Raw genomic sequence first — 54404 nt, 5'->3', positions numbered from 1 at the left:
GGATCGAGGTGTCGACGTCGGTGGCCTTGGCGCGCAGGGCGCCGACGTTGGCCTGATCGCGTGCGGTGTGCTGGAACGGATCCCAGCTGAAGAACCGGGCCGAGTTCTCCCAGGTGATCTTGTTGATGTCGGAGTCGCTTGCGCCCGCGGCATTCAGCTCGGCCAGCACCTGCTCGGGTGCGTCGGGCCAGAAGCAGTCGCTGTGCGGGTAGTCGCACTCCCAGGCGATGATGTCGATGCCGATCTCGTGCCGGAGCTTCAGCGACGTCTTGTCGGTCACGTAGCAGGCCAGTGAGTGCTCGCGGAACACATCGCTGGGCAGCTTGTCGCCGAAGTCGCGGCGCAGCCACTTCTGGTTGGTGTAGTGGCGGTCGCTGCGGTCCAGATAGAAAGGAATCCAACCGATTCCGCCCTCGGAGAAGGCGAACTTGAGGTCGGGGTAGTTGCGCATCGCGGGTCCCCACAGCAGGTCCTGGGCGCACATGGCCGATACCTGGGTGGCCAGGATGATCAGGTTGTCGATCGGCGCGTTGGGCGCCATGCTGATCGCGCCGAAGCCCGTGCCGATGTGCAGGCACATCACCACGTTCTCCTCGGACAGGGTCCGGAACACCGGGCCCCAGTAGTCCTCGTCGTGGTAGCTCGGAAGTCCTTCCAGGTGTGGCAGTTCCGGCATGGTGACGGCCCGGCAACCCTTGGCGGCCACGCGCCGGATCTCGGCGCACATGCCCTCCGGCGTCCAGGTCGGCAGGATCGCGATCGGGACGAACCGGCCGGGATACGAGCCGGCCCACTCGTCTATGTGCCAGTCGTTGTACGCCGAAACCATGACCAGGGTGACGTCTTCGCGCGTCATGTTCAGGTGCCGCGCGGAGAACCCGGTGAAGGTCGGGAAACACATCGAGGCCAGGATGCCGTTGCGGTCCATGTCGCGGACCCGCTCGTGCACGTCGTAGACGCCAGGGCGCATCTCGGCGAACCCGGCGGGATCGCGGCCCCACTCTTCGGCCGGCCAGGACACCACGGCGTTCAGACCGGACACACCCTGGGGGCGGCCCTGGTACATCCACTGGTCGACGCCCTTGTCGTCGGTGACGACGATCGGGGCCTCGTCCCTGTACTTGGCCGGAACGTGGCGCAGGAACATGTCGGGCGGCTCGACGACATGGTCGTCGATGCTGATCAGGATCAGGTCGTCGGTCTGCATGACTCAACTAGTACCCTCGGATGGCGTGACCGTCTCTGCACTTTCGGACAGAGGTTTAACTCAATCGGCCAACCTGTCGAGGCCGGTCATCGAACTGCGCCGCGGCGGCCGCGCGCCGGCCGGTAGCTACCTCTACGAGGGCGACGGGCTGATCACCGGCTGGCACTCCCATGAGGTGCACCAGATCGAGTACGCGCTGCACGGCGTGGTGGAGGTGGAGACCGACGTCGCGCACTACCTGCTGCCGCCGCAACAGGCCGCCTGGATCCCGGCCGGACTCCAGCACCAGGCGGTGATGAACCCCGACGTCAAGACCGTCGCGGTGATGTTCGACGCGCAGATGATCGCCGACCCGGGGGACCGGGCCAGGATCATCGCGGTCTCGCCGCTGATCCGCGAGATGATGATCTACGGGCTGCGCTGGCCGGTCGACCGCGCCCACGGTGACGACACGTCCGACACGTTCTTCCGGACCCTGGCCAACCTCGTCGCCGACGCGCTCGACCACGAAGCGCCGCTGAGCCTGCCCACCACCGATCACCCGATCGTGGCTGCGGCATTGGCCTACACCAAGGAGCACCTCGCCTCGGTGACGGCCGAGGATGTCAGCCGGGCGGTCGCGGTGTCCGAACGGACGTTGCGGCGCATGTTCACCGAGGCGATCGGAATCTCTTGGCGGACATACCTTCTGCATGCCCGGATGCTGCGATCCATGGCGCTGCTGGCCGGGCCGGACCAATCGGTGCAGGCGACCGCGACCGCCGTGGGTTTCGAGAACCTCAGCTCGTTCACCCGATGCTTCAGCCAGTTCTGCGGTGAGACTCCGTCGGCGTATCGCTATCGCGCCCGTGAGGAACATCTGGAACAGCCAACCCGGCCCGCTCGACACTGAGCAGACTCTCGGTGTGGTGCTCGGCACGGTAAGCCTTGCCGCCACCGTTGATTCCGAAAAGCCTTTTGCTCCAGAGCAACCAGATGACAGCGGCGAGGTTGATCGCCAGCGCGCCGACGCGCAGGACGGTCACCTTCTCGGTCAGCTCGTAGATCTCCAGCGGCAGGAACACGCCGGTGGCGATCACCGCGAAGTACTCGCCCCACCGCTTCATCAGCCACAGCCCGACGGCCTCGGTGAACTCGATCAGGGCATAGGCGGCCACCCCGGCGGCGATCCACAGCAAGGTGGTCGACGACAAGGTGAAGGCCTCGCCGATGTGCCGAACGATTTTGGAATCATCTATGTTCCAACCGATTTGGTCGGCCAGCGGCCGCATCAGCGGGATGTCCTTCTCGAATGCGTCCTTCAGCTGACTCTGGGACGCACGGACCTTGAGGATGCCCGCCGCCAGCAGCACGAAGACGACTCCCCGCACCGCCCGCTCGACGGCGAGCAGCCGCATCAGGGTCCGGTCGCGCAGCAGGCGCCCGCGCGGAATCTCCGGTGCGGTGTCGGCGGGCCCGTGACCGCGCGGCGGGCCGACGACGAACGTCTCGCACCGCAGGCAACGCCAGGCCTCGCCGACGGGGGTGTCGACCCGCAAGCGTTCGCGCAGCTCCGGCTCATCGGGGGCGAATGTCGCATGCCCGCGCAGCCCACACGACCGCAGGGCGAAATCCACCATGTCAGCACCGTAGCCGTGCGGGGTGCACTAGGCCCGGCAGCTGAGCTCCATGCTGTCGCTGTCGCGGGCGAGGAAGTTGACGCTGACATAGCCGTTCGACGGTTCCCGGACCCGATCCAGGTACGGCTGGGTGTCGGCCATCGAGGTGTTGTCCGCGACTACGAGCGCGCCCGTGGTGAGCTGTGGCTCCAGCAGCTTGAGCACCGGAAGGTAGAGCTCCTTCCAGCCGTCGAGCAGGACGAACCCGATGTCCCCGGTCACCGACTTCAGCGTCTCCAACGCATCGCCTTCGAGCACGGTGATGACATCGTCCACGCCGGTCTCGGCGAACGTCTGCTTGGCTGCCGCGATCTTGGCGGCGCTGAGCTCGGTGGTGTAGACCCGCCCAGTTCCGTTGTCGCGCACCGCCGATGCCAGGTGCAGCGCCGAGAGCCCGAATGACATACCGAACTCGACGACGACCGCAGGCTTGGTGGCCCGCACGAGCGAGTACAGCAACCGGCCTGCTTCGGGGGTCACCGGCATGTAGATGTCGCTGAGCGCATCGGCCCGCTCCTGCGCGCTGGCGCCGGAGAGGTCGGCGAACCGGCGGGAGCCGTCCTCGCGCATTTTGGCGAACTGTTCGGCGGACGCGGTGTACATCCGGTCCAGGGCCCGTGCGACCCTGTCATCGTTAAGGGTAGTCATGCTAATGAAACTACGCGGAGAGGCTGAGAATGGGTCGGCTACAAAGTCTGTGTGCGGTGATCGCGCTCGTCGTCGCAACCCTGCTGGCGCCGACGGCGGCAGCGGGCGGCTATCGGACGATCACGCTGACCTTCGTCCGTCACGCCCAATCGGCGGGTAACGCCTCGGGCCTCATCGACAGCTCCACGCCCGGTCCGGCGCTCACCGATCTGGGCCGGACCCAGGCCGTTGCGAGCGCGCAGCGGCTGGCGTCCCACCGTTACGACGGCATCTTCGCGTCGACCATGATCCGGACCCAGCAGACCGCACAGCCGATGGCCGACACCCTCCACGAGCCGATCACGGTGCTGGACGGGCTCCACGAGGTCGAGGCAGGCATCTACGAGGGCCAGCCCGAGGCGAGCGCGGTCCAGACCTACTTCGCGGCACCCGAGCAGTGGCTGCGCGGCGATCGGAGCGCCCGGATACCGGGTTCGATCGACGGCAACGAGTTCGACGCCCGGTTCGACGGAGCCGTGCAGCAGATCTACGACAGCGGCGACGACAACCCCGTCGCCTACTCGCACGGCGCCGCGATCATGTTGTGGGTGCAGATGAACGTCGGCAATCCTGATCCACAGCTGCTGATGCAGCACCCGCTCGACAACACCGGCTACGTCGTCATCAAGGGCAATCCGACCGACGGTTGGACCCTGACCGACTGGGACGGCGCCGGCAGCTAGCTGCCGATGTGACCTGGCGGTCATAGACTGCCGAATGCGGTGCCGATCACGTCTGGCTCGAACCACGGCCGGGCGCGGATACTGTGGGCCAAGGCAAGCGCAGATGGGAGCGGGGCTATGAGGTTTCTGCCATGAGATTTCGATTGTTGCCATACGTGACCGTCGAGGTCGACGACCGGGTGCGGCTGCGGGCGCGCAGGGCCGGCGAGCGGCTCAGGATCAACCTCAGGGCTTATCTGCGCAGTGCCGCCGATGAGGTCGAGACCGCCAGCGGGCGGGTCCGCGACCTGTGCGACACCGCGGTGAACCGCGTCGACCTGGCCGTCGCCAACGTCAACGACAAGATCGCTCCTGCCCCGCCGACCGATCCCGCAGGCTCCTCCGACGAGCCGCCGAAGCGGCATCTGCAGGTCGTCTAGGCGCCGGGCCAACCCCGGGCGGCGCGACGACCGGCGGCGCTCTACGGTTGGAGGGCACTGGCCTTCTCCCCGCCAGAGGGGGCCGACACACTGGCCCGAAAGGGGTTGACGAGGCTTGCTCGGCAACAGTCTTGCGGTGCTGTTCGCCCTCTGCGCAGCGGTTTTCGCGGCTGTCGGCATTGTGGTGCGGCAGCGCGCCACCATGGATGTCCCGCCCGAGAAGGGCGTCAGCACCGTCATGCTGCGCACCTTGCTGGGCCGCAGGTTGTGGTGGGCGGGAACCGCGTCCGCGGTGGCCGGGTATGTCTTCCAGGCGCTGGCGCTCGGTTACGGTTCGCTGCTGCTCGTCCAGCCGGTGCTCGTGTCGGCGTTGTTGTTCGCGCTGCCGCTCAGTGCCCGGCTGGCCCACCGCCGGGTCAGCCGCGCCGAATGGCTGTGGGCCCTGCTGCTGACCGGGGCGCTGACCGTGTTCGTGGCTCTCGCCAGGGCCAGCACCGGAACCTATGGGGTATCGGTGGCCACCACGGTCACCGTCGTCGTGGTGTGTGCCGCGGCGGTCGGACTGTGCGTGCTGGCCGCCACGCGGAGCACCGACTGGCGCCGGGCGGTACTGCTGGCGCTGGCGGTGGGCGTGATGTTCGGTGTCGTCGCGGTGCTGACCAAGATCGTGATGCACACGATCGCCGTGGACGGTGTGCTCGCCGTGCTGACCACACCGGCCCTGTATCTGGTGGTCACCCTCGGGGTGATCGCAACGCTGCTGCAGCAGTCGGCATTTCACGCCGGATCGCTGCAGACCTCGGTGCCGACCATGCTGGTGCTCGAGCCCGTGGTGGCGGTGGTGCTCGGCTCCGTCGTCCTGGGCGAGCACCTGTCGATCACCGGGTGGGAACCGGTGGCCCTGTCGGTGGCGATCGGCGCGATGGCCGCCGCCACCATCGCCCTGGGCCGTGACGAGGGTGCCTACGAGGAGAGGCTCGAAGCCGAACTCGAAGTCAAAGCGGCAGGGCAGGGCTGAAATTGGTGCGCTGAGCAGGCTCGCGGCCCGCTTACGGTACCGGTATGCCGCGAATCGTCCGGAAGTTCAGCGCACTGGCCGGGGCACTGCTGGCCGCCATCCTGGTGTTGGCCGGATGTACCGACGAACCGACGGTGACGGTCGACTCGTCATTGACCGGGCTCCTGGTCACCGGTAGCGACTTCCCGGCCGGCTGGCACGTGGAGGACGTCAGCCAGAAGATGGCCGAGGAGTCGGCCAACGCAGGCGCCGGCCGGGCCGACCCGCCGGACTGCGACTCCTCGGACAAGACCTCGTTGACCAGCGGCGTGGCCGCCATGGTCAGCGAACGACAGGGCACCCCGGGGGTGGTCGCCACCCTCAGCCGTGAGCCCGGGTCCGAGCTGGTGGCGGTGACAGAGAAATGGCTGAGCCGGTGTCAGGCGTTCAGCGTGGAGAAGGACGGCGTGAAGGCCGAAGCGGAAGTGCAGCGCCTCGAGCCGCCGGCCAGCAAGGCGGACGCCCAGGTCGGCTTCGACATGACCTCAACAGCACGCGGTGGCGGCGAGACGATGAAGATGATGATCAAGGGCTACACCGCCCAGATCGGCGACATCATCGTCCTGTGCATCGCGGTCGGCGGTGAGTCGAGTGTGCGCACGGTCGAGCCGGATGTCGAGATGCTCAACACGGTGTTCACCGAGCAGGTGGCCAAGGTCCGCGACGCGTGACACCTACGGGTTGATCGTGTGCGCACCGATCTGGCGGCCCCAGACGTACTCGGCCATCAGCGGCTGGCCGAGTTCGAAGTGGTTGTACGGCGCGATCGAGGCGCCGCTGTCCATCACCAGGTACGGAGTGGGCCACAGATCCTTGGTGATCGGCTGCCAGCAGCCGGGGCGGCCCTCGGGCCCGCCGGAAACGTTCACCCGCGGCAGGTTGTCCGGGTACACCCACGGGTTGCCCGCGCCGACCAGGAAGTCCTGCAGTTCGAACGCGTAGCCGTTGCGGGTCTGCTGGGCGAACTTCGGCGCGGACTCGGCGTAGTTGTGGATCATGCAGTACAGCGCCGGGCTGTTGCGGTCCAGCATGGCGCTGACCGGCACCAGGTCTTGGGCGCCGCGGACCAGGTAGGGGCCGCCACGCTCGAAGATGTCACCGCCGGTGTTGCCGAAACCGACCGCGGCCACCAGCGCCTGATCCAGGTTGCCGCGCTGCTGATTGAGGGTGCGGGCGGTGGTGACGGCGTTGGCCAGACCGTCGAACAGGTCCGGAGCCGCGTTGGCGTAGACCTCGCCGAGGTCGGCCAGCCCGGAGATGTCGCGGCGGATCGAAGGCATGCGCCCGTTGAGGTCGGTCAGGATGTCGTTGCCGTTGACGATCGACTGGCCGAACTTGTCACCCAGGCCGTCGAGGGCCTGCGCGGTGGCGGTCAGGGTTTCGTTGAGCTTGATCGGGTCGATCTGTTCGGAGATCGCGGTGATCGTCTCGAACAGGGTGTTGAACTCCGTCGTCACGCCCTTGGCGCGGATCGGTGTGTCCGGGGAGATCCGCTGCGGCGACGGATCGTCCGGTGCGACGAACGAGATGTACTTGTTGCCGAACACCGTGGTGGCCTTCAGTTCCGCGGTCACGTTCTCCGGGATCAGCTTCAGGTACTTGGGCTTGATGTCGAGAGTCAGCTTGGCCTGCTGTTCGCCGTCGACATCCGCCACGGCCACAGCGGTCAGGCGGCCGATGGGCACTCCGTTGAAGGTGACCTTCGAGCCCGGGTCCATCGAGAGGCCCGAACGGTTGGACAGCACCGTGAGCTGCGTCTTCTGCTCGAATACACCGCGGAACTGCATCCACGTCAATGCCAGGACCGCCACCACGAGGATGACCATCGCCGCGCACGCGGTCTTGTACGGCGGGTCGTACCGCCAGTGCTTGAACCGCTGTGTGAAGCGGTCCCGCAGTGTCGCGGTGGATGAGGCCACGCGCAAACCTCCGAATTATTGACGCAGCCAGCAACTAAAAGGGTTTTCAAACTGTCCCAAACAATTAGAGATAAGTGCAACTACCGAAGCCCCGGTGCGGCGAATATCAATCCGCCGGCACTGGGAGACCCCCGTCACAGCGTAGGCGCTGATCAGGTATTTCGACCGCCGTTCACGCCCACGATCTGGCCCGTGATGTAGCCCGCTTCTTCTGAAATGAGGAACGAACACGTGGCGGCGATGTCCTCGGGTTTGCCCATTCGGCGCACCGGGGTGGCTTTGATCGTGTCGCGAATGTCGCCGAGTTCGCCGCGGGATTCGGCGGCACGCAGCATCGGGGTGTCGATGAAACCCGGTGGTACGGCGTTGACGGTGATCCCGGCCGGGCCGAACTCCAGCGCCAGGGATTTGGTGAGCCCGTTGACGGCGGACTTGGCGGCCACGTAGTCGGACATGTACGGCACGCCGGAATGCGTGCTGGACGAGGAGATGTTGACGATGCGGCCCCAGCCGGCCTCGATCATGTCGGGCAGGGCGGCCTGGACGACGTGGAAGACGCCGTTGAGGTTGACGTCGATGACCTTCCGCCAACGGTCGAAGGTCAGCTCGGTGAACGGCGTGAAATCGCTGAGACCGGCCGAGTTGACCAGGATCGTGACCGGGCCCAACTGCTCGCGGACCGCTTTGAAGACGGCGTCGACCTGGGACCGGTCGGTGACGTCGGCGGCGTACGAATGCGCGTCGCCGGTGGCGTTGAGGTCGAGGGTGGCGACCCGATATCCGTCTGCGGCAAGCCTGTCGGCGATCGCCTTGCCGATTCCGGATGCGCCTCCGGTCACCAGTGCGGTTCTGTCGGTCATGGTGTTCCTTTCGGTATTTTGTTGAATATCAATCGTTTTCGTCAACGCCGTGGAGCCCGCAAGCCGAGGGTGCGGCGGGCCGCGTCGATCAGGTAGCCGGACAGGTCCTCATCGGAGGTGTCCGCGCCGGCAACACCCGCGCCCCCGGCGATGCCGGAGAAGACCATGGCCGCCTTGACCGTTCCGGCCGGTCCCGGATCGACATCGGCCAGCAGGGACATCTGCCGGTTGATCACGCCGTCCCATTCCGGGTGGTTCCGCAGTGCCTCGTTCACGCTCGGATCGCCGGCCAGAACCGACACCAGCGCGCGATTGCCGACCGCCAGTTCGGCGTAGCCGCGCACCATGTGATCGGCTCGGGCGTGCGCGCTGCGCTGCCGCTCGGCATCCTCGATCACGGTCTGCAGCCGGGCCAGGAAGGGTTCGACGACCGCGCTCAACAGCTGCTCGCGCGTGCGGAAGTGGTAGTAGATCGCGGCCTTGGTGAAGCCCAACTCGTCGGCGATCATCTGCAGCGACGTGCCGGCGAAGCCGTGCCGGGTGATCAGCCGGACGGCGGCTTCGACGAGCCGCTCGCGGGTCGCATCCATGCGCCCTCTCTTCCGTGTGCATTCTTAGCCGATCTACTTTACGATCGTAAAGTACGTTACTAGTCGATCGTAAAGTAGATCGGCCCGTTGGAAGGACTTGCGGATGCTGACGCCGTTGCCGGCAGAGGAGTGGGACGATCAGGCGCGCGAGGCGCTGGCCTCCACGGTGCCGCAGGAGCGCCGCCGCCCCGACAAGGCGGGCAACGCGCTCTCGACGCTTGTGCGCCATCCCGTTCTCGCCGGCGCATTCCTGCCGTTCAACACCTACCTGCAAAAAGAGTCCACCCTGCCGGAGCGGATCCGTGAACTCGTGATCCTGCGCACCGCGTTCCACCACGGTTGCGTGTACGAGTGGGGGCATCACAGCGCGATGGCCCTGCAGGTCGGGCTGACCGAGACCGATGTCGACGCCACCCAGAGCGGCACGGCGGCAGACGAATTCGATCAGGCCGTGCTCGACGCGGTCGACGAGTTGCACACCGGCTCGCGGATTTCCGCGCCGACCTGGGAGCGCCTGGGCCTGCGGCTCGACGACCGGCAGCGGATGGACCTGATGTTCACCTTCGGCGGCTACAGCACGCTGGCTTTCGCCCTGAACACCTTCGACGTCCAACTCGAGGACGGCGCGGGCACCGACGAGTTCTACGCCTCGCTGGGGAGCTGAGATGACCGATATCCAGGACTTCTTCCGGGACGACAGCCTCGTGCCCGACCCGTACCCGTTCCTGGCCGGGCTGCGGGAGCGTTGTCCGGTACAGCGCGAACCGCATCAGAACGTGGTGATGGTGACCGGATACGACGAGGCCGTCGCGGTGTGCGGCGACGCCGACACGTTCTCGTCGGCCACATCGGTGACCGGGCCCTTCCCCGGGTTCCCGGTCGCGTTGGAGGGGCATCCCGATCACGTGGTCAGCGAGCTCATCGACCGGCATCGTGATGAACTGCCGATGAGTGACCAGATCACCACGTTCGACCCGCCCATCCACTCGCGGCACCGTGCGCTGCTGATGGGGCTCCTCACGCCGAAGCGCCTCAAGCAGAATGAGGACTTCATGTGGCGGCTGGCCGATCAGACGCTGGATCCCTACCTGGCCCGAGGCGGCGGCGAGTTCATCTCCGAGTTCGCCGGCCCGTTCACACTTCTGGTGATCGCCGACCTGCTCGGGGTCCCCGAAGACGACCACACCGAGTTCACGGCCCGGATGGGTGGCCATGATCAGGCCGGCATCGGCAGCACGGCCGAGGAGACCGTCGAACAGAACCCGCTGGCATACCTCTACGAGAAGTTCTCGGTCTACATCGCCGAGCGCCGGGAGAACTCGCGTCGCGACACCCTCACCGAGATGGCTGCAGCGAAGTTCCCCGACGGCTCTACCCCCGAGGTCATCGACGTGGTGCGGTTGGCCGCCAACCTCTATCTGGCCGGTCAGGAAACGACCGTGCGGCTGCTGAGTTCGGCGCTCAAACTGCTCGCCGAACGCCAGGATCTGCAGGATCTGCTGCGCGCCGAACCGGCCAGGATCCCGAGTTTCATCGAAGAGGCGTTGCGGTGGGAGAGCCCCATCAAGGGCGACTTCCGGCTGGCGCGCAGCGCGACCACGATCGGCGGAGTCGAGGTGCCGGCCGGAGCGACTCTCATGGTGTGCAACGGAGCCGCCAACCGGGACCCGCGCCAGTTCGAGAACCCCGACACTTTCGACATCGACCGTCCGAATGCCCGCAGACACATCGCATTCGGACGCGGGGTGCACTCCTGCCCCGGCGCGCCGCTGGCCAGGGCCGAGGCCCGGGTGTGCCTGGAGCGAATCCTGGCCCGCACCAAACAGATCCGGCTGTCAGAAGCCGAACACGGGCCGGAAGGCAATCGCAGGTTCTCCTACGTTCCGACGTACATCCTGCGTGGCCTGACCGAGCTGCACCTGGAGTTGACGCTCCGCTAGACCGCCTTGCGCACCCGCGCGGCGGCCGCGTCGGGCATCGGCTCGTACCGGGCAAACGCGCGGGTGAACGCCCCGGCGCCGTGCGACAGGGACCGCAGGTCGATCGCATAGCGGGTGAGTTCGACCTCTGGAATCTCGGCCTTGACCAGCGTTCGGTCGTCGTCGGCCTTGTCGGTGCCCAGCACCCGGCCGCGGCGGCCGGCCAGATCGCTCATCACCGCGCCCACCAGATCGTCGGGCACCGTCACGGTCACGTCGTCGATCGGCTCGAGCAGGTTGACCCCGGCCGCCGCAGCGGCTTCCCGCAGCGCGAGCCCGCCGGCCATCTGGAAGGCGAAGTCCGACGAGTCCACGCTGTGCGCCTTGCCGTCGACCAACGTCACCCGGATGTCGACGACGGGGTAGCCGCCATCCCCGTGATCACTGCCCATCCCCTTCTCCATCTGGGCCCGCACGCCCTTCTCGACGCTCGGGATGAACTGGCGCGGTACGGCTCCGCCGACCACCTTGTCGACGAACTCGAATCCGCTGCCCTCGGGGAGTGGCTCGACCTCGATGTCGCAGACCGCGTACTGGCCGTGACCGCCGGACTGCTTGACATGCCTGCCGTGGCCTTTCGCCTTGCCGCCGAGGGTTTCCCGCAGCGGCACCCGGAGCTCCACGGTGTCCACCGACACCCCGTAGCGCCGTGACAGTGCGTCGAGCACCACCCCGGCATGTGCCTCACCCATGCACCACAGCACGATCTGGTGGGTTTCCGGATTCTGTTCGATGCGCAGCGTGGGATCCTCGGCGGCCAACCGCTGTAACCCGACCGAGAGCTTGTCCTCGTCGGTCTTGGCGCGGGGCTGCACCGCGATGGGCAGCAGCGGGTCGGGCATGGTCCACGGGCGCAGCACCAGCGGATCGGCCTTGTCGCTGAGGGTGTCGCCGGTCTCGGCCCGGCTGAGCCTGCCGATCGCGCAGATGTCCCCGGCCACCACCGAAGGCGCCGGGCGCTGCTGCTTGCCCAGCGGGAAGGACAGGGTGCCGATGCGCTCGTCCTCGTCGTGATCCGCGTGGCCGTGCGACCCCTCGGCCGCCACCGAGTCGTCGAAGGCAGAAAAATGGCCCGACACATGCACGGTGGCGTCGGGCCTGATGGTGCCGGAGAACACCCGGACCAGGCTGACCCTGCCGACATAGGGGTCCGACGTCGTCTTCACCACCTCGGCCAGTAGCGGGCCGGACGGGTCGCAGGCCATCGGCTTGCGGGCGGCGCCAGTGGCCGCGAACACCTCGGGCAGGCGATGCTCGGGTGGCGACGGGAAGCCCCGGGTGGCGATCTCGAGCAGCTCCAGGGTGCCGACTCCGGATCCGCTGCACACCGGGATCACCGGGAAGAACGAGCCGCGGGCCACGGCCTTCTCCAGGTCGGCGATCAACACCGACTCGTCGATCTCCTCGCCGCCGAGATAGCGCTCCATGAGCGTCTCGTCCTCGGATTCCTCGATGATGCCCTCGATCAGGGAGCCGCGTAGTTCGGCGATCTGATCGTCGTAGGCGCCGTCGGGGGGCCGGGTGGTGCGGGTGCCGTCGGCGTAGCAGTAGTACGTGCGGGTGAGGAGCCCGATGACGCCCTCGCCGGCCGGGAAGTACAGGGGCGCCACCTTGTCACCGAAGGCCAGCTGGGCGCCCGCCAACGCATTGGCGTAGTTGGCCCTGGCGTGGTCGAGCTTGGTGATGACCACCGCCCGCGGCATGCCCACCGCAGCGCACTCCTGCCACAGCGACTTCGTCGGCTCGTCGATGTTCTCGTTGGCCGCGATGACGAACAGTGCGCAATCGGCGGCCCGCAGTCCGGCGCGCAACTCCCCGACGAAATCGGCGTAGCCGGGGGTGTCGATCAGGTTGACCTTGATCCCGTTGTGCTGCAACGGGGCCAGGGCCAGGCCGACCGAGCGCTGCTGACCGATCTCGGCGTCGTCGAAATCGCACACGGTCGACCCGTCGACCACCGAACCCGCACGGGTCAGCACTCCCGCAGCGACCAGTAGCGCCTCGACGAGCGTGGTCTTGCCCGCACCCGAGGGGCCGACGAGTGCCACGTTGCGAATGCCGGTGGGACTGTCCGCGGTGGGGACAGTGCCGTTGCCGGCCGAGTGTGTCTTGTCCGCCATGGCATTCCTCCTGGTGTCCCCGGGGCGCCCCGCTGCGGCCCGCCGGACCTGTGCTCTCCACCATTCCCCGATGTGACCTACAGCACAAGTCCTCCCGGCGTCGCTGCTCAGACCTGCCAGGAGGACCAGTGGGTGACCTCGACGGTGATCACCGGGCCGTTCAGCGCAATGCGCTCGTACTGCGGGTATTTCGCGCGCAGCAGCCCGTAGCCGGTGGCCATCGCGTCGCCGCTGTGATGGACGGCGGCCCGTCCGTCGGCGCGAACCCACCACAGGTGGGCCCACTCGTCGGTGTAGTGGTCGACGAGCAGGCTGACCCGGCTGTCACCTTCGATGTTGGCCAGCCGCCGCAGGCGCTGGGTGGATTTCGGTTTCGCGTCGACCGCGGAGTAGATGGTGGCCGTGGCGTGCGGGTCGGCGGGTACGTGGACCGCGAACACCACCGGCACCAGGTGCGGTGCGCCGTCGGCGCCGAGCGTGGCGAGCACCGCGCAGGGTGCGCTTGCGAACTGGGCGATCGCGTCGAGCCCGGACATGGCCCCAGGGTAGGCGCACTCAGTTGCGCGGATGCCTCAGTTGCGGGGATGTCGCGGCTGCGGGGCCACGCTGATCGGTGAGCGGGTGACCGGGGTGCGGGTGACGCCGATCTCGGGCTTCTTGGTTTCGGAGGGCCGGTGGGTGGGGCGGTACGCCGGCGACTCCTGGGTCTCCGGCGGCGGGGCGGGCGGTGGTTCCGGGGGAGCCGGCGGCACGCCCACCCGCAGTGGCGGCGGCGGCGACGGCGCGGGGGCGGTGGCCGACGGTGCGGGTGACGGTGTCGTCGCCTGCTCCGGGGCGGACGGTGAATCTCTAAGCAGCAAAAGCACACCCGAGACCACGATGGCTGCCGCGGCAACGGCGGCGGCGACCATCGCGACCACCGCCGGGCGGGTGCGGTACCACGGCACGGCCGCCGGCTTGAAGTTCCAGCCGTCGAGCTCGAAGCCCCCGCCTGGACCCGGAACAGACATCACGTGATGCTAACCCGCAGGCCCAGGCGATGCGTCTCACGTTCGACGAGGTCGCGATAGGGTGCCGGTGCGCGCACTCGGAGACCATCGGAGGATTTGGCAATGATCGCATCCCGCATCGCGACGGTATCCGCCCTCGCCGCGTCGGCGCTCGTCGCGGTGGGTCTGGCGGCGTGCGCGCCGCCGCAGAAGGACGCCGCGGGCGGGAAGACCGATACCGGGGTCAAGGTCGCCGAGGCGAGGTCGGCCGCGGACTTCGGTGGGATGGACAAGCTGGTTGAAGCGGCCAAGGCCGAGGGCGAACTCAATGTGATTGCCCTGCCCCCGGATTGGGCAAACTACGGCGCCATCATCAAGGCGTTCTCGGACAAGTACGGCATCAAGGTGAACTCGGCGCAGCCCGACGGGTCCAGCCAGGAAGAGATCAACGCGGCCAACCAGCAGAAGGGCAAGAGCACCGCACCCGACGTGTTCGACCTGGGACAGTCGGTGGCACTGGCGAATACGTCGATGTTCGCGCCGTACAAGGTGGCCACGTTCGACGACATCCCGGAGAAGCTCAAGGACCGCGACGGCACCTGGGTCAACGACTACGGCGGCTTCATGTCCATCGGGTTCGACTCCACGAAGGTCCCGCCCATCACCTCAGTCGAGGATCTGCTCAAACCTGAGTACCACGGCAAGGTGGCGCTCAACGGTGACCCGACCCAGGCCGGCGCCGCCTTTGCCGGTGTGCTGATGGCGGCAGTGGCCCAGGGCGGATCGGCCGACGACATCGCCCCCGGGGTCGAGTTCTTCGCAAAGCTCAACGAGGCGGGCAACTTCCTGCCGCTCGATCCGACACCGGCCACCATCGAGTCGGGCCAGACCCCCGTGGTGATCGACTGGAACTACCTCAACGGCACCGAAAGCCAGAAGGTCCCCGGCTGGCAGGTGATCGTTCCGCACGAGGCCCTGGTCGCCGGGTACTACTACCAGGCGATCAACAAGGATGCGCCGCACCCGGCGGCGGCCCGGCTGTGGCAGGAATTCCTGTTCAGCGACGAGGGCCAGAACCTCTACGCCAAGGGCGGGGTCCGCCCGGTGCGCGCCGACAAGATGATCCTGGCCGGCACCGCCGACCGCGCGGCGTTCGGTCAGCTGCCTCCCATCGACGGTCCGGTGACCGTGGCGACCCAGGCCCAAACCGACACCGCCAACAAGTATCTGGCCGACAACTGGGCCAAGGCGATCGGCTGAGGTCCGCCATGCCGGGTAGTGCAACTCGCCGGGAACCGCGTGCGGGGCTCCGCGGGCATGTGAGGGATGCCCTGCCGTTGCTGCCGTTCGTGGCGGTGGTGACGGTGTTCCTGATCGTGCCGACCGTGACGGTGATCGTCATGGCTTTCTTCGCCGACGGATCTTTCTCGTTCGCCCGCATCGCCGCGCTGTTCTCCGGCACCGCCTTGACCGCACTGGCCAAGAGCATTGCGCTGTCCGCGAGCACCGCGGTCATCGGGGCGGTGCTGGGTGCGGTACTGGCCTGGTTGATCGTCAGCAGTCCGCCGGCGTCCATGCTGCGCCGCGCGGTCCTGGCGCTGTGCAGCGTGCTCGCCCAGTTCGGCGGCGTGGCACTGGCTTTCGCATTCCTGGCCACCATCGGCCTCAACGGTGTGTTGACGTTGTGGGTCTCCGAACACCTGGGCTGGGACCTGGCAGGCTCCGGCTGGTTGTACGGCCTGGCCGGGCTGATCGTGGTCTACAGCTACTTTCAGATCCCGCTGATGGTGATCGTGTTCCTGCCTGCCATAGAGGGATTGCGTGAGCAGTGGCTCGAGGCCGCGGTGAGCCTGGGCGCATCCCGGTGGCAGTATCTGCGGGAGGTGGCCGTGCCGTTGTTGAGCCCGGCATTCCTCGGCTCGGCACTGTTGTTGTTCGCCAATGCTTTCGCGGCCTATGCCACGGCGGCCGCGCTGGTCAGCCAGGGCAGCCCGATCGTTCCGCTGCTGATCCGCGCCGCCCTGACCAGCGAGGTGGTGCTGGGGCAGTCCGGGTTCGCCTATGCGCTGGCGCTGGAGATGATCGTCGTGGTGGCCGCGGTGATGATCGCCTACAACGCCCTGGTCCGCCGGACGGCGAGGTGGCTCAAATGAATCGGGCGGTCCGCACGGCACTGTGGGTGCTGTTCGGTCTGTTCTTCCTGTTCCCCCTGTACGCCATGGCGGACTTCTCGACCCGAAACCTGATCGCCGGTGGGCGCACCGCTGCCGCGTGGCGCAACCTCGTGGCCGACGAGCAGCTCTACCACGCCATCGTGATCTCTCTGCTGCTCGCGGTGTTCACCGTCATCGCGATGCTGGTGCTGCTGGTGCCGACGATGATCTGGGTGCGCCTGCGGGCCCGCTGGGCCGGGCGGTTCGTGGAGTTTCTGTGCCTGCTGCCGCTGACCATCCCCGCCCTGGTGATCGTGGTGGGGCTGCGCAACGTATACCTGTGGGTCACCTACCTTCTCGGCGAATCGGCGCTCACCCTCACGTTCGTGTACGTGGTGCTGGTGCTGCCGTTCGCCTACCGGTCGATCGATTCCGCGCTGGCCGCGATCGACCTGCAGACGTTGTCGGAAGCCGCGCGGTCGCTGGGCGCCGGTTGGGTGTCGACGATCAGCCGGGTGATCGTGCCCAACATCTGGTCGGGAATCCTGTCGGCGGCGTTCATCTCGATCGCGGTGGTGCTCGGTGAGTACACCGTCGCCTCGCTGAGCGGGTTCGAAACCCTGCCGGTTCAGATCGTCGCGATCGGCAAGAGTGACGGGCCGACGTCGGTGGCCGCCTCGCTGGCCACGCTGCTGCTCGGATTCGCGTTGTTGTTGGTGCTGGCGGCCCTCACCCGTGGCCGCCGCAGAAGGTCAGGAGTCCTGCAGTGAGTGTCGGTGCCGGTGTGCGAGTTGAACTTCGTGACCTCACCCGCACTTATGGCAACGTCAACGCGCTCGACGGGCTGAGCCTGTCCATCGAGCCGGGGGAGTTGGTCGCCCTGCTCGGGCCATCGGGCTGCGGCAAGACCACGGCACTGCGAATCCTGGCCGGGCTGGAGGAAGCCACCGCGGGCACCGTGCTGGTCGGCGGCCGCGACATCAGCTCGGTGCCGGCCAACAAACGGGACATGGGCATGGTGTTCCAGGCCTACAGCCTGTTCCCGCACCTGACCGTGTTGGACAACGTCGCATTCGGTCTGAAGATGCGCGGAAAATCCAAGCGGGACAGGCTGTTCCAAGCCTCGGATATGCTCGACCTGGTGGGCCTGGCGGCGCACAGCGGTAAGTACGCGAGCGAGTTGTCCGGCGGTGAGCAGCAGCGGGTGGCGTTGGCCCGGGCCCTGGCGATCGAGCCGAGGGTGCTGCTGCTCGACGAGCCGCTGTCGGCACTCGACGCCAAGGTGCGCTCCCAATTGCGCGACGAGATCCGCCGGGTGCAGCTGGAAGTCGGCATCACCACGCTGTTCGTCACCCACGACCAGGAGGAGGCGCTGGCCGTTGCGGATCGGGTCGGGGTGATGAGCCACGGCAAACTCGAGCAACTCGCCACTCCGGCGGAACTCTATGCCCGCCCGTCCACTCCGTTCGTCGCCGAGTTCGTCGGGTTGCACAACAAAGTGCGCGCGCGGGTGTCGGGTGGGCGGGCCAGACTGCTGGGTGCCGAGCTGCCGACCCTGCCCGGTTCCATCACCACGGGTGCGGGCACGGCGATGCTGCGTCCGGAGGCGATCCGGGTGCGCGCCGATCCGGACGGGCCGGCGGTGGTGGAATCCGTGGCGTTCCTGGGTCCGACGTCCCACGTGTATCTGAGCCTGCCCGACGGCTCACTGATCCATGCGCAGTTGCCCAGCTCGCGGGCGCGCGCGTTCAGCCCCGGCGTGGTGGTGAGCCTCGCGCTGGAGCGGGCTCCGGTGCTGGTGGTGTAAGCGCCACGCCGGCGCTCGCCGCTTTCTACCGGAGGGCGGTGGCTTTCGCGGACACACAGCCGTGGCGTGGAAAACGGCGGCGGAAAACGCTCAGGTGCCGGCCCTAGACGTCCTTGACCGGTTCGATGCCCAGATCGCGGTAGGTGACCAGCGCGGCGAACGGCACGCCGCGCTTGGCGAAGCGCCCGGTCGCGATGTCGCCGCGGTCGACCATCGGGATGACGCCGGTGACAACGGCCCCGACGGCGGTGACGCGCTCATAGGCGATCTCGGTGGAGCCGCCGGTGCTGATGACGTCGTCGACGAGCAGTACCCGGGTGCCCGGCTCGAGCCGGGTGCCCTCGATCCACTGTTCGCGGCCACGCGACTTCTGTTCCTTGCGCACCGAGAACCAGGCCTTGCCCGTCACCATCGCCACGCCGTGGGCGAGTGGGTCGGCACCCATGGTGAGCCCGCCGACGGCGTCGAACTCGATGCCGCTTGCCGCGGCCAGATCGGCGACCGCCCGGCTGACGATCGCCATCCGCTCGCCCGTGTCGATGGCGAACTTGCCGTCGATGTAGTCGTGGCTCAGCTGCCCACTGGCCAGCCGGAACGGTTCTTCGCGGTGTTCGTACCCGCGGGTGCGGATCAGGTCGAAGGCGGCTTGCCAGGTCTCCGGGCGCTCAGGCATACCCGCGATCGTATTGCACGGGCCGGCGAGGCCTCAGCCCTGCCTGGCGCGCTGGGCCAACTCGACTGTGGCCGCCCGCAACTCACCGTATGAGCTGATCGGCGTGGCATAGCCGACCCGCGTGTAGGCCATCCCGCGCTCGGTGGTGACCCGCAGATCCAGGCCGTAGCGGTCGGCACCGGTGCACACCGCCACGGTGGTGTCGGGGTAGCCGCCGATGGTGCGGGCCATGTCGGCGAGCGAATCGGCGTGGTCGGCGTTGAGGTGGGAGATCGCGCCCGCGGCGTGGGGTGCGACCGGATCAGGTTCGGCTTGCGCGTAGGCCTCTCCGGTGGTCGAGTCCATCCGGCCGTACCCACCGACCCAGCGCACCCGACGCACGCGCAGGACCCACAGCGAGAAGTCGCTGAAGTCGATGTAGTAGCGGGCCGACGCCACCCCGTCCAGGTGGGCCTGCCGCGCGGCGTCCAGTTCGTCACCCGCGGGCCGCTCGGCGATTCCGGCCAGCGTGATGCGACTGCTCGCCAACGGATCCGACCCGTCGTCAGGGGCGACGATGGAGATGCTGGCCCGAGGGTCACCGGCGAGGTTGCGCCCGTGCTCGGCCATGTTCGACACACACAGCACCGGGGCGCCGGCCAGGAGGCCGTAGGTGACGAACGACGCCCACGGGTCGCCGTCGGAGGTGAGGGTGGCCAGCGTGCCCGCGTTGGTCGACGCGGCGACGGTGCGGGCTTCCTCGGCCGCAGATGGGCGTGCCCCCTGGGTTACCTCCGTAAGCGGGGGAGGAACCGAGGGGGCATCACCGGGATCGCCATGATCGCGTGTCACGCAGCGACCCTACCGCCGGCTATCCGCCGAGGGCGGCGATGAGGTCCTTGATCTGAGCGGTTTCGGCTTCGGTCGCGGGCTCCTCGGCCTCGACGGCCTCGATGAGGTCCTTGCGCAGGCCGACGCCGTTGGCGGCTTCCTCGGTGGACAGCTTCGCGTTACCCCGCGCGACGTAGAGACGCTGGCCGAGCGTGGCGCCGGGGCCCTCAGCCGCGGCCGTCATCAGCTCGTCGTAGCGGTGCCGCACACCGCTGAGCGCGACGATGACCGACGGGGTGACGCGGCTGCGGCCCGCCGCCTCCGACAGCGACGTCTGCAGCTTGCGAAGACCGCTGAGGACGACGGCCACGCGGTCGGCGTACTCCGGGTCGCCGACCGGCGGTAGCGCGTCGATCGCGGCGACGTACATGTGCATCGCTGCATCAGAAAGTCCAACGATTACTGGTGCTTCACCGTCATTAGGTGCCGACTCACCCACAGGCCATCCCTCGTCGAAAGTTTGTGCTCGCCGGCCCATAGCCGACGAGGAGATCAAATGCGGGAAAAACGTAACCCGTTGCTGTCTCTTATTCAACCGTTAGTTTTTCCGCAAACCCACCCGTGTGGGCGAATCACGTTGCTGCAGGATCATTTCGGGATGCCAGGTTCTGTCCGAGGTGCTGAGCAGGTGTCGGGAGCCGTGCGAGTGGGTACGTTGGAAAGCTGATGGACAACGTTCAGGATGAACACGGCATGGTCGAGCATCCGACCGCGGAGGACTTCGGCCATGCCAGAACGCTGCCGACCGACCGTGACTGGTTCAAGCGGGCGGTGTTCTACGAGGTTCTGGTCCGCGCGTTCTACGACTCCAACGCCGACGGTGTCGGCGATCTGCGGGGACTGACCCAACAACTCGACTACCTCAAATGGCTGGGTGTGGACTGCCTGTGGCTGCCCCCCTTCTACGATTCGCCGCTGCGCGACGGTGGCTACGACATCCGCGACTTTTATAAGGTTCTGCCGGAGTTCGGCACCGTGGAGGACTTCGTCACACTCCTCGACGGCGCGCACCGCAGGGGCATCCGCGTCATCACGGATCTGGTGATGAACCACACCTCCGATTCCCACGCCTGGTTCCAGGAGTCACGGCACAACCCCGACGGGCCGTACGGCGACTTCTACGTCTGGAGCGACAGCAGCGACCGCTACGCCGACGCACGCATCATCTTCGTCGACACCGAGGAGTCGAACTGGACGTTCGATCCCGTGCGCCGCCAGTTCTACTGGCACCGGTTCTTCTCGCACCAGCCGGATCTGAACTATGACAACCCGGTGGTGCAGGAAGCGATGATCGACGTCCTGCGGTTCTGGCTGGATCTGGGTATCGACGGGTTCCGGCTGGATGCGGTGCCGTACCTGTTCGAGCGCGAGGGCACCAACTGCGAGAACCTGCCCGAGACCCACGCCTTCCTCAAGCGCTGCCGCAAGGTGGTCGACGACGAGTTCCCGGGCCGGGTGCTGCTGGCCGAGGCCAATCAGTGGCCCGCCGACGTCGTGGAGTACTTCGGCGATCCGGCCACCGGCGGCGACGAATGCCACATGGCGTTCCACTTCCCCTTGATGCCACGCATTTTCATGGCGGTGCGCCGGGAATCGCGGTTCCCGATCTCGGAGATCCTGGCGCAGACGCCGGCGATCCCGGACATGGCGCAGTGGGGGATCTTCCTGCGCAACCACGACGAGCTGACGCTGGAGATGGTCACCGACGACGAGCGCGACTACATGTACGCCGAGTACGCCAAGGACCCACGGATGAAGGCCAACGTCGGCATCCGGCGCAGGCTGGCCCCGCTGCTGGAGAACGACCGCAACCAGATCGAGCTGTTCACCGCGCTGCTGTTGTCGCTGCCCGGGTCCCCGGTGCTGTATTACGGCGACGAGATCGGCATGGGTGACATCATCTGGCTCGGCGATCGCGACAGCGTGCGGACCCCGATGCAATGGACGCCGGACCGCAACACCGGGTTTTCCACCGCCAACCCCGGCCGGCTGTACCTGCCGCCGAACCAGGACGCGGTGTACGGCTACCAGTCGGTGAATGTCGAAGCCCAGCGCGACAGTTCGACGTCGCTGCTGAACTGGACCCGCAATATGCTGGCGGTCCGTGGCCGCCATGAGGCGTTCGCGATCGGGACGTTCCGTGAGCTCGGCGGGTCGAATCCGTCGGTGCTGGCCTATGTGCGTGAGATCGACGAGGACACCGGCGGCGAGGGTGACGCCATCTTGTGTGTCAACAACCTGTCGCGGTTCCCGCAGCCCATCGAACTGAATCTGCAGGAGTGGAACGGGTATACGCCCATCGAGATGTCCGGCTATGTGGAGTTCCCCAGCATCGGCCAGCTGCCGTACCTGCTGACCCTGCCGGGGCACGGGTTCTACTGGTTCCAGCTCCGCGAGCCCGAGCAAGACCCTGGAGTGCAGCAATGAGTGTCGAATTCGGTGACTGGCTCGGTCAGCAACGGTGGTACGCCGGCCGTGGCCGCGAGTTGGTCTCCGCCACAGCGGATCTGGTGGTCCCGCTCAGCGCGGACCTCGACCTCACATTGCTCAAGATTGCCTACGCCGACGGAGGCGCCGAGCGCTACCAGGTGGTGGTGAAGTGGGATGCCGAGCCGCTCGACGAGTACAGCTCCGTGGCCACGATCGGCAATGCCGACGGGCGCACCGCCTACGACGCCCTCTATGACCCGGACGCGACGCGCTACCTCCTGGAGATGGTCGACCGTTCGGCCACCGTGGGAGCGCTGAGGTGCAGTAAGGAGCCCGAGGTCACCCTGCCGCTGGACGCCGCGCCGCGGGTCTCGGCGGCCGAACAGAGCAACACCAGTGTGGTGTTCGGGCAGGACGCCGTGCTCAAGGTGTTCCGCCGGATCACCCCAGGCGTCAACCCCGACATCGAGCTCAACCGGGTGCTGGCCAGAGCAGGTAACCCGCACGTGGCGACGCTGCTCGGCTCGATGGAGATCGACTGGGATGCCGAGACTTTCGCGCTGGGAATGGTGACCGAGTTCGCCGCCAACTCCGCCGAGGGCTGGGATATGGCCACCGCGAGCACCCGCGACCTGTTCGCCGAAGGCGACCTGTACGCCGACGAGGTGGGCGGCGACTTCGCCGCCGAGTCCTACCGCCTGGGTGAGGCCGTCGCCTCGGTACATGCCTGCCTGGCCGAGCACCTGGGTACCGAGTCGGTGCCATTCCCGGCCGAGCTCATGTCCGCCCGGCTGGCCACCGCCGCCGAGGCGGTACCCGAACTGCGCCAGCATGTTTCGTTGATCGAGGATCGCTACCGAAAACTGGCCGACGAGCAGGTCGATGTGCAGCGGATCCACGGTGACCTGCACCTGGGCCAGGTGCTGCGTACTCCGGAGCGGTGGCTGCTGATAGACTTCGAAGGGGAGCCCGGCCAGCCGTTGCAGCTACGCCGCAGCCCGGATTCTCCGATGCGCGACGTCGCGGGCATGGTGCGGTCCTTCGAATACGCGGCGTATGCGCGCCTGGTGGAGTTGGCCGGAGACGACGACCGGTCGCGGCAGCTCGCCGCCCGCGCCAGGGAATGGGCCGACCGCAACAGCACCGCGTTCTGCGACGGCTATGCCGCGGTGGCCGACGTCGACCCGCGCGAGCACACCGCGCTGCTGGCGGCCTATGAGCTGGACAAGGCGGTATACGAGGCGGCGTACGAGGCCCGCTACCGGCCTAGCTGGTTGCCCATCCCCTTGGGGTCGGTGGCGCGGCTGATCGGCTAGTCCTCTACCTTCATTAGCATGCCTAATCAGCCCACGCGCCGATCGGCGTCCGGTGGGCTGCTGATCGCGGTGCTCGCCGCTGCGGGCATCAGCGTCTCGCTCATGCAGACCCTGATGATCCCGCTCATCCCGCAACTGCCCGCGCTGCTCGGCACCAGCCCGGCCAACGCGTCGTGGGCGATCACCGCCACCCTGTTGACCGGTGCCGTCGCCACGCCCGTGCTTGGCCGGCTCGGAGACATGTACGGCCCCAAACGGATCCTGGTGCTGTGCGCCGCGATGCTGTTCGCCGGATCCCTCATCGCGGCCACGACCACGTCGCTGATCCCGCTGGTCATCGGACGCGGCCTGCAGGGATTTGGTGCCCCGGTGATCCCGCTCGGCATCAGCGTGCTGCGCTCCGCCCTGCCCGCCGAGCGGGTGGGCTCGGCGATGGGGCTGATGAGCGCCTCGCTGGGGGTCGGCGGTGCGCTGGGCCTGCCGCTGTCGGCGGTGATCGCCGAGCACTTCAACTGGCACGCCCTGTTCTGGTGCTCGGCATTCCTCGGCCTGGCCTCGGGCATCCTGTTCGTGCTGCTGGTACCCGACCTGGAACCGGTGTCCGCCGATCACCGCTTCGACCCGATCGGCGCGCTCACGTTGGGGCTCGGTCTGGTGATGCTGCTGCTGCCGATCTCCAAGGGCGGGATGTGGGGTTGGGGCAGTGTCACCACGCTGGGGTTGTTCGCCGGTGCGGTGGTGACGTTCGGGGTGTTCACCTGGTGGCAGTACCGGGTGCCCTCGCCCATCGTGGACATGCGCACCACGCTGAAACGCCCCGTGCTGCTGACGAATCTGTCGTCCATCGCCGTGGGCTTCGGCATGTTCGCGTTGTCGCTCGTCGGCCCGCAGCTGCTGGAGATGCCCCGGGAAACGGGATTCGGCTTGGGGCAGAGCATGATCGCCACCGGCCTGTGGATGGCACCCGGGGGCCTGGCGATGATGGCGGCCGCGCCGGTGGCCGCGAGAGTGGTGGCCGCGCGTGGGCCCAAGACCGTACTGGTGATCGGCAGTGTCATCATCGCCGCGGGCTATCTGGCCGGCATCCTTCTGCTCGGTACCGCGGCCGGGGTGATGGTGCTCGGCCTGATCGTCAGCTTCGGCGTCGGATTCGCCTTCGCGGCGCTGCCGGCCCTGATCAACGCCGCGGTCCCGGTCTCGGAAACCGCGTCTGCCAACAGCATCAACTCGCTGGCCCGCTCGCTGGGCACCTCGACCTCGAGCGCGGTGATGACCGCCGTGCTGGCTCAGATGACCATCACGGTCGCCGGGCACGCGTTGCCGTCGCTGGGCGGGTTCCGCGTCGCCCTGTTGATCGCCGCGGCCGCCGCCGCCGGCGCCGCACTGCTCGCGCTGGCGATACCGACGGCCGCGCGTCCGGTGTCAGAGCGTGGCGATCTCGTAGCTGTCGAGCTGGCCGACCAACGTCCGTAGCTGATCCGCCGACGAGCCCAGGGTGTGCTCGATCGCGGTCAGCCGGGCGGCGTAGTGGCCCACGGGATACTCCGCGGTGACACCGATGCCGCCGTGCAGCTGGATCGACTCCTGCGAGATGTGCCGGCCCGACCGGCCGATCTGCAGCTTGGCGCGGGCCGCGATCACCGGGTCGAGTTCGCCGTCGGCGATGGACATCGCGGCGTAGGTGCCCATGCTGCGGGCCAACTCCAGCGACATGTACATGTCGGCAGCGCGCTGGGTCAGGGTCTGGAACTTGCTGAGCGTGACCCCGAACTGCTTGCGCTGCTTGAGGTAATCGGTGGTCAGGCGCAGCGACTCGTCCATCACGCCGACCGCCTCGGCGCACAGGCCGGCCGAGATCCGCACCAGCGCGTTGGTGATCGCGGCACTGGCATCCACGGCCTCGCCCAGCGGCTCGGCAGCGGTGGAGTCCAAGGTGACCTGGGCGCCGCGCTGGCCGTCGAAGGTGCGGTAGCCCTGCCGGGCGACGTTCGCGGCGTCGACCAGGAACAGGCCGGTGCCGCCGTCGGGCAGGGCCGCGGTCACGATCAGCGTGTCCGCGACATCGCCGGCCAGCACCGGGTTCTTGGTACCGCTCAGGGTCCACCCGTCGCCGCTGCGGGTCGCGGTGGTGGTCACCCCGGCCGAGCCGCGCACACCCGGCTCCGCGTGGGCGAAGGCCAGAATCCGCTCGCCCGAGGCGACTTCGTCGAGAAGTGCGCGCTGGGCGTCGGTGCCGACCTCGGCGATGATGGCGCCGGGGCCGATCGCCCCGTGCAGCACCGGCTCGGGGGCCAGTCGGCGCCCGAGCTCGTTGAGCACCACCATGATCTCGATCTGGCCACCGGAGTCCTCATCGAAACCCAGTCCCAGAACGCCGATCTCGGCGAGCTGTCCCCAGATCTGGCGGTCGAATCCGGGCTCGGTCTCCACCACCTTGTTGCGCTTTTCGGTGTCGTAGCCCGACAGCAGGTCGCGGGTGGTGTCGGCCAGCAGGGTCTGTTCGTCGGTCAGCTGAAAGTCCATGGCTCAACTCACAATCCGAGAATGGTGGACGCGATGATGGTGCGCTGCACCTCGTTGCTACCGCCGTAGATCGACGTCTTGCGGTAGTTGAGGTAGTGCGGGGCGGCATTCTGCGCCCACTCCGGTGAGGCGATGCCGGCTGCCTCGTAGGGCAGGGCGTCGGCGCCGGCCACCTCGACCAGCAGCTCGGTGGCGGTCTGTTGCAGTTGGCTGCCGCGCAGCTTCAGCACCGACGAGGCCGGGCTGGGCTTGCCGTCGGCCGAATCCGAGGTCACCCGCATCTGGGTGAGTTCCAGTGCCAGCACGTCGTTCTCGGCCTCGGCCAGGCGCGCGGCGAACAGCGGATCGGTCAGCAGGCCGTTGGCCGCGGCGCGTTCCTTGACCTCGGCGAGCCGCACCTTGGTGCGGGCCACCTGGGCGATGCCGGTGCGCTCGTTGCCGAGCAGGAACTTCGCGTAGGTCCAGCCCTGGTTCTCCTCGCCGACGAGCTGGTCGGCGGGCACCCGGACGTCCTCGAAGAACACCTCGTTGACCTCGTAGCTGCCGTCGATCAGCTTGATCGGGCGCAGCGTGATGCCGGGGGTGTTCATGTCCATCAGCAGGAACGAGATACCTGCCTGCTTCTTGGGGGCCTGCGGGTCGGTGCGGACCAGGCAGAAGATCCAGTCCGCGTGCTGACCCAGTGTGGTCCAGGTCTTCTGGCCGTTGACGACGTAGCTGTCGCCGTCGCGGACCGCGGTGGTCCGCAGCGACGCCAGGTCGGAGCCGGCCTCGGGCTCGGAGAAACCCTGGCACCACCAGATGTCGAGGGCCGCGGTGGGCGGCAGGAAGCGCTCCTTGACCTCCTGTGAGCCGAACTCGGCGATCACCGGTCCGACCATCCGGGCGTTGAAGGTCAGCGGCTCGGGGACGCTGGCCAGCTGCATCTCGTCGAGCCAGATCTGGTGCTGGTTGGGCGTCCAGTCCTTGCCGCCCCATTCGACGGGCCAGTTGGGCACGGCAAGGCCGTGCTCATGCAGGATCTTGTGCGCTGTGACGATGCCTTCTTTGCCGAGTGGCAGCCCGAGCCGGTTTCGTTCGCGAAGCTCGGCGGGAATCTTCGTCGTGTAGAAGGTGCGGAGTTCGTCGCGGAAGGCGGCTTCCTCCGGGGTGAGGGCTAGCTGCATGTCTGCACACTAAACCACCCGGTTGGTCGGGCGTACCGGGGCTGTGTTCTAGCGCACCAGGCGGCGCAGGAGCGCCGAGGCCACCGCGATGCCCAGCACGGCCGCCGCGACCAGCACGCCGATGTCCAGCGCCCAATTGGTCGGGGTACCGATCAGCAGCCCCCGCAACGCGTTGACCTCGTAACTGAGCGGATTGACGGTGGACAGCCAGCGCAGCCAGGTCGGCATGATCTCGACCGGATAGAGCGCGTTGGATGCGAAGAACAGTGGCATGGTGATGGCCTGGCCGATGCCCATCAGCCGGTCCCGCTTGCGCACCAGCCCGGCGAGCGTCATCGACAGGCAGGCGAAGAAGGCCGCGCCGAGGGCCACCACGACCATCGCGGCCAGGATGCGCAGCGGATTGACCGTCATCGCGATGCCCATCAGGTACGCCAGCGCCACCACACCCAGCACCTGCACCACCGAGCGCACCCCGGCCGCGAACGCTTTGCCCGCCACCAGGGCCGAGGCAGGCGCCGGGGTCACCATGAGCTTGGCCAGGATGCCCGCGTCGCGGTCCCAGATGATCTGGATGCCGTAGAAGATCGAGATGAACAGGGCCGACTGGGCGATGATGCCGGGTGCCAGAAATGACAGGTAGGGCACGCCGCCGGTGTTGACGACGTGCAGCCGGCTGAAGGTCTGGCCGAAGATCAGCAACCACAGCGCGGGCTGCACCATGCGGGTGAACAGCTCGGTGCGGTCGTGGCGCAGCTTCTGCAGTTCGACGAGGGCGAAGGCGGACATCCGCCGGGCCATGGCGCGGACGCGTCGCATTCCACGCGGGGCCAGGACCAGGGCCTCAGCTGACACGGCGGGCCGTCCTTCGGGTCGCCCGCACCTCACGCATGCCGCCGGACTGCTGCCCGTCGTCGGTCAGGTCGGAACCGGCGTAGTGGCGGAATACGTCCTCCAGCGTGGCGTCCTCGGAAACCGTGGCCTTCAATTCCGATGGTGTCCCGAGCGCCTGCAGCCGGCCGTGGTGCATCAGGGCCACCCGATCACACAGCGCGTCGGCCTCACCCATGTAGTGCGTGGTGAGCAGCACCGTCATCCCGAACTCGGCCTGCATCCGGCCGACCTGGGTCCAGACGCTGTCGCGGGCGATGGGGTCCAGCCCGACCGTGGGCTCGTCGAGGATCAACAGCAGCGGACGGTTGACCAGAGCCTGGGCCAGCTCGAGGCGGCGCACCATGCCGCCGGAGTAGGTGCCTGCCGCGGCGTCGGCGACGTCGAGCAGCTGCATCGACTCCAGCGCCTGGTTCACCCGCTCCCGGCGTTCGGCGCGCGGTACGTCGTAGAGCCGCGCGAACAAGTCGACGTTCTGTCGGCCGGTCAAGGCGGCCTCGATCGAGAGTTGTTGTGGGACATAGCCGATGTTGTGCCGGATGTCCATGGTGTGCCGGTCGGTGTCGAGGTCGAAGATGCGTACCTCGCCCTGCTGTACGGGTGTGAGGGTGGTCAGCACCCGCACGGCGGTGGTCTTTCCTGCCCCGTTCGGGCCGAGCAGGCCCATGGTCTCGCCGCGGTGCACCTGCAGGGTCAGATCGTCGACCGCGGTGAACGTGCCGTAGCGGTGGGTCAGGTGCTTGCAGTCGATGGCGGGAGTGTTCACGCATCCCCCTTTTCGTCCTCGTGCAGCAGCCGGGTCAGTTCGGTCATCACGTCCAATCCGTTTGCCAGGTCGGTGATCTGGCTGTCCTTGAGCTGGGCCAGCGCGGCGGCCAGGGCGGCCCGGCGGGCGGCCCGCGACTCGTCGGCGATCGCCTGCGCGGACGGGGTGAGCCGCAGGCGGACCACCCGGCGATCGGCGTCGTCGGTGGTTCGGGTCAGCAGTCCGTCGGCGACCAGTCGGGACACCAGCGTGGAGGCGGTGTTGGGTACCAGGCTCAGCTCGGCCGCCGACTCCCGCACCGAGATGTCCGGCCGGCGCCCAACCAGGCGTAACAGTTCGCCCTGGGACTGGGTCAGCCCGGTGGCGTCGAACCCGCCGCCGGTGGACCGGCGCAGCTGTCGCCGGAACCGGCCCACGACCGTGAACAACTCGCTGATGAGATCGCCACGTTCCTCCACGTCACCGACAATACCTCTGTAACAGAGGTATTTGAAGCGAGACGCCGGAAGGTGAACATCGAATGAATCAATTCGAAGGAGGGGAGAGGCCCCGGGGAATGCCGGTGAGAGGCCGCAGCCGTGGCCGCAGGGTAGTTGCCGCCGCTCTTCGGCTCGTACCCCCCAGCCCGCCCGGCCGGTGACATCGAAACAAGCGCTCAATGTCTACTTAGGCGACCACGGCTGCTACATGCTCAAGGTACCAGACTTCCTGGTTAGGGCAGGGACATCCGATCGATGAGCAACTCTTTGAATTGACGTTCAATCTGATTCCGACTGCAGTACCAAGACGGCACGGGCATCGACTTTCACCGCGGTGCCGGCGGCTGCCGTATCGCGCGTGGAGTTTGCCGAGGTGCTGATCGCCGGTACCCAGCGGGCGCCGAATTGTGCCGGTGGTAACACGAACTCGATCGGTTCGTAGTGCGCGTTGAAACACAGCAGGAACGAGTCGTCCACCACGCGCTGGCCGCGCACATCGGGATCGGCGATCCCCTGCCCGTTCAGGTACACGGCCACCGACTTGGCGTACCCGGTCTCCCAATCCTCGGCCGTCATGTCCGAACCGTCGGGCGCGAACCAGGCGATATCGGGCAATCCGACCGAGCCCGCCTCACGTACCGGCCTGCCGTCGAAGAACCTGCGGCGCCGGAACACCGGATGCGCGGCGCGCAGCGCGGATACCGAGCGGGTGAACTCGAGCAGATCGGAATCGACGGCGGCCCAGTCGATCCAGGAGATGTCGTTGTCCTGGCAGTAGACGTTGTTGTTGCCGCGCTGGGTGCGTCCGAGCTCGTCACCGTGCGAGAGCATCGGAACTCCTTGGGAGAGCAGCAGAGTGGCCAGGAAGTTGCGCTGCTGCCGGGCCCGCAGCGCATTGACCGCAGGATCGTCCGACGGGCCCTCGGCGCCGCAGTTCCACGACTTGTTGTTGCTCTCGCCGTCGCGGTTGTCCTCGCCGTTGGCCTGGTTGTGTTTCTCGTTGTAGGACACCAGGTCCCGGAGGGTGAAGCCGTCGTGGGCGGTGACGAAGTTGATCGACGCGAACGGGCGCCGGCCGGTCTGCTCGTACAGATCCGCCGAACCCGTCAGCCGATAGGCGAACTCGTCGAGGGTGGCCGGTTCGCCCCGCCAGTAGTCGCGAACCGTATCGCGGAACTTGCCGTTCCACTCGGTCCACTGCGGCGGGAAGTTGCCGACCTGGTAGCCGCCGGGGCCGACGTCCCACGGCTCGGCGATCAACTTGACCTGGCTCACGATCGGATCCTGTTGCACCAGTTCGAAGAACGCGCTCAGCCGGTCGACATCGTAGAACTCGCGGGCCAGGGTGGCGGCCAGGTCGAACCGGAATCCGTCCACGTGCATCTCGGTGACCCAGTAGCGCAACGAGTCCATGATCAGCTGCAGCGAATGGGGATGGCCGACATTGAGGCTGTTCCCGGTCCCGGTGTAATCCATGTAGTACTGCTTGTCGTCGTCCACCAACCGGTAGTAGGCGGCGTTGTCGATACCGCGCATCGACAGCGTCGGCCCCAGGTGGTTGCCCTCGGCCGTGTGGTTGTAGACGACGTCGAGGATCACCTCGATGCCGTTGGCGTGCAGTTCGCGCACCATGGCCTTGAATTCCTGGACGTGACCGCCGGGAGTGCTCGCCGAACTGTAGCGGGGGTCGGGTGCCAGGAATCCGATCGTGTTGTAGCCCCAGTAGTTCGACAACCCCTTGTCGACCAGGGTGGAATCGTCCACGAAGTGGTGTACCGGCATCAGCTCGATCGCGTTGACCCGCAGTGCTTTCAGATGCTCGATGATCACCGGGTGGGCGACGCCGGCGTAGGTCCCGCGCAGTTGCTCGGGGATCTCCGGGTGCGTCTCGGTGAGGCCCTTGACGTGGGCCTCGTAGATGACCGTGTCGGCATACTCGTGACTCGGCGGATGGTCGACGCCCCAGTCGAAGTACGGGTTGATCACCACGGCCTTCGGCATGTTGGCCGCCGAATCCTCGTCATTGCGGGTGCCGGGATCGTCGAAGTTGTACGAGAACAGCGGCTGACCCCATTCGAAGGCACCTTCGATGGCCTTGGCGTACGGGTCAAGCACGAGCTTGTTCGGGTTGCAGCGCTGTCCGGACGCCGGATCGTACGGGCCGTGCACGCGGTAGCCGTAGCGCTGGCCCGGCTCGATCCCGGGAACGAAACCGTGCCAGACGAATCCGTCCACCTCGGGCAGTGTCACCCGGGTCTCGTGCAGGTTCCCGGATTCGTCGGGGTCGAACAGACACAGCTCGACCCGTTCGGCCACCTCACTGAACAACGCGAAGTTGGTGCCCGATCCGTCATAGGTCGCGCCGAGCGGGTACGGCCTGCCACGCCAGGTTTCCAAGGTCACAAATCGACCATACGGCGGTACGTTACGAGCTGTGACGACTCGCCGTGAACTTCCGGAGTACCGGACCCTGCGGGTCGCCGTCGACAAGTCCGTTGCGACCATCACGCTGCACCGCCCGCAACAGCGCAATGCCTTCGGCGGCGGGATGCGCGAGGAACTGGCCGACGCCTACCTGCGTTGCGATGCCGACGACGCGATCCGCGTGATCGTGCTGACCGGCGCACCACCCGCGTTCTGCGCCGGCGCGGACCTCGGCGCAGGGGAGCAGACGTTCACCGAGCCGGGGGAGAGCTTCAGCGCCGCCGGTCTCGCCGTACCGGCCTGGACGCTCGGCAAGCCGGTGATCGCGGCGGTCAACGGACACGCCATCGGCATCGGCCTGACCCTCGCATTGCAGTGCGATATCCGGTTTTTCGCGGCCGACGGGCGTTACGGCGTGGTGCAGGCCCGGCGCGGCATGGTCGGTGACGCCTATTCGCACTGGGTGCTGCCGCGGCTCGCCGGGTTGGCCAACGCCGCCGAGATCCTGCTGACCGGAGCCACATTCGACGGGCATCGGGCCGTCGAACTCGGCCTGGGTAGCCGGGTGCTCCCGGCCGATCAGGTGCTGCCTGCGGCGCAGGAACTCGCACGCGACATCGCGGTCAACACCGCGCCGATGTCGGTCGCGGCCAGCAAGCGGCTGCTGTGGGATTCGTACGACCTGGACCGGGCCGGTGTCGGCGCCAGGGAGACCGAGATCCACCTGCGCCTGATGGCGCACGACGACGCCCGCGAAGGGGTGCGCGCCTACGTCGAGCGCCGGGAGCCCCGCTGGAGCGGGCGGCCCGTCGACCCGACTAGTTGATTTCCACGCCGGCGCTGCGGAGTTGATCGATCGCGGCCTGCGAGCTGTCCGGCGCGACACCGGCGGTCAGGCCGGTCAGCACGCGGGTGCGCAGCCCGGCCTTGACCGCGTCGGCAGCGGTGGCCGCGACGCAGTAGTCGGTGGCGATGCCCACCACGTCCACCGCCTCGACACCCCTGCTGCCCAGCCAGTCCGCCAGCGTCACCCCGGAGTCGTCGATACCTTCGAACCCGCTGTAGGCAGCGGAATGATGGCCCTTCTTGAACACCGCCTCGACCGCGGCCGGATCGAAATCGGGATGGAACGCCGCCCCCGGCGTATCGGCCACACAGTGCCGCGGCCACGAGGTCCGATAGTCGGGAGTGTCCGAGAAATGGTCACCAGGGTCGATGTGAAAATCCTTGGTGGCCACCACATGGTCGTACCCGTGGTCGGTGGCCAGCAGTGCGGTGATGTCGCGCGCGACGGCAGCCCCACCGGCGACCGCCAGCGAGCCGCCTTCACAGAAATCGTTCTGCACGTCGACGACGATGAGTGCGCGGGACGTGTGCATGGTTCTGACGCTACCCGCCGAACAGCAGATACAGCCCGGTGAAGGTGTAGCCGACCATCACCAGCATCGTCGCGAGCTGGCCGGTGAGCTGGTGTTGCCTCGGCAGCAGGCGCAGGGCCCGGTCGTGGGCCGCGATCACGCCGGCGACGTGACCCGCCAGCACGAATCCGACCTTGAGGGTGGCCAGCAGCGTCGGGTGGACGGAAAGGACATAGCTGACCTGCACGTCATGGAGCCCGAACAGCAGGATCACGGCCTGCTGACCCCGCTCCACCAAGTAGGACAGGTAGTGCGCGAACACGTAGCCGACGACGATCGGGATCAGGGAATGCGCCATCAGTCCGGGTAATTCGCGTCGCAGCCGGCGATCCACTCCGCCGGTGGTGCGGGTGGCGGCCCAGAACGTGACCGCCACCGTGGCGGCGAACACCAGCAGGCCAGCGGTCCGGATCAGGCACGCGCCCAGCGGCGATCCCGAATGCGCGTCGACGAAGTTGCGCCACTGGGGCATCGCCGAGAAGCTGTCGAATGCGGTGGAGCCCAACAACACCGACAGCACGGCGACGAGCCCCGGCCGCACCGGCACCGACGGCAGGTGATCGAACGGGTTGCCCAGCACCATCCGCCCGTCGTGGCGGCGCAGCGGCGACAGCTTCGACACGACGGTGCTGTAGACCTCGAAGGGATCGGCGCTCTCCAGCCACCGCTGCCCGCAGCACACCGCGCCGGCGAACGTCACCACCAGGTACGCCAGCAACCAGATACGGATGGCTGCAACGGATCCCGGGTCGGGACTGGCCAGCTCCAGCCACACGAACGCGAACAGTCCGACCGCGGCCGGCCAGTATCCGAGCCGTTCTGGATAGGACCACCGGCTCGGCACGGGCAGGAACCGGTACGCCGCGCGGACCGGGGAGATCAGCCGCCACACCGGGCCGAACAGCACCGAGACCGCGACCAGCCCCACCCACAGCAGTACATAGAAGACGCCCGGCAGCGGGTTGACGGCGGCAGGCCGGGCGAAGCCGGTGTAGGCCACCCAACCGGCAAAAGCCAGCGACAGCAGGCCCACCCCCCAGCGCGTCACTGCGGAGTCCAGGGTCGTCGTCACCCACGGCGGCAGGGGCAGGCCCGGCTTGTCCGGATCGAACCGGGGCTGCCGCCAGGCCAGCGCCACCACCGCGAAGGTGAACGTCAGCGTCCAAGCCGCGCCGATCAGCGCGTAGGTGTAGGGGATGGGGAGATCGGTCGAACCGCCCAGACCGTGGGCCAGCAGGGCGGTCGACGCGGGCGTCACTGCTGCACTTGCACGCTGGCGATGGTGCGGTTCAGCTGATGCAGCTCGATGTCGACGGTGCCGGGAACGCCGACCGTGAACTGGAACTGCTGGCCGTTCCGCGGCTCGATCTTGAAGGTGTGCTCGGGGTTGGAGTGCACGTGCAGTTCGTCTGCCGCATCGCTGTTCACCCGAACCACGATCGGTTCACCGACCTTGCCCTGCAGCGGCTTGTTGGTCGGGGTCACCTCACCGGCCTTGATGGTCACGTCGATCAGCAGCCGGGCCGGCGCCTGCTGTTGATTGGTCATGTCCGACGGGTTGACCGTGGTCGCCGAAGGGGTGGCCGAACCGGCTGCGCCGTCGGTCTTCTGAGTCTCGCCGGAGCCGCCGCACCCGGCCGTCACCAGGGCGAGAGCGGACGCCAGGACGATGACACTGCTTTTGAGGTTGATCACGGTGAACCATCTTCGCCTGAGAGGTCGACACCTTCATCTTGAGCGTCGTCTTGCGGCGCGCTGTCGTCATTACGCGGCCCGCCGCGGCGGTCCCGCATCGCGATGTACACCACCACGCCGACCACGACGAGCGCCGGCGCGAAGGCCGGCAACGCCAACAGCAACGTGTGGTCGGCCTGGAACTGGATCGGATCCGTCATGTGCGCTCGGCGGGTTCACGGCCCGCGGCCAGCTCTCTGGCGTTGATCCGGCCCGCGCCCCAGGTCAGCCCGGCGATCAGGATCAGCGTGCACACCAGGACCACCAGAGAAGCCACGGTGTACAGCCAGGACGGGTGATTGAGGTTGCGTTCGCGCTGCAGGATCGTGATCTCCTGCACGAACTCGCGGGTGCTCGAGGTCAGTGCCGGCGTCTCGGTGGCACCGATCCCCGGATCCGCGGGCAGGAAGATCGGCACACCGGCCATCGTGGTGCCGTCCTGTACTCGCAACAAGGTCTTCCAACTGCCCGAAACCGGGATGGGCTGCGTCGAGCGGTAGTGCCCCGGGCCCACCTTCTCCAATCGGTCGATGATCAGACCGCGATGGTTGGCCAGGCCGCCCTGCCACGCCAGGATCGACACCCACTCCGGGTTGTCTCCGATCAGACCGGCCGGGGTGATCTGCACATCGGCGGACGCCATGCGGTGCCCGTTGTCAGCCGGTAGGTCCGTCAAAGTGATGGTGGCACTGGCATTTTGCGGAACCTCGGTGCGCAGCCCGTTGGTCACGGCGCCGCCGATCACCAGGACGGTGAGCACCACGATGGAGATCCCCACCGCGGGCCGGGGCAGCGGCCGGCCGGTGAGCACCAGTGCCAGCAGCGCACCGCACAGACCCATCGCGACGGCCACGGGGACAGCCATGGCCAACGCCTCGCCCCACATGCTGGTCGGCCATGGATAGTGGTAGACCGCGCCGATCCACAACGATTCCAGCCACAGCCCGACGGTTCCGACGCCGAGCCCGGCGACGGCGCCAAACAGAATGGGTCGCTTGGCAAGCGGGGTCAGGGCGAGGAGTTCGACCACCAGCGCCGGGCCGAGGTAGAGCGCGAACCAACTCGTCGGCGCACCGAGAACCGGGCCGACGATGAACGCGACGGCCCCGCGCAGGGCGATCGCGAACCCGGCGGCGATCAACGCCGCACCCGGGCCGAGCACGAGGCGGGCCGCGACCGCGGCAAAGGCCGCCGCGGCGGCGATCATCATCGGCTGCAGCACCAAGCGGAACTGTTCGACACCGAAGTCGTATTCGATCTGGAACACCGAGAGCCCGATGAACAGGCCGCCGAAGGACAGGAAGTAGAGGAACTTGTTGAACTTGCTGTCTTCAGCCATACCGTCCGGGCCCATCGCCACCCGGCCCTCGTGTTCCAGCAGCAGCACCGCGATCAGAGACAACCCCGCACCGCCGATGAGCATCAAATGCGTTGGGCCCCAGAGGGTGACGTCCTGGCCGAAGATGCGGTGCCAGATATCGTCGAGTGGGAAGCCGATGAGGGCGTACAGCCCGCACAGTGCCATCAGCACACCGCCCACCGGGGCGTACCAGGTGCGGGTGATCCGGATGGCGGCCGGGCCGGGTTTGTCGTAGGGCAGCACGATGGCCATCGAGCCGGCGATGAACAGCAGGAACAGTCCGATCAGGATGAAGTAGTGCGCGGGGTTGGCCAGCGGACCGGCGTCACGTCCCTTGCCGATGTGCAGGCTGACGTCCCAGATGAAACCGAACAGCGCGCAGATGATGGTCGCGGTGAACAGAAAGACCTGCAACGCGACCCAAGGTGGCCGGTGGAACTTGCGGCCCAGCCATTCGGCGAAGTTGTTGAGCCAGGTGATGCGCCGGTTGCGGTGCAGGTAGCCGATCCACAGGAGGGCGACCGTGACGATCAGGGCGACCACCGACATGCCGATCACCTGATCGAGGGCGGCACCACCGCCTTCCGTGCCGGCGGCCGCGGTGAGCGTGACATCCGATGAGCCCATCATGACCTCCGGTCAGCCGACTGTGGTGTCGGTGACTGATGTTGCCAGAACCGGGGTGCTCCAAACAGGTCTTCCGTCAGCTTACGAAGACATCGACCCGGTCGTCGTAGAAGCAGATGTGGTCGCGGACCGGCACGGCCTCGATCAGCGGTTCGTGGTACGCCCAGGCGATATCGGCCGGTCCGCCGGGCAGTGAGTAGTAGGTGGCCCGGCCTTTGTACGCGCAGTACGTGACGGTGTTGCTGACATCGAGAACGGCGGTCACGTCTTCGCGGGGAAGGTAGTGGCGGGTCGGTAGTCCCGTCTCGAATAGCAGCATGGGACTGCAGGATTCGGCCAGCACTTTGCCGTCGAGTTCGACGCGGACCCGTCGACGGCTACGCCGGACGTCGATGCGGTGGAACGGATCGTGCGGGTGGGCGACGATCGGCTCGTCCTCCTCGCGCCATTCGAACGTCGCGAAGTCCAGGATCACGTAATCCGCCAGCTCCGGGTCGTCCGGCTGGAACGCCGCGGCGGCCCCGGTCTCGTCCCCGGCGATCACGTCGAACGACGTCCCGGGGCACGTGTGCGCGGTGAACGGCACCGATGGGTCCAGGAAGCCCGGGATCTCGTCGTCGCCCACGTCCCCGCCGGCCGGAACGAGTTGCGCCGTCAATGCCGAGCGCGGCACCGCGTACGTCGGCACCACCCGCCGCGGCTCCCAGATCAGAAGGGCCGCAGCGGTGTCGACGACCGGCTCACCGCCCAGGCAGGTCCGAATTCGTTTGGCAGTGGGCTGGTATCGCAGGGCATTCAGCTTGCTGCCCAGCAGTTCATCCATTTTCACTGCCATCGGGTCATTATCGACTCCGATGGCAGTGGCTGTCTGCTACTTGACGTCGACGTACACGGTCCGTTGGGTGACGGCGCTCAGGGGGTCGGTGCGGCTGAAGTTCGGCCCGGGGCGTACCGCGACGACGGAGGCCTGATCCAGCGGCGACGAGCCGAGGCGGTTGACGATCACCGTGTAGCCCTGGGACTGCAGGTTTCTGATGGTCTGCTCGGCGTTGCTGGGCCCGTTGGGCGCCGCCGAGGCCACCCCGGCCGAACCGATGATCGCCGCCACCGCAACGCCCAGCGCCGCGGCGACGATCCGAGAGTTTCCGATGGTGTTTCGCACTGGAGTGTCCTTACTTCCGATAGTCGCTTACGCTGCCATGTACCGGTAAGAACCGGCAGCTCAAGCGCTTTAGTTCCGATGGCAGAAATTGATCGATGCAATGACCGGATCTGTGTGAAGCCAGCAAGATTGGCGGCCTTACGGCTGCGGCAGCGCGACGGGGTCACCTGTGGCCCGACGGTCGCGGTGGTGGCGGGCGCCATCCTGGATCACACGTATCGCGCGGAGTTGCTGCACGCTGACGGCGATACCTGGTTCGTCGCCGAACAGGGCCGAATTCACGCTGCCGTCAACAGGATCTGGCCCCGGCGGCTCGGCACCACGCCCGCGGGCATGGCCCGTGCGCTGACCGGCCACAGTGCGAAACGCGGGGTGACGTACCGGTGGCGGCGCTACCGCGGCGCCCGCGACGCGTTGTCGGATGTCCGGAGCGCCGTCGACCAGGGCTGGCCGGTGGCCATGCTGATCGGTGAGCGCGGCATCCCGCGGCACTGGGTGTTGATCGTCGGTACCGGCCAGGACGTTCTGGAGTGCTACGAACCGTCGTCGGGCACAGTGCTGCCGATCGGGATCGAGGCCGTGCGGGGTGCCAGGCTGACCGGACTGGGTTTCCCACGGCCGTTCGTCTTTGTCCTACCGTCGAAGCATGGCCAGAAAGTATGCGACCGCTGACAGAGTGGGTATCGACGAACTCCTGGACTTCGTGCGACCGCGACACCACATGGTGCTCACCACGTTTCGCGCCGACGGCTCGCTGCAGACCTCACCGGTGACGGGCGGCGTGGACGATCAGGGCCGCATCGTGATCGCGAGCTACCCGCAGCGGGCGAAGGCCGCCAACCTCCGGCGCACGCCCCGCGCCAGCGTGACCGTGCTGTCCGAGGAGTTCAACGGACCATACGTGCAAGTCGACGGTGATGCCGAGGTGATCGGACTGCCGGATGCGGTGGAGCCGCTGGTCGACTACTTCCGCGCGGTCGCGGGTGAACACCCCGATTGGGAGGAGTACCGGCAGGCGATGGCGGACCAGGGCAAGTGCCTGATCCGGATCACGCCGGTGAGTTGGGGCCCCGTCGCCACGGGTGGGTTCCCTCCGGCGTAGGCGCAGGCCGACGCGTTGCGTTGGCTAGCAGGTCAAACTATAGTCTGGACACATGTCCAGAGGGTTCGGAGTCGACGCGTGAGCGTGTATTCCCAGCTCAGCACGTTTCCAGCCGTCGGGTGATCTGATTATGCGTATCGCGTTGCTGTCCTATCGGAGCAAGACTCATTGCGGTGGCCAGGGCGTCTACGTGCGCTATCTGAGCCGCGGGCTCGCCGAGCTCGGCCATGACGTCGAGGTGTTCTCCGGCCAGCCCTACCCCGAGGGACTCGATCCGCGGGTCAAGCTGACCAAGGTCCCCAGCCTCGATCTCTACCGCGAACCGGACCCGTTCCGCGTGCCCCGGCCCAGCGAGATCCGCGACGGCATCGACGCGCTGGAACTGGCCACCATGTGGAGCGCGGGTTTCCCGGAGCCTCGGACGTTCACCATGCGGGTCGCCCGGATTCTGGCCGACCGTCGCGACGAGTTCGACGTGGTCCACGACAACCAGAGCCTCGGCTCGGCGCTGCTGAAGATCGCCGGCCTCGGCCTGCCGGTCGTGGCCACCGTGCACCACCCGATCACCCGCGACCGGGTGGTCGAGATCGCCGCCGCCAAATGGTGGCGCAAGCCGCTGGTGCGGCGGTGGTACGGGTTCGCCGAGATGCAGAAGAGGGTGGCCCGCAGGATCCCCGAGCTGCTCACCGTGTCGTCGTCCTCCGCCGCCGATATCGCCGAGGACTTCGGGGTGACGCCGGATCAGCTGCACATCGTGCCGCTGGGCGTGGACACCGAACTGTTCAAGCCCAGCGCCCACCGGGTGAGCGGACGCATCATCGCGATCGCCAGCGCCGATGTCCCGCTCAAGGGCGTCAGCCATCTGCTCCATGCGGTGGCCCGGCTGCGGGTGTCCCGCGACCTCGACGTGCAGTTGGTGTCCAAGCTGGAACCGAACGGGCCGACCGAGAAACTCATCGCCGAGCTCGGCATCTCCGACATCGTGCACAGCTCCAGCGGGCTGAGCGACGAGGAGCTGGCCGCATTGCTGGCCTCCGCCGAGGTGGCCTGCATCCCGTCGCTGTACGAGGGCTTCTCGCTGCCCGCCGTGGAAGCCATGGCCAGCGGCACCCCGATCGTGGCGAGCCGCGCGGGTGCACTGCCCGAGGTGGTCGGCGACGACGGATCCTGCGCCCGCCTCGTGCGCCCCGCCGACGTCGACGAGCTGACCGCGGTGCTCGGTGAACTGCTCGACTCGCCGTTGGAGCGCCGCAAGCTCGGTGCCGCGGGACGCCAGCGGGCCCTGGATGTGTTCAGTTGGGAATCCGTTGCCGCGCAGACGGTATCGGTGTACGAGATGGCCCGCGAGCGGGTTGGGACGCGCACGCGCCGAGCAGGAGAAGGAAAGGTGACTTCATGCTGACCGTCGATTTCGACCGCCTCGGTGTCGGGCCGGGCACCACGGTGATCGACGTCGGCTGTGGCGCCGGCCGGCACACGTTCGAGGCCTACCGGCGCGGAGCGGCCGTGGTCGGCTTCGATCAGAGCGCCTCCGACCTCAACGACGTCGACACGATGCTGCAGGCGATGCGGGAAGCGGGTGAGGTTCCGCTGTCGGCCAAGGGTGAGGCCGTCAAGGGTGACGCACTCGACCTGCCCTACCCCGACGCCAGCTTCGACTGCGTGATCGCCTCGGAGATCCTGGAGCACGTCCCTCAGGACGACAGGGCCATCTCTGAACTCGTGCGGGTCCTCAAACCCGGTGGCGCGCTCGCCATCACGGTGCCGCGCTGGCTTCCGGAGAAGCTCTGTTGGCTGCTGTCGGACGAGTACCACGCCAACGAGGGCGGGCACATCCGCATCTACAAGGCCGACGAGCTGCGCGACAAGGTTCTGGCGCACGGGCTCACCCTCACCCACACGCACCACGAGCATGCGCTGCACTCGCCGTACTGGTGGCTGAAATGCCTTGTCGGTACCGAGAAGAACGACCACTTCGCGGTCAAGGCCTATCACCAGCTGCTGGTGTGGGACATGATGGGTCGGCCCTGGGTGACCCGCACGGCCGAGTCGCTGCTGAACCCCGTGATCGGCAAGAGCGTGGCACTCTACTTCCACAAACCGGAATTCAACGGGTAGGCCCGCGCGGTGCGAGTGCCTGAGATCCCCGGTGTGCCCGGAGTTGTGACACCAGAAGACTGCCTGCAGACGGCGCGATCGATCGCTGCGACCCAGGAAACCTCGGGGGCGCTGCCGTGGTTCGACGGCGGCCACACCGACCCGTGGGACCACGTGGAGAACGCCATGGCGCTGACCGTGGCCGGACTGATCGAACCGGCCCGCGCCGCGTTCGACTGGTGCCGCACCGTGCAGCGCGCCGACGGCTCCTGGCCCATCCAGCTCCGCAACGGTGTCATCGAGGACGCCAACAGCGACAGCAATTTCTGCGCCTATGTGGCCACGGGCGTCTGGCACCACGTGCTGATCACCGGGGACCGGTCCTTCGCCGAATCGATGTGGCCCGTGGTGACCCGCGCGCTCGACTTCGTGCTCGGCCTGCAGGCCTCCGGCGGCGAGATCTACTGGGCCGCAAGCCCCGCCGGCCCGGTTGAGGAAGCGCTGCTGACCGGCTGCGCCAGTGTGTACCACAGCATCCGGTGTGGGCTGGCGCTCGCCGACTACCTCGACGATCCCCAGCCGGAATGGGAGGTCGCCGTCGGGCGGCTCGGCCACGCCATCGCCGCGCATCCAGAGGCATTCTCCGCCAAGGACACTCATGCGATGGAGTGGTACTACCCGGTGCTCGGCGGCGCCCTGCGCGGGGCGGCGGCCCAGGCCCGGATCGACGACCGGTGGGACGACTTCGTGGTGCCCGGGTTGGGCATCCGGTGCGTCGATCACCGGCCCTGGGTGACCGGTGCCGAGACCTGCGAACTGGTGATGGCCCTGGATGCGATCGGTGACACCCGGCGCGCCCACGAGCAGTTCGCGGCCATGCAGCATCTACGCGAGGACGACGGGTCTTATTGGACCGGACTGGTTTTCGCCGACGGCAAGCGCTGGCCCGAGGAACGCACCACCTGGACCGGAGCGGCCATGGTCCTGGCCGCCGACGCGCTGTCGCAGACCTCCGCGGCCAGCGGAATCTTCCGGGGCGTCGGACTGCCGCGCGGCCTGGAGGGTGAGTACGACTGCGAGTGCGTCGGCGGGAAAGCCGGGGACCGTTAGTCCAGCTGCCCCGGCTCGCCGGAGGTCCGCTCCAGGACCCGCATGGAACCCATCACGGTGACCTCGTCGAAGGCGCCGGTCGCCAGCGCCCGCTGGTAGATGTGGAACGGGGCCTGGCCGCCGTCGTTGGGGTCGGGGAACACGTCGTGGATGATCAGCGCGCCGCCCACCTCGACCCAGCGGGCCCAGCCGTCGAAATCACGCTGGGCGGCCTCCTCGGTGTGGCCACCGTCGATGAACAACAGCCGCAACGGCATTCGCCATCCGCGGGCCACCACCGGTGACCTCCCGACCACGGCCACCACATGCTCGTCCAGGCCGGCCGCATCCAGGGTGTGCCGCATCGTGGGCAGCGTGTCGAATAGTCCGGTCACGGGGTCGACCATCGTGGTGTCGTGGTACTCCCAGCCGGCCTGATGCTCCTCTGAGCCGTGGTGATGGTCGACGGTGTAGAGCACCGAGCCCGTCTCCTGCGCGGCCGCGCCCAGCATCACCGTCGACTTGCCGCAGTAGGTGCCGATCTCGACCCCGACCCCGCCACCGAGGTAGCGCAGGCCGGCGTCGTAGAGGGCGCGGCCTTCATCGGCCGGCATGAAGCCGGTGACCTGCTCGGCAAGGGCGAACAGGCGCTCGGCGCGGGGCGGCAGGGCGGTGTCAGCGGTGCTCATGACTGCCCAACCTACCGTTGCTGGGCAGCGGCTGTTGTAGTAGCGTCCGGACACGTGTCCGAGACGGCCCTGGAGTCGACGCGCCGCCGTCTGAGTGCACGGCAGGCCGATACGGTCGAACGCCTGGGTAATGCGGCATTACAGCTGATCAGCCGAGACGGATTCGCCGGGCTGACCGTGCGCCGGGTGGCCGCCGAAGCCGGCGTCGGCGCGGCGACGGCCTACACCTACTTCTCCTCCAAAGAACACCTCGTGGCCGAGGTGTTCTGGCGCAGGCTCTCGGCCGCCCCGCCTGCCGCGCACGAATCGGCCGACCCGGCTACCCGGGTGGTCGAGGTCTTGCAGCACATCGCGTCGCTGTTGGCCGGCGAACCAGAGTTCGCCGGGGCGGTGACCAACGCACTGCTCGGCAAGGATCCCGACGTCGACGTGCTGCGGCAGCGTATCGGCGCGGACATCCGGGGCCGCCTCGTTGCGGCCCTCGGACCCGATGTGGACCTGGACGTGATCGAGGCGCTGGAGCTGCTCTACACCGGCACCCTGGTGTGGGCGGGCATGGGTTACGAGAACTACGCCGGCATCTCACGCCGGTTGGAGAAGTCAGCGCGGTTGTTGTTCAGCTGACCTCCTGCCGGCCAGCGGAAATGGGGTAGTCCACTACTCCAGCCGCCCGGTGCCGATGTTCGTACGTTCCTGACGTGAAATGTAGATTGCTCGGCCTCGCAGTGGCTTTCGGCCTGCTCCTGCCCGGGTTCGCGGTACCGGCCCACGCGGTCACGCCGGAGGTGACCGCGAGTGAGAACCCGGTGTTGATCGCCTTCCCGCATTTTCCGTCGAAAGACATCACGTTGACCTGGAAGCTGGACCCGTTCCAGGTCGCCAATCTGTCGGTCACCGAGGACGGTGCGCCGATGCCGGACCGGATCGTCGGGGGTGTGGCGTCGGGCCAGGGCACCGAACCGCTGACCGTCGCCTACGGCAAGACGTATGTCGTCCAACTCCGACAGACGCTGGGCGGTCGGCCGCTGGGCGCCCCGGTCACCATCACCACCGACAAGCCGGAGATCGACACCGGCTGCGTATTCCAGTGCATCACCGGGGTCGAGGTTCAACCTCACGGCGGCTGGGCGCAATTCACGATCAAGACCAACCAGAAGGCGGTGCTCACCCTCGAGGCGGGCACCGCAGCCCCGGGACCCGATGGCACCTGGGGCAATCCGAACGATGTCACGGCATCCAACGGCGCGGTGCTGCCGACGGACAGCTGGACGCCGCCGCTGGCGAACCTGAACCCGGGTACGACGTATCACTACGTGGTGCGGGCCCGGGAGAACGGCCATGAGTCGGTACGGACCGGCAGTTTCAAAACCCTGACCCGCCGCGTCGACGTGAACTTCGCCGACGTCCAGATGATCGACGACAGCGACGGCCCCTTCGACGGCGACTGCGACTGCTGGTTCTGGTTCGGCGCGGGAGACCAGCTGCCGAAGCAGTGGGGTGATCACCAGAACCAGATCTCGGTCGGCAGTGGCACCACGGTGCACCCCAACGTCAAGATCGGTATCACCAACGCGCCCAACGAGATTCTGCTCGGCACGATCGCTCATGACGATGATCAGGACCCGTTGGAGTTCTGCTCCATCGGAGTCGGGCCGCCGGTGGAGGGCCAGCCGGTCGACTGGGAGATCAGCGGGGATGCCATCGACTGCCTGGACTACGCCGGCAGCAAGATCACGGTGAAACTCTCGCGCCAGGGGCCGCCGTTCTCACCGGGCGATGTCGACGAACAGTTCACCGAAGCGTTCACGATCAAGGTCGACGGCCAGTTGGTGTACAACGCCCGCGGGACCTACAAGGTCAGCTACGTCGCGTGAGGTGTGTCGGCCGGCCCGCCCAGGATCGCCGTCGAAGCAGCCACCGCGGGCCCGTAGATCTCGTGGATGTCGCGGCCGTCCTCGACGATCAGCGCGGTCAATTCGCGTAGCCCGCCCAGCAGGATGATCGCCATCGGCTCGGTGAGCCGGGGCAGGCCGGCATTCCGGAATCCGGCACTGCCGCTGAGTTCGATCAGCAGATCGGTCAGATCACGCAGGGCTTCGCGCTGCAGCGGGCGGGCCCGGCTGCCGAGTGCGGGCAGTTCGCGGATCCAGCTCAGGGTGATCGCCGGAGCAGATGCGATGTGGTCCACGTAGGCACCGACGGCCTGGCCGATCTGATCCCGCCAGGGTGCATCGGGATCGACGGCGGCCTGGATGCCGTCGACGAGTGCGGCGTTGTTGGCGCGCAACAGCTCGAGGAACCCGTCCTCTTTCGTGCCGAATTGGTCGTAGAACGTGCGCTTGGAGGTGCGGGCGTGGCGAACGATGTCGGCCACCGTGCTCTCGCGGTAGCCCTTGTCGTTGATCGCCGCGGCAAGTCCGTCGAGCAATCGCAGCCGGTAGGTCATCGTGGCTGACCCCCTTGCTTTGCCTGGTACCTGGGAGTACCGTACCTCATAACTCATTGGTACCGCGCGGTACCAGAACTGGCTGGAGATGGTATGACCGAGCTGGCAGCAGCTGAGAAGACCACCGAGAAGTCCACCGCGAGCGCCGCGCCGGGCCGGACCCCGCCGCCCGCGCGGGTGCCGAAGCCGTTGCAGGCCATCGGATTCGCGGTGGCCCGGCGTTGGGTGGTCAAACAGATCACCCGCCGGCAGGGAAATGTCTTCAGCCTGAAGCTCCCGATCTTCGGCCCCACCGTGATCGTCGCCGACGCCCAGCTGGCCAAACAGCTCTTCATCGCGAACACCGACGACGTCGGCAACATCCAGCCCAACTTGAGCCGCATCCTCGGGTCGGGATCGGTGTTCGCCCTCGACGGCACTGATCACCGGCGCCGCCGCAAGCTGCTCACCCCACCGTTCCACGGCAAGAGCATCAAGAACTACGAGCAGATCTTCGAAGAGGAGACGCTGCGGGAAACCGCGAACTGGCCGGAGGGTCGCGAGTTCGAGACCCTCGAACCGATGATGCGGATCACCCTGAACGCGATCCTGCGCGCGGTGTTCGGCGCGGACGGCGAACAGCTCGACGAGCTGCGCCGCATCATCCCTCCGTGGGTCACCCTCGGCTCCCGGCTGGTGGTGGTGCCCACCCCGAGCCGGACCTACGGCCGGTTCAGCCCGTGGGGCAGGTTGGCCCGGTACCGCGAGCAGTACGACGCCGTCATCAACCGGCTCATCGACAAGGTCGAGGCGGACCCCGAGTTCGACCAGCGCGACGACATCCTCGCGCTGCTGCTGCGCAGCACCTACGAGGACGGATCGGCCATGTCCCGCAAGGACATCGGCGACGAGCTACTGACCCTGCTGGCCGCCGGGCACGAGACCACGGCATCGACCCTCGGGTGGGCGTTCGAGCGGATCAGTCGTCACCCGCAGGTGCTGTCCGACCTGGTCGCCGAGGCCGCCACCGACGGCAACGAATACCGTCAGGCCACCATCCTGGAGGTGCAGCGCAACCGCACCGTCATCGACTTTGCCGGCCGTCACGTCTATGCACCGTCAATCCGGCTGGGGGAGTGGGAGATTCCCCGCGGCCACTCGGTGATCGTGGCGATCTCGCAGATCCAGGAGGCGGAGCGCGAGTTCGCCGACCCGGACCGGTTCGACCCGCAGCGATTCGTGGGCAATCGCCCCGGCCTGGGCTGGCTCCCGTACGGGGGCGGCACCCGGCGCTGCGTCGGAGCGGTGTTCGCCAACGTGGAGATGGACGTGGTACTCCGAACGGTGTTGCGCCACTTCACCATCGCCACCACCACCGCGCCGGGAGAGAAGGTGCACTCCCGAGGGGTGGCCTACACCCCCGCGGCGGGCGGGCGCATCGTCGTACACCGTCGCGCCACGCCGCTGGGGGTCTGACCGGCTATCCGGTGGTCTGGCGCTTGGGCAGCTTCCAGCCCGCGCGCGGGAAGTGGCAGGTGTACCCGTTCGGGTAGTGCACCAGGTAGTCCTGGTGCTCGGGCTCGGCCTCCCAGAAATCGCTCGCCGCGGTCACCTCGGTGACCACCTTGCCGGGCCACAGTCCCGACGCGTCCACATCGGCGATGGTGTCCAGCGCCACGCGCTTCTGCTCGTCGTCGAGGTAGAAGATCGCCGAGCGGTAGCTCGTGCCCACGTCGTTGCCCTGCCGGTCCTTGGTGGATGGATCGTGGATCTGGAAGAAGAACTCCAGCAGCGCGCGGAAATCCGTCTGCGCCGGGTCGTAGACGATCTCGACGGCCTCCGCGTGGCCCGGATGGTTGCGATACGTCGGGTGGTCGTTGCGCCCGCCGGTGTAACCGACGCGGGTCGAGATCACGCCGGGCTGTTTGCGGATGAGGTCCTGCATGCCCCAGAAGCAGCCGCCCGCCAGGATCGCAGTCGAATAGTTACCCATGTGCCCCATTGTGCTCCGTGGTTACCGTGGTGGTCATGCGTCAAGTTGCAACCGCAGCCCTCGCCGGTTTACTCCTGCTGGCCGGATGTCCCACCGCAGCGGCTGAACCCGACGTGGTCGCGGTGCCGGAGGTGCCCCGGGATCCGGCGCGGACCCTGTTCGCCGACAACCCCGCGATCGTGGATCCCCACCTGACCTCGATCGAGTCCTTCAGCCGCGACGCGGACCGCCTGCTGGTCAACTTCACCGCGGGAACCCCGGACTGCTTCGGGGTGCACCTCGTCACCCAGGAGACCGCCGATGCCGTCACGATCGACCTTCGCGGCGGGACACCACCGGAGTCCGTCGGCCGGATGTGTATCGCCCTCGCGGTGCACGGCACCGCCGAGGTGGCCCTGCAGGCACCGCTGGGTTCCCGGCAGGTGCTGGCCGCGCACTGACGGGTCTCGACAAAGCCTGGTAGAACGTGTTCTAGTTTTGGGGTGACGAGCAGGTCTTTCAGCCGCGAGGAACTCGCCGCTGCCTTTGAAAAGTTCGAGCAGACCGTCGACCGGGCCGCACAGACCAAGAACTGGGACGTGTGGGCCGACCACTACACCGTCGACGTCGACTACATCGAGCACGCCGTGGGCACCATGAAAGGCCGCGAGCAGGTGCGGCCCTGGATCTGGAAGACCATGACGACCTTCCCTGGCAGCTATATGACGTCGTTCCCGTCGCTGTGGTCGGTGATCGACGAGCCCACCGGACGCATCATCTGCGAACTGGACAACCCGATGCGCGACCCGGGCGACGGCACCATCATCACCGCCACCAACATCTCGATCCTGACCTACGCCGGCGATGGCCTGTGGTCCCGTCAGGAGGACGTCTACAACCCCCTGCGATTCGCCTCCGCGGCCCGCAAGTGGTGCCGCAAGGCCGCCGAACTCGGGACCCTGACCGACGAGGCCGAGGCGTGGCTGAAGAAGTTCGGGGGCTAGTGCGTGAGCGCCAAACTGGTCATCGGGGCCAACGGATTTCTGGGCTCGCATGTGCTGCGGCAATTGGTCGCCGCTGATGGCGGCTCCGAGATCCGGGCGATGGTGCGGCCGAATGCCAACACGATCGGGATCGACGACCTCGACGTCACCCGGGTTCATGGCGACGTCTTCGACAAGGCGGCCCTGCGCGAAGCGATGACCGGGTGCGACGTCGTCTACCACTGCGTCGTCGATCCCCGCGGCTGGTTGCGCGACCCGGCGCCGCTGTTCCGCACCAACGTCGAGGGCACCCGCAATGTGCTGGACGTGGCGCTGGAATTCCCCGAGCTGCGAAAGTTCGTCTACACCAGCAGTTACGTCACGGTCGGGCGCAAGCGCGGCAAGCGGTCCACCGAGGCCGACATCGTCGACGTGTCGAAGGTGACGCCCTACGTGCGCTCACGGGTACAGGCCGAAGAATTGGTGCTGCAATACGCACGTGAGCGCGGCCTGCCCGCCGTCGCGATGTGCGTGTCCACCACCTACGGCAGTGGCGACTGGGGACGGACCCCGCACGGCGCGATCATCGCAGGCGCGGCATTCGGCAAACTGCCGTTCGTCATGAGCGGAATCGACCTGGAAGCCGTCGGAATCGACGACGCGGCCAAGGCGATGCTCCTGGCCGCCGACCGGGGAACTCCGGGCGAGCGCTACCTGATCTCGGAGAAGATGATCAGCAACGCCGAGGTGGCGCGGCTGGCCGCCGAGGCCGCCGGTGTCGCACCGGTCCAGCGGTCGATTCCGCTGCCGGTGTCCTACGCGCTGGCCGCGGCGGGCACCGTCAAGGGCAAGCTGCGCGGCACCGATGAGCGGTTGTCGCTGGAATCCCTGCGGCTCATGCGGGCCGAAGCCGAGCTCGATCACTCCAAGGCTGTGCGTGAACTCGGTTGGCAGCCAAGGCCGGTCGAGGAATCGATCGCCGAGGCGGCCAAGTTCTGGGTGGGCCTGCGCGCCGCCAAACGCGCCCGCAATGGCAGCTGAACACCACGCCGTGCAGCGTTAAGCCACTGGGCGGCAAGCGTATTCCGGCCTAACCTGGCGATATGACCGACAAGCTGAAAGTCGACCTTTCCGGTGCGCCGCAGACCATGCTGGCCACCTTCTACGCCAAGGCGCTCGACGCCGGGCTGCCCAACCCGATCCTCGGCGACAAGCTGGCCAAGGAGATCGCCGACCGTATCGACTATGACTGGAGCCGCACCTCCATCACCGAGGCGAAGGCGCCATCGGTGACCACCCGCAGCGCCCACTTCGATCGCTGGGCCCGCCAGTTCCTGGCGGTGCACCCGGAAGCTGTGGTGCTGCATCTCGGGTGCGGGCTCGACGGCCGGTACTTCCGCCTGGAGCCCGGTCCTGGAGTCGAGTGGTATGACATCGATTACCCCGACGTCGCGCACCTGCGGGAGCAGCTGTACCCGACCGCCGAGCACTACCACGTGGTGGCCGCGTCCGTGACCGACCCGGCCTGGCTGCGTGACATCCCCGCCGACCGGCCGACCCTGATGATCGGCGAGGGGCTGACGATGTACCTCACCGAGCACGACGGGGTGGCGCTGCTGCGTCGCATCGTCGACGGATTTCCTTCCGGCGAACTGCAATTCGATGCGTTCAACAGTCTCGGCATCAAAGCGCAATGGAGCAACACCGTGGTGCGCCGGTCCGGGGCCAAACTGCACTGGGCCATCAACAAGCCCGAGGACATCCTGCGCGCGGTGCCGGGTACCCGCCTGCTGGCCTGGAACTCACCGTTCGAAGACCAGGTGTTCAATACGCTGCCCTGGTACTACCGGTTGATGCTGGCCATCATGAAGCCGGTCCCCGTGACGCGGTACATGGCGCAGTATCACCGGTACGCGTTCTGAGGGTTGTAGGCGAAAAGCGAAGAGGGGCAGCCTTTTCTGGCTGCCCCTCTTTCGGCTGTCGATGTCAGCGAACGCCGCTGTGGCGCACGGTGGTATCCACCTTGGGCGCGTTGGCCCTGGGTTGGATCTGATTCAGCCAGTCCAGGTGGTCGACACCCGCGGAGATGGTGACGGAGCTGGGGGCTGCCGCGTGAGCGGGCTCGGCGGCCAGGGCCGGTGCGGCCAGGCCGAGGACCGCTGCGCTCAAACCGCTTGCGGCGACGACGGCGAATCCGAACTTCTTCATTTTCTGCTTCTTCCTTCCGGTTATGTCTGTGTAAACCGAGAGCTCAGAGCAACAATTTCCGTTGGCAGTAATTGATCGACTCATGGCAGAAAGAAGGGTGTTCAAGCAGTTTCGCGTGGTCCCCGCACGCCGAGGACAGGTTGGCGGGGACCGCCTCGGTTGAATTCGGAACACCAGGGGGAGTGGCCGTGCCGGTCGTACCAGACGACCTGCAGCGCGCGGATAGCGTGACCGCACAACTCCACTGCGAAGCCGAGATGGGCGGTGGGCTCGCCGACTTCGACGAACTCGGCGAACCAGTCATCGGGCAGCGAGATGGTGTCGCCGGGAGCAGGTTCGGTCACGTCCACCATGTATTCCGCCAGTGTGTTCAGCAGCCTCCACGTGATCAGCGGCTCCAGGCCGGTGATCAGCAACTCGGGCAGCCCGGCCTCGCTGAGCCCGATGGTGTAGCCGAATGGGCTGCGGCCGTGCTCGACGTATTGCACCGCCCAGCCCCGCTCGAAAGTCTGGTCCCGCAGAAGGTCGAGATAGTCCTGTCTGGTTGCCTCGGGGTGATCGCAGATCCAGCACATCAGGTGCCCCTTTCGTTGGTACTTGGCCGTGACGTTCCTCCCGAGGTACGACATGTTCGGGAGGGCCCGGCATGTCGGTGGGTAGTGGCATACTCGAATGTATGTTCGACACCGAGGTCGTGTCTGATGTGGAGCTGATCGAGCGGATCAGTGCTGCCACGCGGGCCGAGTCGGTGGCGATCGCGGCCCGGTTGGCCGCGGTCGGGGCGTTGGACAGCCTGCGTGAACAGGAGCTGGCCGACAGTATTTACTGGCGCACCGATCCGTTCGACGAGGTTTCGGCGGAGGTGTCGGCGGCGATGCGGATCAGCCGGGGCCGCGGCGGCACCCAGGTGCATCATGCCCGGGTGTTGCGCGACAAGCTGCCGCTGGTGGCGGCCCGGTTTGCGGTGGGGGAGATCGATTATCGGGTGGTGCGGATGATCATCGCCCGCACCGAGACCACCGACCCGTCGGTGTGGGCCGCGCTGGATGCGGAGTTGGCCGGCCGGGCGCCTCAGTGGATGCGGTTGTCGGAAAAACAACTGCGGGAACGGATCGATCACCGGATCGCCACAGTGGATCCGAATGGGGTGCGGATACCGCCGGATGTGGCTCAGGATCGGTTTGTGCAGGTGGATCCGGGCAGTCCGGGTCAGGCCATCATCGTGGCGAATGTTGATGCTGAGGACGGGGCGGCGTTGGATCAACGCCTGGATGCGTTGGCGGACACGGTGTGTGAGCATGATCCGCGCAGCCGGGAGCGGCGGCGTGCCGATGCGATCGGGCCACTGGCCCGGTTGGAGGGCCAACTGGCCTGCCGGTGCGGTCGTGAGGATTGCCCGGCGGCGCAAAAGCGGGCGGCCGCTGATGCGGCGGTGGTGCATGTGCTGGCCGAACAAGCCACCCTCGATGGCACCTCGAACCATCCGGGATATCTACCCGGGTACGGCATCCTGCCCGCCGATCGTGTGCGTGAGCTGGCTGGCAGAGCCCGGCTCAAGCCGGTGCGGGTGCCGAGCGCATCCAGCGCGCCGACCGATCCCGGCACGGCCAGCGAAGAGCCTGAACCGCTTGGGGCGACCGACTCCGGCGTGTCGAGAGAGACCAGCGCGCCAACCGAACCCGGCGAGTCGGCTGAGCCCGGCGAGTCGGCTGAGCCCGGCGAGTCGGCTGACTTATCTGAGCCGGCCGAATCCGACGAGTCTGCTCAACCCAGCGCCTCCGCCGCCCCTGAGGGCTCCGAGCCGGGGTATCGGCCCTCGGTGGCGCTGTCGGAGTTCATCCGCTGGCGCGATCTGACCTGCCGATTCCCCGGCTGTGACGCCCCCGTGCAACGCTGCGATATCGACCACACCGTGCCCTACCCGCTGGGCCCGACCCACCCGTCCAACACCAAGCTGTACTGCCGCGCCCATCACCTGCTGAAAACGTTCTGCGCGGGCTGGTCGGATCGTCAATTACCCGACGGCACAGTCGAAATCACCACACCCACCGGCCACACCCATGTCACCGAACCCCACGGCGCCGCCATGTTCCCCACCCTCGGCTCCCCGACCGGCGACCTGAACCTTCCCGAACCCGAAGCTCCCAGCCCGAACCGCGGGGTGAAGATGCCCAAACGCTCACGCACCCGCGAAGAAGACCGCCAAGACCGCATCACCGAAGAACGATTCCTGCGCGCCGAACTCAACCACGACATCGAAGTCGAACGCGCCTACCAAGCCTGGCTCGCCGAAGAACACGGACCACCCCCACCGTTCTGAGGCGGCTGGTCGCATTACCCCTCGGCGCGTTCCTTCAACCGCTGCAGGGTGAGCTGGATGTGCTCAGCGTTGGCGCCGTCGCGGTCGGATACCCCGGTGGCCAGACCCGCCACCTTCTTGAACCAGCCCGCGCGACGGTCCCAGGTGGATTCCGTCACGGTGCAGCCGCCATCGGAGGCCACGATGTCGTAGCGCCAGTGCGCGACCGGGAACACCAACGACTTCACGTCGAAGGCGAACGCCTTGCCCGGCTCGGCATCGGTGACCGTGCAGGTGGTGCTCCAGGCCTTGGAGCCATTGCGGTTGTGGCCCTTGAAAACCGAACCGGGGGTGGCGGAGCTGCCCTTCTGCCACTCCATCGCATGAGCCTCCTCGGCGAGTGAGGCCAGCGTGGGCAGGTCGGTGATCAGTGCGTACACCGCTGCCGGATCGGCAGCGATGGACACGGTGGCTTTCACGGGCGCTGTCATGCGGCTGATCGTAGTCCCGGGCTAGCGGTCGATCATCCGCATCTGGGCCTCGGTGTGATGGTCGCCGGCGGCCGGGGCGAGGTTGTCCAGGCTGGCCAACTGATCAGCGCTCAGCGTCACGGCATCGGCGGCAAGGTTCTCCTCCAACCGCTCGATCCGTTTGGTGCCGGGGATCGGCACGATATCGGGGCCGCGGGACAGCAGCCAGGCGAGTGCGACCTGCCCCGGCGTCACACCCGAGGCGTCGGCAACGGCCCGCACCTCGTCGGCCAGACGCAGATTCGCGGCGAAATTCTCGCCGGAGAACCGGGGGTTGTCCCGGCGGGTGTCGTCGTCGGCCAGATCGTCGACGGATCGGATCTGCCCGGTGAGGAACCCACGGCCGAGCGGCGAGTAGGCCACGAAGCCGATGCCGTTCGCGCGCAGCACATCAAGGATCCCGTCTTCCGGATCACGCGTGAACAGCGAGTACTCCGATTGCAGTGCGGTGATCGGGTGGACCGCATGGGCGCGCCGGATGGTCTCGACGCCGACCTCGGACAACCCGATGTGGCGCACCTTGCCCTCGGCGACCAGCTCGGCGAGCACACCGATGGTCTCCTCGATCGGCGTGGACCGGTCGAGCCGATGTTGGTAGTAGAGATCGATGTGATCGGTGCCCAGCCGCCGCAATGACCCTTCTACCGCGGCGCGGATGTTGTCCGGGGTGCTGTCCGCGCCGTCGCGTCCGGTGTGGGAGATCATCCCGAACTTGGTGGCGAGCACGACCTGATCGCGTCGGCCCCGCAGGGCCCGGCCCACCAACTCCTCGTTCACGTACGGGCCGTACACCTCGGCGGTGTCGATGAGGGTGACGCCCAGGTCGATGGCCCGATGAATGGTCCGGATCGACTCGGCGTCGTCGCGGCCCGCGCTGCCGTACGCGAAGGACATGCCCATCGTGCCCAGGCCGATCCGCGCCACTTCGAGTGCGCCCAGCCGGGCTTTCTGCAAAGTTGCCATCGCTCCAGTCTGCCCGGGAATCCGTCGCGGTGGTCGCGACGTTGTGATCCGTATGACAGAGCGCCAGGTGCTGCAGCCCA

61 protein-coding genes (2 of these 61 cut by a window edge) are annotated in these 54404 nt (G+C 67.4%); 29 read left to right on the top strand and 32 right to left on the bottom strand.

The features are described 5' to 3' along the window. Positions 1-1207: the 5' portion of an amidohydrolase family protein gene (locus G6N57_RS05205; RefSeq protein ID WP_077739577.1), read on the bottom strand. The gene continues 56 nt to the left of window position 1, outside the view; only the first 1207 of its 1263 coding nucleotides appear in the window; the start codon lies at positions 1205-1207; its stop codon lies beyond the left edge, outside the window. Between the two features lie 25 nt (positions 1208-1232). Here G6N57_RS05205 and G6N57_RS05200 point away from each other — a divergent pair, with 25 nt between their 5' ends. Further along, on the top strand, positions 1233-2099 hold the full coding sequence (locus G6N57_RS05200) for an AraC family transcriptional regulator (RefSeq protein ID WP_174814457.1): 867 nt from the start codon (positions 1233-1235) through the stop codon (positions 2097-2099). Here the strand turns inward: G6N57_RS05200 and G6N57_RS05195 are convergent. Both G6N57_RS05195 and G6N57_RS05190 read right to left on the bottom strand, forming a co-directional pair. Further along, positions 2008-2826, bottom strand: a complete 819-nt coding sequence (locus G6N57_RS05195; RefSeq protein ID WP_077739575.1) for a DUF2127 domain-containing protein — start codon at positions 2824-2826, stop codon at positions 2008-2010. The two genes, G6N57_RS05200 and G6N57_RS05195, sit on opposite strands and share 92 nt — an antisense overlap. A 27-nt stretch (positions 2827-2853) precedes the next feature. Beyond that, a complete protein-coding gene (locus G6N57_RS05190; RefSeq protein WP_407665975.1) occupies positions 2854-3435 on the bottom strand; it encodes an O-methyltransferase in 582 nt (193 codons plus the stop codon). Between the two features lie 107 nt (positions 3436-3542). On the opposite strand from G6N57_RS05190, the gene G6N57_RS05185 reads away from it, so the two are divergent. The 4 genes from G6N57_RS05185 (at position 3543) to G6N57_RS05170 (ending at position 6382) form a co-directional block, all read left to right on the top strand. Continuing rightward, a complete protein-coding gene (locus G6N57_RS05185) occupies positions 3543-4235 on the top strand; it encodes a histidine phosphatase family protein (protein WP_077739573.1) in 693 nt (230 codons plus the stop codon). A gap of 131 nt (positions 4236-4366) precedes the next feature. Further along, positions 4367-4654: a hypothetical protein gene (locus tag G6N57_RS05180; RefSeq protein WP_077739572.1), complete on the top strand. Its 288-nt coding sequence runs from the start codon at positions 4367-4369 to the stop codon at positions 4652-4654. Positions 4655-4769: 115 nt separating this feature from the next. Next, entirely contained in the window at positions 4770-5672 is a 903-nt protein-coding gene (locus tag G6N57_RS05175) for a DMT family transporter (protein WP_077739571.1), read from the top strand. Between the two features lie 44 nt (positions 5673-5716). Continuing rightward, positions 5717-6382, top strand: a complete 666-nt coding sequence (locus G6N57_RS05170) for a hypothetical protein (protein ID WP_077739570.1) — start codon at positions 5717-5719, stop codon at positions 6380-6382. Positions 6383-6385: 3 nt separating this feature from the next. Here the strand turns inward: G6N57_RS05170 and G6N57_RS05165 are convergent, their stop codons facing one another. From G6N57_RS05165 to G6N57_RS05155, 3 genes are all read right to left on the bottom strand, one after another. After that, the gene (locus G6N57_RS05165; protein ID WP_077741769.1) at positions 6386-7537 is read right to left on the bottom strand and encodes an MCE family protein; all 1152 of its coding nucleotides are present in this window, start codon (positions 7535-7537) and stop codon (positions 6386-6388) included. A 245-nt stretch (positions 7538-7782) separates the two neighbouring features. Beyond that, positions 7783-8490: an SDR family NAD(P)-dependent oxidoreductase gene (locus G6N57_RS05160; protein WP_077739569.1), complete on the bottom strand. Its 708-nt coding sequence runs from the start codon at positions 8488-8490 to the stop codon at positions 7783-7785. Positions 8491-8531: 41 nt separating this feature from the next. Continuing rightward, entirely contained in the window at positions 8532-9080 is a 549-nt protein-coding gene (locus G6N57_RS05155) for a TetR/AcrR family transcriptional regulator (RefSeq protein ID WP_077739568.1), read from the bottom strand. Between the two features lie 103 nt (positions 9081-9183). Between G6N57_RS05155 and G6N57_RS05150 the strand changes: the two genes are divergently transcribed. Further along, positions 9184-9744: a carboxymuconolactone decarboxylase family protein gene (locus G6N57_RS05150; protein WP_077739567.1), complete on the top strand. Its 561-nt coding sequence runs from the start codon at positions 9184-9186 to the stop codon at positions 9742-9744. 1 nt (position 9745) lies between these two features. Continuing rightward, positions 9746-11020 carry a cytochrome P450 gene (locus tag G6N57_RS05145; RefSeq protein WP_077739566.1) on the top strand — a complete coding sequence of 425 codons (1275 nt, stop codon included), beginning with the start codon at positions 9746-9748 and terminating at the stop codon, positions 11018-11020. On the opposite strand, the gene G6N57_RS05140 is transcribed toward G6N57_RS05145, so the two are convergent. The 3 genes from G6N57_RS05140 to G6N57_RS05130 form a co-directional block, all read right to left on the bottom strand. Then, positions 11017-13179 (bottom strand): elongation factor G-like protein EF-G2, encoded by a 2163-nt coding sequence (locus tag G6N57_RS05140; protein ID WP_077739565.1) that lies wholly within the window; start codon positions 13177-13179, stop codon positions 11017-11019. The genes G6N57_RS05145 and G6N57_RS05140 overlap by 4 nt on opposite strands. 107 nt (positions 13180-13286) lie before the next feature. Continuing rightward, positions 13287-13715, bottom strand: a complete 429-nt coding sequence (locus G6N57_RS05135) for a TIGR03668 family PPOX class F420-dependent oxidoreductase (RefSeq protein ID WP_077739564.1) — start codon at positions 13713-13715, stop codon at positions 13287-13289. Between the two features lie 36 nt (positions 13716-13751). Then, positions 13752-14189 (bottom strand): hypothetical protein, encoded by a 438-nt coding sequence (locus G6N57_RS05130; RefSeq protein ID WP_235680585.1) that lies wholly within the window; start codon positions 14187-14189, stop codon positions 13752-13754. A gap of 102 nt (positions 14190-14291) precedes the next feature. Here G6N57_RS05130 and G6N57_RS05125 point away from each other — a divergent pair, with 102 nt between their 5' ends. The 4 genes from G6N57_RS05125 to G6N57_RS05110 are packed head-to-tail and all read left to right on the top strand — an operon-like array spanning position 14292 to position 18128. After that, positions 14292-15428: an ABC transporter substrate-binding protein gene (locus G6N57_RS05125; protein WP_077739563.1), complete on the top strand. Its 1137-nt coding sequence runs from the start codon at positions 14292-14294 to the stop codon at positions 15426-15428. Positions 15429-15436: 8 nt separating this feature from the next. Continuing rightward, the gene (locus G6N57_RS05120) at positions 15437-16321 is read left to right on the top strand and encodes an ABC transporter permease (RefSeq protein WP_077739562.1); all 885 of its coding nucleotides are present in this window, start codon (positions 15437-15439) and stop codon (positions 16319-16321) included. Continuing rightward, on the top strand, positions 16318-17091 hold the full coding sequence (locus tag G6N57_RS05115; RefSeq protein WP_077739561.1) for an ABC transporter permease: 774 nt from the start codon (positions 16318-16320) through the stop codon (positions 17089-17091). The genes G6N57_RS05120 and G6N57_RS05115 overlap by 4 nt, the downstream gene beginning before the upstream one ends. Next, a complete protein-coding gene (locus G6N57_RS05110) occupies positions 17088-18128 on the top strand; it encodes an ABC transporter ATP-binding protein (protein WP_077739560.1) in 1041 nt (346 codons plus the stop codon). The genes G6N57_RS05115 and G6N57_RS05110 overlap by 4 nt, the downstream gene beginning before the upstream one ends. 103 nt (positions 18129-18231) lie before the next feature. Here G6N57_RS05110 and pyrE read toward each other — a convergent pair whose 3' ends face one another. The 3 genes from pyrE to G6N57_RS05095 are packed head-to-tail and all read right to left on the bottom strand — an operon-like array spanning position 18232 to position 20041. Next, the gene (pyrE, locus tag G6N57_RS05105) at positions 18232-18801 is read right to left on the bottom strand and encodes an orotate phosphoribosyltransferase (RefSeq protein WP_036443327.1); all 570 of its coding nucleotides are present in this window, start codon (positions 18799-18801) and stop codon (positions 18232-18234) included. Between the two features lie 33 nt (positions 18802-18834). After that, the gene (locus tag G6N57_RS05100; RefSeq protein ID WP_077739559.1) at positions 18835-19632 is read right to left on the bottom strand and encodes a HugZ family pyridoxamine 5'-phosphate oxidase; all 798 of its coding nucleotides are present in this window, start codon (positions 19630-19632) and stop codon (positions 18835-18837) included. 19 nt (positions 19633-19651) lie between these two features. After that, on the bottom strand, positions 19652-20041 hold the full coding sequence (locus G6N57_RS05095; protein WP_077741768.1) for a hypothetical protein: 390 nt from the start codon (positions 20039-20041) through the stop codon (positions 19652-19654). Positions 20042-20337: 296 nt separating this feature from the next. Here G6N57_RS05095 and treS point away from each other — a divergent pair, with 296 nt between their 5' ends. Genes treS through G6N57_RS05080 form a run of 3 tightly spaced genes read left to right on the top strand, consistent with a single transcriptional unit; the run spans position 20338 to position 24890 of the window. After that, positions 20338-22098 (top strand): maltose alpha-D-glucosyltransferase, encoded by a 1761-nt coding sequence (treS, locus tag G6N57_RS05090; protein WP_077739558.1) that lies wholly within the window; start codon positions 20338-20340, stop codon positions 22096-22098. Then, positions 22095-23417, top strand: a complete 1323-nt coding sequence (locus tag G6N57_RS05085) for a maltokinase N-terminal cap-like domain-containing protein (RefSeq protein WP_077739557.1) — start codon at positions 22095-22097, stop codon at positions 23415-23417. Before treS ends, G6N57_RS05085 begins: the two co-directional genes overlap by 4 nt. Positions 23418-23435: 18 nt before the next feature. Further along, positions 23436-24890 (top strand): MFS transporter, encoded by a 1455-nt coding sequence (locus G6N57_RS05080; protein WP_097926500.1) that lies wholly within the window; start codon positions 23436-23438, stop codon positions 24888-24890. Here the strand turns inward: G6N57_RS05080 and G6N57_RS05075 are convergent. The 6 genes from G6N57_RS05075 to glgX all read right to left on the bottom strand — a co-directional run bounded on the left by G6N57_RS05075 (position 24840) and on the right by glgX (position 31639). Further along, complete coding sequence (locus G6N57_RS05075) at positions 24840-25940, bottom strand: acyl-CoA dehydrogenase family protein (RefSeq protein WP_077739555.1); 1101 nt, start codon at positions 25938-25940, stop codon at positions 24840-24842. The genes G6N57_RS05080 and G6N57_RS05075 overlap by 51 nt on opposite strands. 8 nt (positions 25941-25948) lie before the next feature. Next, positions 25949-27106 (bottom strand): acyl-CoA dehydrogenase family protein, encoded by a 1158-nt coding sequence (locus tag G6N57_RS05070; protein WP_077739554.1) that lies wholly within the window; start codon positions 27104-27106, stop codon positions 25949-25951. Positions 27107-27154: 48 nt separating this feature from the next. Further along, a complete protein-coding gene (locus G6N57_RS05065) occupies positions 27155-27907 on the bottom strand; it encodes an ABC transporter permease (protein ID WP_077739553.1) in 753 nt (250 codons plus the stop codon). A gap of 43 nt (positions 27908-27950) precedes the next feature. Continuing rightward, positions 27951-28763, bottom strand: coding sequence for an ATP-binding cassette domain-containing protein (locus tag G6N57_RS05060; protein ID WP_077739552.1), 813 nt, complete (start codon positions 28761-28763; stop codon positions 27951-27953). Next, positions 28760-29221: a MarR family winged helix-turn-helix transcriptional regulator gene (locus tag G6N57_RS05055; RefSeq protein ID WP_097926498.1), complete on the bottom strand. Its 462-nt coding sequence runs from the start codon at positions 29219-29221 to the stop codon at positions 28760-28762. The genes G6N57_RS05060 and G6N57_RS05055 overlap by 4 nt, the downstream gene beginning before the upstream one ends. A 300-nt stretch (positions 29222-29521) precedes the next feature. After that, positions 29522-31639, bottom strand: coding sequence for a glycogen debranching protein GlgX (gene glgX / locus G6N57_RS05050; protein WP_097926503.1), 2118 nt, complete (start codon positions 31637-31639; stop codon positions 29522-29524). 37 nt (positions 31640-31676) lie between these two features. Here glgX and G6N57_RS05045 point away from each other — a divergent pair, with 37 nt between their 5' ends. Continuing rightward, complete coding sequence (locus G6N57_RS05045) at positions 31677-32492, top strand: enoyl-CoA hydratase/isomerase family protein (protein ID WP_077741767.1); 816 nt, start codon at positions 31677-31679, stop codon at positions 32490-32492. On the opposite strand, the gene G6N57_RS05040 is transcribed toward G6N57_RS05045, so the two are convergent. The 7 genes from G6N57_RS05040 to G6N57_RS05010 form a co-directional block, all read right to left on the bottom strand. After that, positions 32485-33045 carry an isochorismatase family protein gene (locus G6N57_RS05040; protein WP_077739550.1) on the bottom strand — a complete coding sequence of 187 codons (561 nt, stop codon included), beginning with the start codon at positions 33043-33045 and terminating at the stop codon, positions 32485-32487. The genes G6N57_RS05045 and G6N57_RS05040 overlap by 8 nt on opposite strands. Before the next feature lie 10 nt (positions 33046-33055). After that, a complete protein-coding gene (locus tag G6N57_RS05035) occupies positions 33056-34342 on the bottom strand; it encodes a hypothetical protein (RefSeq protein ID WP_077739549.1) in 1287 nt (428 codons plus the stop codon). Then, positions 34339-34779 (bottom strand): hypothetical protein, encoded by a 441-nt coding sequence (locus tag G6N57_RS05030; protein ID WP_077739548.1) that lies wholly within the window; start codon positions 34777-34779, stop codon positions 34339-34341. The genes G6N57_RS05035 and G6N57_RS05030 overlap by 4 nt, the downstream gene beginning before the upstream one ends. Further along, positions 34776-34979, bottom strand: coding sequence for a hypothetical protein (locus G6N57_RS05025; RefSeq protein ID WP_077739547.1), 204 nt, complete (start codon positions 34977-34979; stop codon positions 34776-34778). The genes G6N57_RS05030 and G6N57_RS05025 overlap by 4 nt, the downstream gene beginning before the upstream one ends. Further along, positions 34976-36805 (bottom strand): hypothetical protein, encoded by a 1830-nt coding sequence (locus tag G6N57_RS05020; RefSeq protein WP_165777812.1) that lies wholly within the window; start codon positions 36803-36805, stop codon positions 34976-34978. Before G6N57_RS05020 ends, G6N57_RS05025 begins: the two co-directional genes overlap by 4 nt. Before the next feature lie 76 nt (positions 36806-36881). Next, positions 36882-37640: a DUF427 domain-containing protein gene (locus tag G6N57_RS05015; RefSeq protein ID WP_077739546.1), complete on the bottom strand. Its 759-nt coding sequence runs from the start codon at positions 37638-37640 to the stop codon at positions 36882-36884. A gap of 36 nt (positions 37641-37676) precedes the next feature. Then, complete coding sequence (locus G6N57_RS05010) at positions 37677-37940, bottom strand: hypothetical protein (protein WP_097926502.1); 264 nt, start codon at positions 37938-37940, stop codon at positions 37677-37679. A gap of 141 nt (positions 37941-38081) precedes the next feature. Between G6N57_RS05010 and G6N57_RS05005 the strand changes: the two genes are divergently transcribed. The 5 genes from G6N57_RS05005 (at position 38082) to G6N57_RS04985 (ending at position 42276) form a co-directional block, all read left to right on the top strand. After that, positions 38082-38639: a cysteine peptidase family C39 domain-containing protein gene (locus G6N57_RS05005; protein ID WP_077739545.1), complete on the top strand. Its 558-nt coding sequence runs from the start codon at positions 38082-38084 to the stop codon at positions 38637-38639. Next, positions 38614-39069, top strand: coding sequence for a PPOX class F420-dependent oxidoreductase (locus G6N57_RS05000; protein ID WP_077739544.1), 456 nt, complete (start codon positions 38614-38616; stop codon positions 39067-39069). Before G6N57_RS05005 ends, G6N57_RS05000 begins: the two co-directional genes overlap by 26 nt. Positions 39070-39199: 130 nt before the next feature. Further along, positions 39200-40471, top strand: a complete 1272-nt coding sequence (locus G6N57_RS04995; RefSeq protein WP_077739543.1) for an MMP alpha-(1->4)-mannosyltransferase — start codon at positions 39200-39202, stop codon at positions 40469-40471. After that, positions 40465-41187, top strand: coding sequence for a class I SAM-dependent methyltransferase (locus G6N57_RS04990; RefSeq protein ID WP_077739542.1), 723 nt, complete (start codon positions 40465-40467; stop codon positions 41185-41187). The genes G6N57_RS04995 and G6N57_RS04990 overlap by 7 nt, the downstream gene beginning before the upstream one ends. A gap of 9 nt (positions 41188-41196) precedes the next feature. Next, entirely contained in the window at positions 41197-42276 is a 1080-nt protein-coding gene (locus G6N57_RS04985; protein ID WP_407665964.1) for an MMP endo-(1,4)-3-O-methyl-alpha-D-mannosidase, read from the top strand. Here G6N57_RS04985 and G6N57_RS04980 read toward each other — a convergent pair. After that, entirely contained in the window at positions 42273-42944 is a 672-nt protein-coding gene (locus tag G6N57_RS04980; RefSeq protein WP_077739541.1) for a class I SAM-dependent methyltransferase, read from the bottom strand. The genes G6N57_RS04985 and G6N57_RS04980 overlap by 4 nt on opposite strands. Before the next feature lie 54 nt (positions 42945-42998). Between G6N57_RS04980 and G6N57_RS04975 the strand changes: the two genes are divergently transcribed. After that, a complete protein-coding gene (locus tag G6N57_RS04975; RefSeq protein ID WP_077739540.1) occupies positions 42999-43568 on the top strand; it encodes a TetR/AcrR family transcriptional regulator in 570 nt (189 codons plus the stop codon). A gap of 74 nt (positions 43569-43642) precedes the next feature. Beyond that, the gene (locus G6N57_RS04970; RefSeq protein WP_133118399.1) at positions 43643-44818 is read left to right on the top strand and encodes a fibronectin type III domain-containing protein; all 1176 of its coding nucleotides are present in this window, start codon (positions 43643-43645) and stop codon (positions 44816-44818) included. Here the strand turns inward: G6N57_RS04970 and G6N57_RS04965 are convergent. Beyond that, on the bottom strand, positions 44806-45390 hold the full coding sequence (locus tag G6N57_RS04965; RefSeq protein WP_097926496.1) for a TetR/AcrR family transcriptional regulator: 585 nt from the start codon (positions 45388-45390) through the stop codon (positions 44806-44808). The genes G6N57_RS04970 and G6N57_RS04965 overlap by 13 nt on opposite strands. A 93-nt stretch (positions 45391-45483) precedes the next feature. Here G6N57_RS04965 and G6N57_RS04960 point away from each other — a divergent pair, with 93 nt between their 5' ends. Beyond that, positions 45484-46845 (top strand): cytochrome P450, encoded by a 1362-nt coding sequence (locus tag G6N57_RS04960; RefSeq protein ID WP_077739537.1) that lies wholly within the window; start codon positions 45484-45486, stop codon positions 46843-46845. Positions 46846-46849: 4 nt separating this feature from the next. Here the strand turns inward: G6N57_RS04960 and msrA are convergent, their stop codons facing one another. Beyond that, positions 46850-47362, bottom strand: coding sequence for a peptide-methionine (S)-S-oxide reductase MsrA (msrA, locus tag G6N57_RS04955; RefSeq protein ID WP_036443260.1), 513 nt, complete (start codon positions 47360-47362; stop codon positions 46850-46852). A 35-nt stretch (positions 47363-47397) separates the two neighbouring features. Between msrA and G6N57_RS04950 the strand changes: the two genes are divergently transcribed. From G6N57_RS04950 to G6N57_RS04935, 4 genes are all read left to right on the top strand, one after another. Beyond that, the gene (locus tag G6N57_RS04950; RefSeq protein ID WP_234815888.1) at positions 47398-47802 is read left to right on the top strand and encodes a hypothetical protein; all 405 of its coding nucleotides are present in this window, start codon (positions 47398-47400) and stop codon (positions 47800-47802) included. A 42-nt stretch (positions 47803-47844) separates the two neighbouring features. Further along, a complete protein-coding gene (locus G6N57_RS04945; RefSeq protein WP_077739536.1) occupies positions 47845-48345 on the top strand; it encodes a nuclear transport factor 2-like protein in 501 nt (166 codons plus the stop codon). Positions 48346-48348: 3 nt separating this feature from the next. After that, positions 48349-49365, top strand: a complete 1017-nt coding sequence (locus G6N57_RS04940; RefSeq protein WP_077739535.1) for an NAD-dependent epimerase/dehydratase family protein — start codon at positions 48349-48351, stop codon at positions 49363-49365. A 62-nt stretch (positions 49366-49427) separates the two neighbouring features. Further along, positions 49428-50246 carry a class I SAM-dependent methyltransferase gene (locus tag G6N57_RS04935; protein ID WP_077739534.1) on the top strand — a complete coding sequence of 273 codons (819 nt, stop codon included), beginning with the start codon at positions 49428-49430 and terminating at the stop codon, positions 50244-50246. Between the two features lie 64 nt (positions 50247-50310). Here G6N57_RS04935 and G6N57_RS04930 read toward each other — a convergent pair whose 3' ends face one another. Continuing rightward, positions 50311-50532, bottom strand: a complete 222-nt coding sequence (locus G6N57_RS04930) for a hypothetical protein (protein ID WP_077739533.1) — start codon at positions 50530-50532, stop codon at positions 50311-50313. 101 nt (positions 50533-50633) lie between these two features. After that, positions 50634-51161: a DUF4262 domain-containing protein gene (locus G6N57_RS04925; RefSeq protein WP_234815887.1), complete on the bottom strand. Its 528-nt coding sequence runs from the start codon at positions 51159-51161 to the stop codon at positions 50634-50636. A 47-nt stretch (positions 51162-51208) separates the two neighbouring features. On the opposite strand from G6N57_RS04925, the gene G6N57_RS31960 reads away from it, so the two are divergent. Next, a complete protein-coding gene (locus G6N57_RS31960; protein ID WP_077739532.1) occupies positions 51209-52852 on the top strand; it encodes an HNH endonuclease signature motif containing protein in 1644 nt (547 codons plus the stop codon). Between the two features lie 14 nt (positions 52853-52866). On the opposite strand, the gene G6N57_RS04910 is transcribed toward G6N57_RS31960, so the two are convergent. Both G6N57_RS04910 and G6N57_RS04905 read right to left on the bottom strand, forming a co-directional pair. Further along, positions 52867-53322, bottom strand: coding sequence for an SRPBCC family protein (locus G6N57_RS04910; protein ID WP_077739531.1), 456 nt, complete (start codon positions 53320-53322; stop codon positions 52867-52869). A 21-nt stretch (positions 53323-53343) separates the two neighbouring features. Then, on the bottom strand, positions 53344-54315 hold the full coding sequence (locus G6N57_RS04905) for an aldo/keto reductase (protein ID WP_077741762.1): 972 nt from the start codon (positions 54313-54315) through the stop codon (positions 53344-53346). Positions 54316-54376: 61 nt separating this feature from the next. Between G6N57_RS04905 and G6N57_RS04900 the strand changes: the two genes are divergently transcribed. Beyond that, positions 54377-54404: the beginning of a DUF427 domain-containing protein gene (locus G6N57_RS04900; RefSeq protein ID WP_077739530.1), read on the top strand. The gene runs 332 nt beyond the window's last position; the window shows 28 of its 360 coding nt (coding positions 1-28); the start codon lies at positions 54377-54379; the stop codon falls past the right edge of the window.

Source organism: Mycolicibacterium boenickei (assembly GCF_010731295.1).
Classification (GTDB): Bacteria; Actinomycetota; Actinomycetes; order Mycobacteriales; family Mycobacteriaceae; genus Mycobacterium; species Mycobacterium boenickei.
This window is presented reverse-complemented; position numbering and strand designations above follow the sequence as displayed.

Excerpts from the sequence above, each read along its gene's own strand:
- G6N57_RS05130 (WP_235680585.1), bottom strand. The coding sequence starts at position 14,189 with ATGTCTGTTCCGGGTCCAGGCGGGGGCTTCGAGCTCGACGGCTGGAAC.
- G6N57_RS05085 (WP_077739557.1), top strand. The coding sequence starts at position 22,095 with ATGAGTGTCGAATTCGGTGACTGGCTCGGTCAGCAACGGTGGTACGCC.
- G6N57_RS05145 (WP_077739566.1), top strand. The coding sequence starts at position 9,746 with ATGACCGATATCCAGGACTTCTTCCGGGACGACAGCCTCGTGCCCGAC.
- G6N57_RS05020 (WP_165777812.1), bottom strand. The coding sequence starts at position 36,805 with ATGGGCTCATCGGATGTCACGCTCACCGCGGCCGCCGGCACGGAAGGC.
- G6N57_RS05120 (WP_077739562.1), top strand. The coding sequence starts at position 15,437 with ATGCCGGGTAGTGCAACTCGCCGGGAACCGCGTGCGGGGCTCCGCGGG.
- G6N57_RS05160 (WP_077739569.1), bottom strand. The coding sequence starts at position 8,490 with ATGACCGACAGAACCGCACTGGTGACCGGAGGCGCATCCGGAATCGGC.
- G6N57_RS04965 (WP_097926496.1), bottom strand. The coding sequence starts at position 45,390 with ATGACCTACCGGCTGCGATTGCTCGACGGACTTGCCGCGGCGATCAAC.
- G6N57_RS05190 (WP_407665975.1), bottom strand. The coding sequence starts at position 3,435 with ATGCGCGAGGACGGCTCCCGCCGGTTCGCCGACCTCTCCGGCGCCAGC.
- G6N57_RS05040 (WP_077739550.1), bottom strand. The coding sequence starts at position 33,045 with ATGCACACGTCCCGCGCACTCATCGTCGTCGACGTGCAGAACGATTTC.
- msrA (WP_036443260.1), bottom strand. The coding sequence starts at position 47,362 with ATGGGTAACTATTCGACTGCGATCCTGGCGGGCGGCTGCTTCTGGGGC.
- G6N57_RS05155 (WP_077739568.1), bottom strand. The coding sequence starts at position 9,080 with ATGGATGCGACCCGCGAGCGGCTCGTCGAAGCCGCCGTCCGGCTGATC.
- G6N57_RS04910 (WP_077739531.1), bottom strand. The coding sequence starts at position 53,322 with ATGACAGCGCCCGTGAAAGCCACCGTGTCCATCGCTGCCGATCCGGCA.
- G6N57_RS31960 (WP_077739532.1), top strand. The coding sequence starts at position 51,209 with ATGTTCGACACCGAGGTCGTGTCTGATGTGGAGCTGATCGAGCGGATC.
- G6N57_RS05135 (WP_077739564.1), bottom strand. The coding sequence starts at position 13,715 with ATGTCCGGGCTCGACGCGATCGCCCAGTTCGCAAGCGCACCCTGCGCG.
- G6N57_RS05170 (WP_077739570.1), top strand. The coding sequence starts at position 5,717 with ATGCCGCGAATCGTCCGGAAGTTCAGCGCACTGGCCGGGGCACTGCTG.
- G6N57_RS04990 (WP_077739542.1), top strand. The coding sequence starts at position 40,465 with ATGCTGACCGTCGATTTCGACCGCCTCGGTGTCGGGCCGGGCACCACG.
- G6N57_RS04980 (WP_077739541.1), bottom strand. The coding sequence starts at position 42,944 with ATGAGCACCGCTGACACCGCCCTGCCGCCCCGCGCCGAGCGCCTGTTC.
- G6N57_RS05140 (WP_077739565.1), bottom strand. The coding sequence starts at position 13,179 with ATGGCGGACAAGACACACTCGGCCGGCAACGGCACTGTCCCCACCGCG.
- G6N57_RS05095 (WP_077741768.1), bottom strand. The coding sequence starts at position 20,041 with ATGTACGTCGCCGCGATCGACGCGCTACCGCCGGTCGGCGACCCGGAG.
- G6N57_RS04930 (WP_077739533.1), bottom strand. The coding sequence starts at position 50,532 with ATGAAGAAGTTCGGATTCGCCGTCGTCGCCGCAAGCGGTTTGAGCGCA.
- G6N57_RS05070 (WP_077739554.1), bottom strand. The coding sequence starts at position 27,106 with ATGCAGCTAGCCCTCACCCCGGAGGAAGCCGCCTTCCGCGACGAACTC.
- G6N57_RS04925 (WP_234815887.1), bottom strand. The coding sequence starts at position 51,161 with ATGTCGTACCTCGGGAGGAACGTCACGGCCAAGTACCAACGAAAGGGG.
- G6N57_RS05080 (WP_097926500.1), top strand. The coding sequence starts at position 23,436 with ATGCCTAATCAGCCCACGCGCCGATCGGCGTCCGGTGGGCTGCTGATC.
- G6N57_RS04935 (WP_077739534.1), top strand. The coding sequence starts at position 49,428 with ATGACCGACAAGCTGAAAGTCGACCTTTCCGGTGCGCCGCAGACCATG.
- pyrE (WP_036443327.1), bottom strand. The coding sequence starts at position 18,801 with ATGCCTGAGCGCCCGGAGACCTGGCAAGCCGCCTTCGACCTGATCCGC.
- G6N57_RS04960 (WP_077739537.1), top strand. The coding sequence starts at position 45,484 with ATGACCGAGCTGGCAGCAGCTGAGAAGACCACCGAGAAGTCCACCGCG.
- G6N57_RS05075 (WP_077739555.1), bottom strand. The coding sequence starts at position 25,940 with ATGGACTTTCAGCTGACCGACGAACAGACCCTGCTGGCCGACACCACC.
- G6N57_RS04995 (WP_077739543.1), top strand. The coding sequence starts at position 39,200 with ATGCGTATCGCGTTGCTGTCCTATCGGAGCAAGACTCATTGCGGTGGC.
- G6N57_RS04950 (WP_234815888.1), top strand. The coding sequence starts at position 47,398 with ATGCGTCAAGTTGCAACCGCAGCCCTCGCCGGTTTACTCCTGCTGGCC.
- G6N57_RS05165 (WP_077741769.1), bottom strand. The coding sequence starts at position 7,537 with ATGGTCATCCTCGTGGTGGCGGTCCTGGCATTGACGTGGATGCAGTTC.
- treS (WP_077739558.1), top strand. The coding sequence starts at position 20,338 with ATGGACAACGTTCAGGATGAACACGGCATGGTCGAGCATCCGACCGCG.
- G6N57_RS05150 (WP_077739567.1), top strand. The coding sequence starts at position 9,184 with ATGCTGACGCCGTTGCCGGCAGAGGAGTGGGACGATCAGGCGCGCGAG.
- G6N57_RS05125 (WP_077739563.1), top strand. The coding sequence starts at position 14,292 with ATGATCGCATCCCGCATCGCGACGGTATCCGCCCTCGCCGCGTCGGCG.
- G6N57_RS05180 (WP_077739572.1), top strand. The coding sequence starts at position 4,367 with ATGAGATTTCGATTGTTGCCATACGTGACCGTCGAGGTCGACGACCGG.
- G6N57_RS05195 (WP_077739575.1), bottom strand. The coding sequence starts at position 2,826 with ATGGTGGATTTCGCCCTGCGGTCGTGTGGGCTGCGCGGGCATGCGACA.
- G6N57_RS05185 (WP_077739573.1), top strand. The coding sequence starts at position 3,543 with ATGGGTCGGCTACAAAGTCTGTGTGCGGTGATCGCGCTCGTCGTCGCA.
- G6N57_RS05065 (WP_077739553.1), bottom strand. The coding sequence starts at position 27,907 with ATGGCCCGGCGGATGTCCGCCTTCGCCCTCGTCGAACTGCAGAAGCTG.
- G6N57_RS05115 (WP_077739561.1), top strand. The coding sequence starts at position 16,318 with ATGAATCGGGCGGTCCGCACGGCACTGTGGGTGCTGTTCGGTCTGTTC.
- G6N57_RS05015 (WP_077739546.1), bottom strand. The coding sequence starts at position 37,640 with ATGGCAGTGAAAATGGATGAACTGCTGGGCAGCAAGCTGAATGCCCTG.
- G6N57_RS05000 (WP_077739544.1), top strand. The coding sequence starts at position 38,614 with ATGGCCAGAAAGTATGCGACCGCTGACAGAGTGGGTATCGACGAACTC.
- G6N57_RS05025 (WP_077739547.1), bottom strand. The coding sequence starts at position 34,979 with ATGACGGATCCGATCCAGTTCCAGGCCGACCACACGTTGCTGTTGGCG.